The following is a 46,402-nucleotide window of genomic DNA, read 5'->3' on the forward strand; positions in this document are numbered from 1 at the left end:
AATGTAACGGCTACCGATAATTGCACGGCTACTCCTTCGCTGGTCATCACACAATCACCTGCTGCCGGAACACTGGTATCAACAGGTGTGACTACCGTGACTATCACCGTGACAGATGCTGCCGGGAATTTTAGTACGTGCTCTGCAAACTTTACAGTAACCGATAATACTAATCCAACCATCGTTACCTGTGCTCCCAATCAATCGGCCTTTGCCAATGCATCCTGCCAATCTGCAGTGCCCGATTTTACTGCCAATGTAACAGCTACAGATAATTGCACGGCTACTCCTTCGCTGGTCATCACTCAATCACCCACAGCAGGAACACTGGTATCAACAGGTGTAACCACTGTAACTATCACCGTAACCGATGCTGCAGGGAATTTTAGTACCTGTTCAGCTAACTTTACTGTTACAGATAATATTTCGCCCACAATCGTTACCTGTGCACCCAATCAGTCGGCTTTTGCCAATGCATCCTGCCAGTCTGCTGTGCCCAATTTTACTGCCAATGTAACAGCTACCGATAATTGCACCGCTACTCCTTCGCTGGTCATCACACAATCACCTGCAGCAGGAACACTGGTATCAACTGGTGTGACTACCGTGACTATCACCGTGACAGATGCTGCCGGGAATTTCAGTACCTGTTCGGCTAACTTTACTGTAACCGATAATACTAATCCGACCATCGTTACTTGTGCACCCAATCAGTCGGCTTTTGCCAATGCTTCATGCCAGTCTGCAGTGCCCGATTTTACTGCCAATGTAACTGCTACCGATAATTGTACCGCTACTCCTTCGCTGGTGATCACACAATCACCAACTGCCGGAACACTGGTTTCAACAGGTGTAACTACCGTGACCATCACTGTTACTGACGCTGCCGGAAACTTCAGTACCTGTTCGGCTAACTTTACTGTTACTGATAATACTGCGCCTACCATCGTAACTTGTCCCGCAACCAGGAATATCGAGGGATGTTCTGCTTCAGCACTGACAAACCCCAATTATTCCCAGGTTTTAACCCTTGCTGATTACGCAATCTTTTCAGGAGCCGTTAATAATGGATCAGCTAATGATAATTGCGGAATAACAGAGGTTTCTTATCTGGATATAACCACTGGAACCTGTCCGGTTGTGGTTACGAGAACATGGTTTATAAAAGATGCCTATGGGAATACTTCAGAATGTGAACAACAAATCAATATTGATGACACAACTGATCCAGTATTGACCTGTCCATCAAATCTGGAACTAAACACCAATAATGGCAACACATATATTGGAGCGATCGGAAATGCAATAGCAACCGACAACTGCGATTCAGACATAACAATTACAAATAATGCACCCATATCATTCCCTCTGGGAAATACAATAGTTACCTGGACAGCAACTGATGATTGCGGAAATTCGACAACTTGCGATCAGACAGTTTCAGTTTCATCCTTACCAATTATTGCTAATGATGATATAGGTAGTATCATTAATGGATTCACTGGAGGAACTTCAGTTTCGGATGTTTTGGTAAATGATCTTCTTAATGGACTGCCAGTACAGGCATCCGATATTACCCTTTCCCAGGTCAGTTCTACCAATGCAGGCATCAGCCTGGTTGGGAAGTGCGTAGTAGTTGCCGCAGGTACTCCTGCCGGAACCTACTCCTCACCTACCAGATCTGTGAAATCCTTAATCCAACAAACTGCGACCAGGCAACAGTTTCGGTAACTGTGAATGCTGCATCCATTGTGGCCAATGATGATACCGGAACTCCGGTCAATGGATATGCCGGTGGAACTGCTGTTGCCAATGTGCTGGTCAATGACCTGCTCAATGGGGTAGCCGTTAATCCATCTGATATTACCCTTTCACAGGTCAGTTCTACCAATCCGGGCATCAGCCTGGTTGGAGGTAGCGTAGTGCCGCAGGCACTCCGGAACCTCCCTCACCTACCAGATCTGTGAAATTCTCAATCCCACAAACTGCGACCAGGCACGGTTTCCGTGAGTAGTGCCTGCAACTATTGTAGCAAATGACGATACAGGAACTCCTGTCAATGGTTATACCGGTGGGACCGCAGTTGCCAATGTGCTGGTCAATGACCTGCTCAATGGTGTCGCTGTTGATCCATCTGATATTACCCTTTCACAGGTCAGTTCTACCAATCCGGGCATCAGCCTGGTTGGAGGTAGCGTAGTAGTTGCTGCAGGCACTCCTGCCGGAACCTACTCACTCACTTACCAGATCTGCGAAATTCTGAACCCCACAAACTGTGACCAGGCAACAGTTTCCGTGACTGTGAATGCTGCAACTATTGTGGCTAATGATGATACCGGAACTCCTGTCAATGGATATGCCGGTGGGACTGCCGTTGCCGATGTGCTGGTCAATGACCTGCTCAATGGAGTAGCTGTGAACCCATCCGAAATTACTCTTTCCCAGGTCAGTTCTACCAATGCAGGCATCAGCCTGGTTGGAGGTAGCGTGGTAGTTGCCGCAGGAACTCCTGCCGGAACCTACTCCCTTACCTACCAGATCTGTGAAATACTTAATCCTACAAACTGCGACCAGGCAACGGTTTCCGTGACTGTAAATGCTGCATCTATTGTGGCTAATGACGATACAGGAACTCCTGTCAATGGTTATGCCGGTGGGACTGCAGTTGCCAATGTGCTGGTCAATGACCTGCTCAATGGAGTAGCTGTGAACCCATCCGATATTACCCTTTCCCAGGTCAGTTCTACCAATGCAGGCATCAGCCTGGTTGGTGGAAGCGTGGTAGTTGCCGCAGGAACTCCTGCCGGAACCTATTCCCTCACTTACCAGATCTGCGAAATTCTTAATCCAACAAATTGCGACCAGGCAACGGTTTCCGTGACTGTAAATGCTGCAACTATTGTGGCTAATGATGATACAGGAACTCCAATCAATGGTTATGCCGGTGGGACTGCTGTTGCCAATGTGCTGGTCAATGACCTGCTCAATGGTGTAGCTGTGAACCCATCTGATATTACCCTTTCCCAGGTCAGTTCTACCAATGCAGGCATCAGCCTGGTTGGAGGTAGCGTAGTAGTTGCCGCAGGTACTCCTGCCGGAACCTACTCCCTCACCTATCAGATCTGTGAAATTCTGAACCCCACAAACTGTGACCAGGCAACAGTTTCAGTGACTGTGAATGCTGCAACTATTGTGGCTAATGATGATACCGGAACTCCAATCAATGGTTATGCCGGTGGGACTGCAGTTGCCGATGTGCTGGTCAATGACCTGCTCAATGGTGTAGCTGTGAACCCATCCGATATTACCCTTTCCCAGGTCAGTTCTACCAATGCAGGCATCAGCCTGGTTGGAGGTAGCGTGGTAGTTGCCGCAGGTACTCCTGCCGGAACCTACTCCCTCACCTACCAGATCTGTGAAATACTTAATCCTACAAACTGCGACCAGGCAACAGTTTCAGTGACTGTGAATGCTGCAACTATTGTGGCCAATGATGATACCGGAACTCCTGTCAATGGATATGCCGGTGGGACTGCCGTAGCCAATGTGCTGGTCAATGACCTGCTCAATGGTGTAGCCGTTAATCCATCCGATATTACCCTTTCACAGGTTAGCTCTACCAATGCAGGCATCAGCCTGGTGGGTGGAAGTGTAGTAGTTGCCGCAGGTACTCCTGCCGGAACCTACTCCCTCACCTACCAGATCTGTGAAATTCTGAACCCCACAAACTGTGACCAGGCAACGGTTTCCGTAACTGTTAATGCTGCAACTATTGTGGCCAATGATGATACCGGAACTCCTGTCAATGGTTATGCCGGTGGAACTGCTGTTGCCAATGTGCTGGTCAATGACCTGCTCAATGGTGTAGCTGTGAACCCATCTGATATTACTCTTTCCCAGGTTAGTTCTACCAATGCAGGCATCAGCCTGGTTGGAGGTAGCGTGGTAGTTGCCGCAGGAACTCCTGCCGGAACCTACTCTCTTACCTACCAGATCTGTGAGATACTCAATCCAACAAATTGCGACCAGGCAACAGTTTCAGTGACTGTGAATGCTGCAACTATTGTGGCTAATGATGATACCGGAACTCCAATCAATGGTTATGCCGGTGGGACTGCAGTTGCCGATGTGCTGGTCAATGACCTGCTCAATGGAGTAGCTGTGAACCCATCCGAAATTACTCTTTCCCAGGTCAGTTCTACCAATGCAGGTATCAGCCTGGTTGGAGGTAGCGTGGTAGTTGCCGCAGGAACTCCTGCCGGAACCTACTCCCTCACCTACCAGATCTGTGAAATTCTCAATCCAACAAATTGCGACCAGGCAACGGTTTCCGTAACTGTGAATGCTGCAACTATTGTGGCCAATGATGATACAGGAACTCCTGTCAATGGTTATGCCGGTGGGACTGCTGTTGCCAATGTGCTGGTCAATGACCTGCTCAATGGTGTAGCTGTGAATCCATCCGATATTACCCTTTCCCAGGTCAGTTCTACCAATGCAGGCATCAGCCTGGTTGGAAGTAGCGTGGTAGTTGCCGCAGGTACTCCTGCCGGAACTTACTCACTTACTTACCAGATCTGCGAAATCCTGAACCCCACAAACTGTGACCAGGCAACAGTTTCAGTGACTGTGAATGCTGCAACTATTGTGGCCAATGATGATACAGGAACACCTGTCAATGGATATGCCGGTGGGACAGCTGTTGCCGATGTGCTGGTCAATGACCTGCTCAATGGAGTAGCTGTGAACCCATCCGAAATTACTCTTTCCCAGGTCAGTTCTACCAATGCAGGCATCAGCCTGGTGGGTGGAAGTGTAGTAGTTGCCGCAGGTACTCCTGCCGGAACCTACTCCCTCACCTATCAGATCTGTGAAATTCTTAACCCCACAAACTGTGACCAGGCAACGGTTTCAGTGACTGTTACCGCTCCTTCATTAGAAGCAAATGTAGACGCTGGCAGTATAACAGGATGTGAAGGAGGAATTGCTGTTAACAATGTACTGAGCAATGACCTCTTAAATGGCACAGCAGTAATTCCTGCCGACGTAATTCTTTCAGTTATCACTCCCGCTTCGGATCCCGGAATTGTTTTGAATCCGGCAACCGGAGCTGTTACTGTGGCAAATGGAACACAGGCTGGCAATTATTCAATAGTTTACCAGATTTGTGAAGTGCTGAATCCAACCATTTGTGATCAGTCAACAGTAACCATCACAATTGTAGACAATGAACTACCAACAATAGCTTGTCCACCTGTAGTTAACACAGTTACTGATGCAGGACTTTGCACTGCATCAGGCGTATCGCTTGGAACAGCAATAACTACAGACAACTGCCAGGTTTCCTCGCTAACGAATAATGCGCCATCGACTTATCCTGTGGGCAGTACAACCGTTACCTGGACTGTGATGGATGCAAGCGGGCAGACAGCTACCTGTGATCAATTGGTCATTGTAACAGATAATCAACCCCCAAGCATTATTTGCCCGGCTAATATCACTGTTCAGGCAAATTCAGGTCAAACCTTTGCCAGTGGTGTTGAACTGGGAATTCCTGTTACATCCGACAATTGTGGTATTGCATCAACTGTCAATAATAGTCCCACGCAGTTCCCGTTAGGTATAACATGGGTTACCTGGACAGTAACTGATATTAATGGCCTGAGTGATACCTGTCATCAGTCAGTTTTGGTTACAGATAATCAACTACCTGTAATCCTTTGTCCACCAACCATAACAATCAGTTGCATAACAGAACTGCCGCCTGCTTATTCAACTTATACCGAATTTGTAAATGCCGGAGGATCAGCATCGGATAATGATGGCATAAATCCGGCAACATTTAGCCTTGAAAGTGAAACGTCCAATAATCAAAGCTGTCCGGAAACGATTAGCAGGGTTTATAAGATAGCTGACAACAGTAATAATTATAGTTCTTGCACTCAGGTTATAATTATAGATGATGAGATAAATCCAACATTGGTTGTTCCCGCTGCTGTTATTGTTTCATGCAGTGATGTTCCTGATGTAGGCACTGCGACAGCAAGTGATAATTGCGATACCAATCCGTTAGTCACCTATTTGGGAGAAACACGAGTTGATGGAGACTGCGCTGGAGAATACACGCTAACACGCACATGGACAGCAACGGATGCTTGTGGAAACACTTCTTCTGCTTCCCAGACCATCAACGTTCAGGACATTTCAGCTCCGGTGATTGTGATGCTACCGTCAACAATGACCATCGATTGTCCGGCTACACCAGAATTTGCAACAGCTACTGCTACCGATGAATGCGGTTCTGCTTTCACCTTAACTTATGAAGATGTGACAACTCCAGGTATTTGTGCCGGTGCATACAGCGTAACCCGCACATGGACTGCTACCGATGCTTGTGGAAACATTTCATCTGCTTGCCAGACCATCAACGTTCAGGATATCTCTGCCCCGGTGATTGCATCTCTGCCTGCTCCGACAACTATTGATTGTCCGGCAACACCTGAATTTGCAACAGCTACAGCTACCGATGAATGCGGTTCTGCTTTCACCTTAACTTATGAAGATGCTACAACCCCAGGTATTTGCGCCGGTGCATACAGTGTAACCCGCACCTGGACAGCAACGGATGCTTGCGGAAACATTTCTTCTGCTTCTCAAACCATCAATGTTCAGGATATTTCAGCTCCTGTGATTGCATCTCTGCCTGCTCCGACAACCATTGATTGCCCGGCAACACCGGAATTTGCAACAGCCACTGCTACCGATGAATGCGGTTCTGCTTTCACCTTAACTTATGAAGATGCTACAACTCCAGGTATTTGCGCCGGTGCATACAGCGTAACCCGCACATGGACTGCTACCGATGCTTGCGGAAACATTTCTTCTGCTTCCCAGACCATCAATGTTCAGGATATCTCTGCTCCTGTGATTGCATCTCTGCCTGCACCGACAACCATTGATTGTCCGGCAACACCAGAATTTGCAACAGCTACAGCTACCGATGAATGCGGTTCTGCTTTCACCTTAACTTATGAAGATGCTACAACCCCAGGTATTTGCGCCGGTGCATACAGTGTAACCCGCACATGGACAGCAACGGATGCTTGTGGAAACATTTCTTCTGCTTCCCAGACCATCAATGTTCAGGATATCTCTGCTCCTGTGATTGCATCTCTGCCTGCACCGACAACCATTGATTGTCCGGCAACACCAGAATTTGCAACAGCTACAGCTACTGATGAATGCGGTTCTGCTTTCACATTAACTTATGAAGACACCACTGTGCCCGGTATTTGTGCCGGAGCATACAGCGTAACCCGCACCTGGACAGCAACGGATGCTTGCGGAAATATTTCTTCTGCTTCCCAGACCATCAATGTTCAGGATATCTCTGCTCCTGTGATTGCATCTCTGCCTGCCCCGACAACCATTGATTGCCCGGCAACACCAGAATTTGCAACAGCCACAGCTACCGATGAATGCGGTTCTGCTTTCACATTAACTTATGAAGACAATACTACACCCGGTATTTGTGCAGGTGCATACAGCGTAACCCGCACATGGACAGCAACGGATGCTTGTGGAAACATTTCTTCAGCATCGCAAACAATCAACGTTCAGGACATTTCGGCTCCAGTCATTGGGACGCTACCGTCAACAACTACCATCGATTGTCCGGCAACACCAGAATTTGCAACAGCTACAGCTACCGATGAATGCGGTTCTGCTTTCACCTTAACTTATGAAGACAGCACTGTGCCCGGTATTTGTGCCGGAGCATACAGCGTAACCCGCACCTGGACGGCAACGGATGCTTGTGGAAACATTTCATCTGCTTCCCAGACCATCAATGTTCAGGATATTTCTGCTCCTGTGATTGCATCTCTGCCTGCACCGACAACCATTGATTGTCCGGCAACACCGGAATTTGCAACAGCTACAGCTACCGATGAATGCGGTTCTGTATTCACCTTAACCTTTGAAGATGCTACTGTGCCCGGTATTTGTGCCGGAGCTTACAGCGTAACCCGCACCTGGACTGCTACCGATGCTTGCGGAAATATTTCCTCAGCCTCGCAAACAATCAATGTTCAGGATATTTCGGCTCCTGTGATTGCATCTCTGCCTGCCCGACAACCATCGATTGCCCGGCAACACCGGAATTTGCAACCGCTACAGCTACCGATGAATGCGGTTCTGCTTTCACATTAACTTATGAAGACGTTACCACACCTGGTATTTGTGCAGGTGCATACAGCGTAACCCGCACATGGACAGCAACGGATGCTTGTGGAAACATTTCTTCTGCTTCCCAGACCATCAATGTTCAGGATATCTCTGCTCCTGTGATTGCATCTCTGCCTGCACCGACAACCATTGATTGTCCGGCAACACCGGAATTTGCAACCGCTACAGCTACCGATGAATGTGGTTCTGCTTTCACATTAACTTATGAAGACAGCACTACACCCGGTATTTGTGCAGGTGCATACAGCGTAACCCGCACATGGACAGCAACGGATGCCTGTGGAAATATTTCATCTGCTTCCCAGACCATCAACGTTCAGGATATCTCTGCTCCTGTGATTGCATCTCTGCCTGCCCCGACAACCATTGATTGTCCGGCAACACCGGAATTTGCAACAGCTACAGCTACCGATGAATGTGGTTCTGCTTTCACCTTAACTTATGAAGACAGCACTGTGCCCGGTATTTGTGCAGGAGCATACAGCGTTATTCGCACATGGACAGCAACGGATGTTTGCGGAAACATTTCTTCTGCTTCCCCAGACCATCAATGTTCAGGATATCTCGCCCCGGTGATTGCACCTGCCTGCCCCGACAACCATTGATTGTCCGGCAACCCGAATTTGCAACAGCCACAGCACCGAGGGGGGCCGCCTTGCCCCCCCGGAGAGGCGCCCGGTATTGCCGACACAGCCCCGGACCGATGCTTGCGGAAACACTCTTCGCTTCCCAGACCATCAATGTTCAGGACATTTCGGCTCCTGTGATTGCATCTCTGCCTGCCCCAACAACCATTGATTGTCCGGCAACACCAGAATTTGCAACAGCTACAGCTACCGATGAATGTGGTTCTGCTTTCACCTTAACTTATGAAGACAGCACTTTGCCCGGTATTTGTGCCGGGGCATACAGCGTAACCCGCACATGGACTGCAACCGATGCTTGCGGAAATATTTCATCAGCTTCGCAGACAATCAATGTTCAGGATATTTCTGCTCCTGTGATTGCATCTCTGCCTGCTCCGACAACCATTGATTGCCCGGCAACACCTGAATTTGCAACAGCTACAGCTACCGATGAATGCGGTTCTGCCTTCACTTTAACCTTTGAAGATGTTACTACTCCCGGTATATGTGCCGGAGCATACAGCGTAACCCGCACATGGACAGCAACGGATGCTTGTGGAAACATTTCTTCTGCTTCCCAGACCATCAATGTTCAGGATATCTCTGCCCCGGTAATTGCATCTCTGCCTGCACCGACAACCATTGATTGTCCGGCAACACCAGAATTTGCCACAGCTACAGCTACTGATGAATGCGGTTCTGCTTTCACCTTAACTTATGAAGACGCTACTACACCAGGTATTTGTGCAGGTGCATACAGCGTAACCCGCACATGGACTGCTACCGATGCTTGTGGAAATATTTCTTCAGCCTCGCAAACAATCAATGTTCAGGATATTTCGGCTCCTGTGATTGCATCTCTGCCTGCACCGACAACCATTGATTGTCCGGCAACACCGGAATTTGCAACAGCTACAGCTACCGATGAATGTGGTTCTGCTTTCACATTAACTTATGAAGACGCTACAACACCAGGTATTTGTGCCGGTGCATACAGCGTAACCCGCACATGGACGGCAACGGATGCTTGCGGAAACATTTCATCTGCTTCCCAGACCATCAATGTTCAGGATATTTCGGCTCCTGTGATTGCATCTCTGCCTGCCCCGACAACCATTGATTGTCCGGCAACACCAGAATTTGCAACAGCTACAGCTACCGATGAATGTGGTTCTGCTTTCACATTAACTTATGAAGACAGCACTGTGCCCGGTATTTGTGCCGGAGCATACAGCGTAACCCGCACCTGGACGGCAACGGATGCTTGCGGAAATATTTCTTCTGCTTCCCAGACAATCAACGTTCAGGATATCTCTGCCCCTGTGATTGCATCTCTGCCTGCACCGACAACCATCGATTGTCCGGCAACACCGGAATTTGCAACAGCTACAGCTACCGATGAATGTGGTTCTGCATTTACCCTAACCTTTGAAGATGCTACAATGCCCGGTGCATGCACCGGTGCCTACAGCGTTATTCGCACATGGACTGCAACGGATGCTTGCGGAAACATTTCTTCTGCTTCCCAGACTATCAATGTTCAGGATATCTCTGCTCCTGTGATTGCATCTCTGCCTGCCCCGACAACCATTGATTGTCCGGCAACACCGGAATTTGCAACAGCTACAGCTACCGATGAATGTGGTTCTGCTTTCACCTTAACCTATGAGGACAGCACTGTGCCAGGTATTTGTGCCGGCGCCTACAGCGTAACCCGCACATGGACAGCAACGGATGCTTGCGGAAACATTTCTTCTGCTTCACAGACTATCAATGTTCAGGATATTTCGGCTCCGGTGATTGCATCTCTGCCTGCCCCGACAACCATTGATTGTCCGGCAACACCGGAATTTGCAACAGCTACAGCTACTGATGAATGTGGTTCTGCTTTCACCTTAACTTATGAAGACAGCACTGTGCCCGGTATTTGTGCCGGTGCATACAGCGTAACCCGCACCTGGACTGCTAACGATGCTTGTGGAAATATTTCTTCAGCATCGCAAACAATCAATGTTCAGGATATCTCTGCTCCTGTGATTGCATCTCTGCCTGCACCGACAACCATTGATTGTCCGGCAACACCAGAGTTTGCAACAGCTACAGCTACCGATGAATGCGGTTCTGCTTTCACATTAACTTATGAAGACAGCACTGTGCCCGGTATTTGTGCCGGAGCATACAGCGTAACCCGCACATGGACAGCAACGGATGCTTGTGGAAATATTTCATCAGCCTCGCAAACTATCAATGTCAGGGATATTACTGCTCCGGTTGTTGTTTGTCCGGGGAATATTACAGTTAATAACGATCCCGGAGTTTGCGGAGCCAATGTTATTGTGCCCACTCCAACAGTATTGGAAACCTGTGGAGTAGTAAGCATTCTCAATGACCTGAATCTAACTTCAAATGCTAATGGTTATTATCCGGTAGGAACCACTCAGATCATTTGGACCATAAATGATGAGTGCAACAATGTCTCTACCTGTACAATGAGTGTTACAGTAACTGATAATGAAGCACCTGCCATTCAATGTCCGGAAGATGTGCTGATATGTTCGACAGAAACCCTAAATATTGGATTAGCAACTGGTACTGATAATTGTGGTATTCTGTCGGTTACCAATAATGCTACTGGAAACTTTATGGTCGGTACTACAGCCATAACCTGGACAGTAACAGACATTCACGGGAACAGTTCATCCTGTGAGCAGAGTATTACGATCGTTCCTATGGTCACTGCCAATGCAGGGCCGGATGAAACGATTTGTCAGAATTCTCAAGGCTACCAGGTACTCGGGGCCACAGCATCCAATTATTCCAGTTTGCTTTGGACCACAACCGGGAATGGTTCGTTATTGAATGCCAATACTATTTCACCGACCTATGTGCCCCAGACAGGAGAAACAGGGAATGTATATTTAACCCTGACAGCATCCGGAATTGCTCCATGTTCAGGAACTTCTGATCAGCTCCTGTTGAGCATCATTCCAGGGCCAATGGTTTCAGCAGGTGATGATGCTACTATTTGTGAGAACCAGGTTTTCGTTCCAACAACTTCCAATGCAGCATATTACAATTCCATTCTTTGGACGACTTCAGGAACCGGAACATTCAATGATCCTACGATATTGCACCCCACCTACACTCCAGATGCAACAGATATCCAGTCAGGAACAGTGGTCTTAACTCTCACAAGTATTGGATCAGCTTTATGCGGAAATATTGCAGATAATATGACACTAACCATATCGGAAGCAATAATAGCACAAGCAGGTCCGGATGCAGCAACATGCCAGGGAATTCCTTTCACAGTTAACCAGGCCAGTGCACAAAATGCTGTTTCAGTCTACTGGACGCATAATGGACTTGGCACCCTTACAGGCAATACAACACTGAATCCCACTTATACTCCAGCTCAGAATGAATTGGGAACCATTCTTCTTACCCTTCATGCTGAAGGCTTGGGCACATGCGGGAACAATGAGGACCAGATGGCTTTATCTGTTCATGGCATACCCCAGGTGTTTGCCGGGAATGATAATTCCAGTTGCGGGAACAATCCATTCGTATTGTCAGAAGCTACCTCCTCCAATATTGAGAGTCAGCAATGGACGACATCCGGCGATGGAATTTTTGATGTTCCAACTTTATTAAATGCCACTTATCTTCCCGGACCTAATGATTTAGATAATGGAGTTGTTACCTTGAAACTTTCAGCTATTGGGTATGCCAATTGCGGAATCGTAGAAGACAGCCTGGTCTTGAATTTAACCACAGAACCTTCTGCAAATGCCGGTCCTGATGCAAGCACCTGTAGTTCTTCACCTTACACAATTCAGTATGCCAATGCTACTTCGGTTGCCGGTCTGTACTGGACCCATAATGGTAATGGCACACTAAATGATGCCACAACCTTACATCCTACTTATATACCAGGCATAAATGAAACCGGAAATATTACCCTGGTTTTACATATTACTGCTTATGGAAACTGCGGAAGTGTTTTGGATTCAATGTCGTTAATGGTACAAGAGCCTGCTCTTGCCGATGCAGGGAATGATCTTGCAACCTGCGATCAGGCTTCAGTAAGGATTACAAATTCCCAGGCGTCTGCTTATACTTCAATACTTTGGGTTAGTTCAGGCGATGGTTCATTTGATGATCCCACAGACTTGCATCCATTATATACTCCTGGTAACACTGACAGAGCAAACGGTTTGGTCAGGCTGAGTCTTCATTTACAAGGTATTACCCCATGTCAGGATGTAGTTGATGAGATGCTGTTACAAATTGGCATGAGTCCGAAAGTTTATGCCGGTGATGATGCTTACCTCTGCCAGAATGAAAGCTTTACAATAATTGGAGCGACTGCAATTTCCCAGGGAACCATTTCCTGGCAAATCTCGCCAGCATCAAGCGGTGTTTTATCAGGAGCAAATACACTTACTCCGACCTTTACTCCGGCAAGTGGATATTTTGGAGAAGTGATTCTAACACTTTCACAGGAAGGAAGCTCTGCTTGTGCTAATATTGTAGCAACAGACCAGGTGAAATTAACTGTAAATAAATCACCCGTAGCAAATGCAGGTGAAGACCAGGTAATAGGTGAGGATAAGCGTGCAAAGCTCAATGGTTCAGCTTCTGAAGGTTCGGGACTCTATGCATGGAAATGGCAACCTGAAAAATTCCTGGAGGATGCAACTTCCATGAATCCTATGACTCTGCCTTTGGGTTCAACCACTACCTTTACATTAACCGTAATGGATTTAGTGAGTAGTTGTTCCGGAAATGATGAGATCACAGTCTTTATCGGATCGCCAGGTTTTGAAATCATAGCAAGGGCCGACTACGACACTGTTCTGGTCAATAATTCAGGAAAAATTGAAGTGCTTCTGAACGACATTTATCCTGACAATTCTAAGGTAACTTTATCATTATGTTCCAATCCTAACAATGGATTAGCAATTATCAATCCTGACCAGACTATAACTTATCAGCCCAAGCGGAAATTTACTGGTGATGATTCCTTGTGTTACAGGATATGTATTGATGTTACACCTGAAATATGCGTGGATACCATGGTATATATCCATGTAAGGCCAACTAAAATTGATGACTTACTAGTTGTTACAGGGATTACTCCAAATGATGATAATGTAAATGATGACTGGACTATCAGAGGTATTGAAGACTACCCTGATAATACAGTAATAATTTTCAATCGTTGGGGTGATAAGATCCGCTCCTTTACTGGTTACGACAATAAAGAAAAGGTTTGGGATGGGAAGAATGAAGAAGGAAAGCCTGTACCAGATGGCACATACTTCTATATCCTTGAGATTAAAGAATTAGGTAAATCATCAGGTTGGATTTTTGTAAGAGGTAATCGTGAATAGCCTCTGATGAAAATTATAAATGCCTAGTTGAAATTACCTGGCATCGATTTCTAAACACTGCTCTTTGATTCTTTTCAGGAGCAGTGTTTTTCTTTTATCAAATTCCCAAATCGAATCTCAGGTAAACATGGTTTGGACAGACTTTCCCAATTCTGTACTTAACCTTTAAAATTGAGCTTCTTTTATTACTATAAGATCTTTTATTCTCGATTTCAACAAATTCATTTAAAATCAGAATAGCTCTATTCCCAAATTATTACATTTCATGCTTATAAAAATTTACAGTATGTAAAAAAAAAGTGAAAATGCTAATCAAAAAAAGCGGATGAAATAATTATCTGAAAATATTTTAATTATTCAATAAACTTCTATTTATCTGTTTATTAGTTATTTACGGACATACTAATTTTACAATACTACACTTTCATTACATTTCCAACTGTTTGGCACAACTTTGGGACATAGGAAAATGCGAACAACTAACATATAGTTCTACAGCAGACTCCAACTACTCTAAGAAATACCAACGTGATGAAAAAGATACTCTTCCATACTCTCAGCCTCGCAACAATTCTTGTAACTCTTTTTTCTGCACGAGTTAATGCACAACAGGATCCACTGTTCAGTCAATATATGTTCAACAAGCTTGCAGTCAATCCAGCATATGCAGGCAGTCGTGATGTTCTTACCCTGGATGCATTATACAGGTATCAGTGGGTAAATATTGAAGGAGCTCCCCAGACTTTTTCAGCATCAATGCATTCACCTTTGAGGAACAATCATATGGGACTCGGTTTAAATGTTTATCATGATGTAATCGGCCCTTCTATTAACCAGGGTGCTATGGCTACTTTCTCATACCGTATCCTTTTCCCTAACTCAAAATTATCCTTTGGAATTCAGGCTGGTTATAAATATACAGATGTACTCTGGTCAAGAATAGTTACCCTTGAAACTGAAGATCCACTGTTACGTGCTCCTTTAAATAACAAGGCCGTTCCCGATGCAAGCTTTGGTGTTTATTATTACTCAAACAAATATTATGTTGGGTTTTCTTCAAAGCAGTTGTTTCAAAACCAGATGGGAGTAGTTTCAGTTAATGGTGAAGAACAATTCACCAAACTGCTTCGCCACTTTTACGGTATGGCCGGTGCAGCCTTCCCAATCTCAGAAGATGTTGTTTTCCGTCCATCAGCTTTAGTAAAGTTTGTTAAGAATGCTCCTCCTCAAATGGATCTGAATGCAAGTTTCATGATTAAGAGTGCTTTCTGGCTTGGAGTATCTTATCGTACCGAAAAAGCTTTATCATTCATGGCAGAATTCAACCTATCAGAAAATCTAAGAATGGGTTACTCATATGATCATTGGTTCAATGAACTTCAATCATCCAACAAAGGATCTCACGAAGTAAGGCTCAGTTTCGACTTCGATATTTTCCATTCAAGAATGCTTACCCCCCGTTATTTCTAATAAGCAGACAGAAGCCAAATCAGATACACCATATATCCTCGGAAAAAACATATTCAAAAAGCAACTCCAAAAACCCATTGTTTTGCGCCCATGCCGGATAACCTCCGGCATTTTTTTTATTCCACTGATTGCAATCAATAAATGATTATGAATATTAAAATTGATACACCTGCTGAGGCTTTCAGTTGAATTGAGCTTAATAAGATAGATACTAATATATTCCAATTGACAAATTATTAGGCCAGGTTGATGTATCAACAGGCCCTGGTTCAAAAGTTTTAAGATATGTCCATTTTAGGTCCACATATATTGACCTAACTTTTATTTGTTAAAAGATTAAATCACTAAAGTGTTCAAGCAACTGATCTTTAGGCTTCTAAAGAATTTGGTGATAGGAAACATAAGTTTTCCAATTTGAAATTATGCTTTTTTTTGGGACAACCCTATTACTTTTTCTATTCACATCAATAAAAGAATAGAGAAAAACATTAAGATGCAAAAAGTAAATTTCTTACTCAATTATATGGTTGCTAGGAAGACCTCTTCCAGGCATAATACCAGTTGTATGCTTGTTTTGCATAAAAAAATCCCTGAAGACAATCAGCTGTAAATCTACAATATATACTCTCTGTCATGTTTCAACTAAAATCTAACCAACACATAACTAATACATTACACAATAGACTAAACAACTACCAACAAATAAAAAAACACCATAAAACACTGACCCAAGCAATTGGGATCTATGCTTTTATCATACTTCTGTACTCCGCGGAAGTCTTTTCGTTATCAGGAGAACAGGACAAAGCATTACAGAAGCCTTTTAATAAACAGACAGAAAAAGATCAACTGAATGATAAGAGCCGGAGTTTGAAACCCTCATTCTGCCTGGCTTTAACACCTAAGAATACTCGATATACTCTTCATAGCTATAGCACTTTCAGCTCTTCCCTATTCCCTTCTAATTACCACTTTCCCTTACTCTTACCTACTTCCGATAAGCTGCTGATATCATTAAATAGCCAGGCTTAAGCCAAGCTATTGAGCCAAGCACACTCATTGAATTTTTTTGCGTAAGCCATAATACTAGCGTCATGAGAAACATCTTTACCCAGTCAGGACAGGAAATTCGTACAGGCAAGGCACTGCCTGTATTATTTTTTATGGGAGTCATCCTTTTTGCATCAGGCTTACAGGAAGCCAGGGCACAGGCTGTTCTCCACAGTGTAGGACCCACAACAATTTGTGAAGGAGCAAGCACAACGATGGCCGTAACCATCGATGGAGGGCTTTATCCCTTTACGCTGATTTATACCGATGGTACCAATCAGTTTACTGTGACTCCTTACGATGATGAACAGTTAATTACTGTTTCACCGACAATAACCACTACTTATACCCTGGTGAGTATTGCCTTTGGAAGTAGTCCTGTGCAATACCTGGATGACTTAAGTGGTTCCGTCACAATAACGGTGAATCCACTGCCAACAAATCTGAGTATTACAGTTAACCCGGTTTCTCCGGTCTGCCCCGGGGTCAATTTCACAATTTCTGCTTCCGCAACTAACGGAAGCACTTATGAATTGTGGAACCAGGCTAACACTGTGAAGATATCAAACTTGCCCTACACAACCTCGATTGCATCTGCAACGAGTTATACTGTAAGAGCAATCAGTGTTCACAGTTGCACTATCAGTCAGGCGCTGACTGTAGGTATTGACAATGTTGCCCCAACAATCAGCTGCCCGGCTAGTCAAAATCTGAATACCAATGCAGGAAGTTGCAGTGCCACCCTTCCTGATTACAGGTCAGGGGTAACAGTTAGTGATAACTGTACCGCCAATGGCTCAATAACGCTTACACAGAATCCTGCCCCTGGTACTGTCCTGGCCGGTGGCGACGGATCAACACAATTGGTAACCATTACTGCAACCGACGCTAGCAGTAATTCCAATTCCTGCTCATTTACAATTACTGTTCAGGATGTTGAAAATCCTGCAATTACCGGAACAGCCGTTTCCGGAAATAAAAATACTGATGCCGGCCAATGCTACTATACAGTATCCGGCACCGAATTCAATCCAACCTCAGTTACTGATAACTGCGGAGTATTATCGACCACATATTCTGTTTCAGGGGCAACAACTGCTTCCGGAAACAATACCATGGCCGGAGTGCAGCTTTCGAAAGGTGCCAACATAATTTTGTGGACTGCCACCGACATTAATGGCAATACCAATACCTGGACTTTCACCATTACGGTAGTTGACAATCAAAATCCTCAATTCACAAATTGTCCTGCCAACCGCGATCTCAACATGGGAGCAGGTGTTTGCACAGCAGTCCTTCCAAACTATATCACCCTGCTTAGTGTCACAACAACTGACAATTGTGGTGCCGGAGCAGTTGGTATAACTCAATCGCCAGTTGCCGGAACAGTTTTGGCCGGCGGGGATGGATCTACTCAACTGATCACCCTGACAGCTACCGATGCTTCGGGAAATTCCAACACCTGCACTTTCACTGTGACGGTTCAGGACACCGAGTTACCCAGCCTGAGCTGCCCGGCTAACATCAGCCAAAATGTGGATGTCGGGGTTTGTGGTGCGGTAGTGACTTATACAGCACCTGTTGGAACAGATAATTGCGGGGGAGCTAATACTGTCCGGACAGCAGGTCTTGCTTCCGGTGCTACCTTCCCGGTCGGAGTTACTACCAACACTTTTGTTACCACTGATGCTGCAGGAAATTCAAGTTCCTGCAGTTTCACTGTAACAGTGCTGGATAATGTGTTACCGGAAATCACTTGTCCGGCTGATATTACAACTTCAGCCGAAGCCGGTGGATGTACTGCAACTGTGACTTATACGGCACCTGTTGGAACAGATGTTTGTGCCGGTGCGGTTACTGTTCAGACAGCAGGTTTGGCATCTGGTTCATCATTCCCTGCCGGTGTTACAACAAACACCTTCAGGGTAACTGATGCTTCAGGCAATGAAGCCACCTGCAGTTTCACTGTTACAGTTACTGATACAGAAGCTCCGGTTATTTCGAACTGTCCTTCAAACATCAGTCAATCGAATGACCTGAATCAGTGCAATGCTGTTGTTACCTGGACCGAACCCACTGCAACGGATAATTGCACTTCATCAGGCAATCTGGTCTGGACAAAGTCGCATACTCCTGGTTCATCATTCCCGGTAGGTACCACAACAGTGACCTATACAGCAAGAGATGCCTCAAACAATTCGAGCGTATCTTGCAGTTTCACTGTTACGGTGACTGATACACAGTCTCCTGTAATTAGCGGATGTCCTTCGAATATTACCAAATCGAGTGACCCCGGTATTTGTACAGCCATTGTTTCCTGGACTGAACCCAGCGCAACTGACAACTGTACATCTTCAGGAAATCTTGTCTGGACAAAATCACATACCCCTGGTACTCTATTCACTGCTGGTACTACCACCGTTACATATACAGCAGCCGATGCTGCAGGAAACATCAGCAATGTATGCAGTTTTAATGTAACAGTAGTTGATAATCAGAAGCCAATCATCAGTGGTTGTCCTACAAATATGACTGTTGCGAATACCGCCGGATTGTGCACCGGTACAGCTACATGGACTGAACCGACAGCTACCGACAACTGCACTGCTTCCGGAAGTCTGGTATGGACAAAATCACATACACCCGGCTCAACCTTCCCGATAGGAAACACCATTGTAACCTATACAGTGAAGGATGCATCCAATAATACAAGTAATCCATGCAGTTTTACAGTAACAGTAACTGAAAGTGAACCTCCCGTTGCAAATTGCAAACCAGCCACTATTTATCTTAATGGTTCCGGTATTGCCACTCTGGCTGTAAGTGATGTGAATAATGGTTCCACTGATAATTGTACTGCACAGGGAAGCCTGATTATTACCCTTAGTAAAACTTCTTTCAATTGCTCCAATAAAGGGATTGAATAATGTAGTAATGACAGTAAAAGATGCTGCCGGCAATACCAGTACCTGCACAGCCGCTGTAACTGTTGCCGATAATACTGCTCCTACAATCACAGCTACAGCAGGTACCGTTACCTCCAACCTCAATGCCGACCCCGGACTTTGCTATTATGTTGTAAAAGGGTCAGAGTTTGATCCTACTGCAACCGATAACTGTACCGGACTTACTCTATCCTATACAGTAACAGGAGCAAGTACCCTTAGTGGAAATGGAAGCCTGGCAGGCAAACAACTGAACAAGGGTGCAAATGTTATTTCCTGGACCGCAACAGATGCTTCAGGTAATGTAACCGCAATACCACTTTCTTTCACCAAAACAGTAATCGACAACCAACTTCCGACCATCTCAAGTATTGGTAACCAAACCCGCAACACTAATACAGGCTGCGGTTATACAGTTTCAGGGACTGAGTTTGACGCAACCTATTCTGACAACTGCGGGGTTACTTCTGTGACTTATACACTAAACGGTGGTGCACCTGTATCAGCTACAACATTGGCTGGAGTTGTGCTACCTTTAGGTTTGAATAATGTGGTATGGACTGTAAGTGATGGAACTAACAGCCGTACCAGCTCTTTCAGGGTTACTGTTCTTGACGATGATTATCCAACGATTTCTTCTATTTCAAATATAACAGTTAGCATTACAACCGGTTGTGGTGCAGTAGTAACCTGGGAAACCCCTACTTATGACGACAACTGCATGGTCACCATTTTCGGACAAGTGAATGGTTCACCGAGCGGAAGCACCTTCCCCATTGGAACAACATTGATCAGGTATTGGGCTAAGGATGCTGCTGGCAATACCACAACCATGAGTTTCAATATAATTGTAAACGATCTTACACCCCCGGTATTAACCTGTCCTGCCGGAAGCACATTACTTTCTCCTTTCATTAGGGAAGCTGGAAATGATGTTTGTTTCTATACCGTTGTCGGAACCGAATTTGACCCTACCACTGATGACGGATGTGCTGTAACAGCAACCAATTCATTTGACGGAACCAATACCCTTGCCGGAAAGCAAATTCCTGCCGGGGTTCATACCATTGTATGGACTGCTGTTGATGGTTCCAATAACAGCTCTACCTGCACCATCTATGTTCAGGTAGAAGATAACCAGGATCCTACTTTCGACCAGCCAACCGGTAGCCCGGCAGGCACTTATGCATATAGCAGATATTGTGATCCCGGTGTATGCTATTTTACTGTTCCCGGTACCGATTTTGATCTAAGGAATGTAAACGACAATTGTGGAACTGAAACTCCGACTTTTGTGATTACCAAGAATGGAGTTACAATACTCGCTGACACAAATTCACTGGCCGGAGTACAACTTGCAAAAGATCCTTTACACAGCTATTCTATCGTATGGACAGTTGTTGACCTTCATGGAAACACAGTTGTTTCGACACCTTACAATATTTCTGTTACTGATAACCAGCCTCCATTATATGTATGCTATGGTAATGAAGTAAGAACGGCTCCTTCAGGCAGTTGTTTCTATACTGTAGTCGGAAATGAATTTGATCCTACCTCAATCACTGACAACTGTGACGTTGTTATTGCTGTATCGTATACCCTTGATGGGATCCCGGGTGCCGGAACTACAATGGCCGGAGTAAATCTTACGGGAGGTACCCATGCAGTTGTATGGACAGCAGTTGATCAATCAGGAAATTCAAAAGAATGTACTTTCAATATTAAAGTTATTGACCTTGTAGGGCCAACCATTTCACCAATAGCTGACCAGGATCGGAATGCCCCTGCAGACGAATGTTTTTATGTAGCCGTTGGTACTGAGTTTGACCCAACAGTTAATGACAACTGTACAGTTACGCTTACAAATAATCAGAATAACGGTGCTACCCTGGCAGGATTTGAATTCCCGGTAGGGATAACTGTAGTGGTATGGACAGCTACTGACCCATCAGGAAATGCTGAAACCATGCAATTTGAAGTAAATGTGCATGATGTAACGGCTCCTGCTTATGTGCTTCCTGCTACTGCAACCAGGTATACTGATGCCGGAAGTTGTTACTATTCTGTAACAGGGGATGAATTTGACCCGCAAAATATTGTTGACAACTGTACTCCCGGAAATTTCAATATTCTAAATAACTATAACAATTATCGTTCACTTGAATTTGAAGAGTTACCTGTTGGTACAACCAATATACTTTGGACGGTAAAAGACTTCTACGGTAATATGGGACAGAAAACCATAGCTGTAACAGTAATTGACGATATAGAACCTGTTATCTCCTGTCCTGTAGACGCTTATACCCGTGTAGTTGACAACGGCCAATCCTATTATACTGTCGGTATTAACGAATTTAAGCCTGTAGCCAGCGACAATTGTGCCCTCACTTCTTATATAAATAGCTTCAATGGCACCTCAAGCTTAAATGGAGCCCATCTGAATGCAGGAACACATACCATAACCTGGACAGCTACTGACCCTTCGGGCAACATTACAACCTGCGATGTGGTAGTTAATGTGGTAACCGATCTTTACCCGCCGATTACTTGCGTCGGGGATAAACTGAAGAACAGCAATACCGGAGTTTGTAATTATACGGTTGTTGGCACTGAATTTAACGCCACATCAACTTCTACTGCAGCAACCCTTACCAATGATTATAATAGTTCCAACACCCTTGCTGGCGCTGTATTTGCAGTAGGTACACATCTTGTTACATGGACTGCCACCCAAACTATTAATGGCACAGTTTATTCGAACAGTTGCAGTTTCTATGTTTTTGTTGAAGACAATGAACATCCTGTTGTTACTCCAGCTGCAAATATCAATACAACCACCAATTCGGGCTGTTATGCTACCGGAGTAAATCTGGGAGCACCAACAATCACTGATAATTGTGGAATCAATTATTCAACCAATAATGCTCCTTCGGCTTATTATATTGGAACTACCAATGTTACCTGGTGGGCTCAGGATATCCATGGAAATATAACCACTGCCGTTCAAACGGTAACTGTTGTGGATGACGATCCTCCCAGCATGTCATGCCCTGGTTCAGCATTCTGCCGCGAAGCTGATGACCCATCAGGAAACTTCTATACAGTAAATGGGTCAGAATTTGGCCCTTTCAGCTATTCTGATTGCTCTGCTCTTACATCTTATACAAATGATTATAATGGAACATCCTCACTAAGCGGAGTTCAACTGCCCAATGGAACACATACCATTACCTGGACTGCAACTGATGCAGCCGGAAATTCAAGTACCTGTACAATCACTATTGTAGTAAGTAATACCAGCAATCCTCCTGTTACTTGTCGCGCCAATATTGTAGTAGGCACTGATGCAGGAGTTTGCAACTATACGGTGCAGGGAACAGAATTCGATATCACCACTACTGCAACACCTCCTCCGACTCTTACCTACTCAAATAGTTTCAATGGGAATGCTTCTCTTGGAGGAGCTGTTCTTCCTCTGGGATCAACTACCATTACCTGGACAGTAACTGATGGTACAAATACTAACACCTGTTGTACTTATACCATTTATGTATATGACGATGAAAATCCTGTCGTTACCTGGCCTTCAAATGTAACAGTAAATGTAGATGCGGGTGGATGTACTGCAACCAATGTAGATATCGGCACCCCAACAGCTACTGATAACTGCGGAAATCCCGGATCCATTACCTATTACCGTTCACCTTCAGGTGATGATTTCGGCCTGGGAGTAACCAATGTTTACTGGACCGCTTATGATGCCAATGGACGTTATGTATATCACACTCAAACTGTTACTGTAATTGACAACATTGCCCCGGTAATTGATTGTCCGGCAACCACTTACTATCGTGAATTTGACAATTTATATGTGGATTATTATACTGTAAGAGGAAGTGAATTCCGGCCTTCAGTAGATGAAAACTGTACGCTTGTTTCGTACCTCAATGATTATAACAATTCTACCTATCTCAATGGTTCACAGTTAAGCATTGGGGATCATGCCATTGTATGGACAGCAACTGATGCCAGTGCAAATACTGATCAGTGCACAGTGAATGTTACGATTGTGGATTCATTTGAACCGCTAATTGATTGTTCAGATAATACAACAGTTGCTTCCAATACCGGATGCAGCCATTTATTCAGCGGAACCAGCCTCGATGCTGTGTTCACATCATTATCTATTATCCCGGGGCGTACCCTTACCCATAACCTGGCCGGGGCACCATCGAATACTACACTTGACGGGGCTACTTTCCCTTCAGGTGCAACTACTGTCATATGGACAGCTAAACAAACCATCGGGGGAATTGAATACACCTCAACCTGCAGCCATGTCGTGACTGTTATTGACCAGACTCCTCCAGTAATTGATCCTATCCCTGCAAATGTTACCGTTAATGTAGATCCCGGAACCTGTACCAAAACTATGGTACTTGCCACTATTACTGCTACCGACAATTGCGGAAGTGTTACTATTACCAATAATGCACCCGCAGTTTTCCTTCTTGATACAACCAATGTGAGGTGGGTAGTAAGGGATCCCAGCGGAAACACAACTATTTATAATCAGAAAGTAATAGTTAATGATAATGAAGGCCCGGTAATTACCGGATGTCCCGGAACTATTACCGTACAGGCCAGTGGAACCGGTTGTCAGTCGATGGCATCCTGGCCTCCATTGGTTGCCACTGACCAATGCAGTGGTGTAGCCAGTTTTGTTACAACTCATGACCCAGGAAGTTTATTCAGTATCGATACAACAACCGTTGTTTATACTGCTACCGACAATCGTGGCAATGTAAGCACCTGCACCTTCCTGGTAATTGTTGAAGACCCCGCCCCAACCATCAGTTGTGTGGCAAATAAAACAAGAAACACGAATGCTGGCCTTTGCTCTTACCTTGTAATGGGAAATGAATTTGATCCGCTTGATTATGATGATAACTGCGGGCTTCCTGCCATCACTTATAGCTATACAGATGCTGGAACAGGACTTACTGTTACAGGAAACAATACTATGTCAGGGATTGCAATTCCGAGAGGACATGGAGTGGGTGCAACAGGGCAAACCAGGATTACCTGGACGGCCACCGATGTTAATGGGAACACCGATACTTGCTCATTTCTTGTAACCATTGAGGATCATGAAGCACCTGTAATTGTTGTCCCAGGCAATCAGATTCGTTATACCGACCTCCATCAGAACTATTATACAGTTCAGGGAGGAGAATTTGATGATGTAACAGCTTCTGATAACTGTGGAATTGTTGTAAAACTTGTAAATGAGTACAACCTTTCAACCCTGAGTGGATTACAGATGCATCTTGGAGAGAACACGGTTACCTGGCGCGCTGAAGATGATAAAGGAAATCTTTCAGAAGCTGTATTCTATGCTTATGTAATTGACAATGAACCACCAAGACTTCTCTCAGCACCCACAAACATTACAGTAAACACCTTATCCACCTGTGGAGCTAATGTAAGTTATATACCCCCCATTTTCATTGATAATGTAACCCCAACAGATTCGTTAACGGTAACTATATCACCAGACTATGCAAGTCCCGGATATTTCTTCCCTGTGGGAGTAACTGAAGTAACCTATTCGGTTGTTGATTCAACAGGAAATAATTATTCTTACACCTTTGATATCACAGTTATTGACACTATCGTTCCAAGTATTACCTGTGCTGTGGGATCTCCATTCCACAGAAATACAGATTTGGATCAGAATTATTATACTTCACCATCCACTGAATTTGACCCGACTGCCTATCTCGATAATTGCTATGTCGAGATCAGCAACAATTATAACCACCAGGAATCACTCGAGGATGCTACCTTCCCGGTAGGTATCACGAATGTAACCTGGACAGCCACTGATTCAAGTAATAATATAGCTACCTGTACTATTCAGGTGATTGTTGAAGACATACAGGCTCCTGAAATTGATCATTGTCCTGATGCAACAGTTGCTAAGAATTCAGAAGCCGGGGTTTGTTATTTCCTGATCCCCGGATCGGAATATGATCCTTATGGATTCTCTGATAACGATGGCTTAGACAAATTAACCTACTCGATTAACGGTGGGCCAGAAGTTGGAACTGACCTTAATACTACGCTTGTTGGGCTGCAGATACCTGTCGGCTCAGTTACACAACCAACAACCACTGTTGTCTGGACCCTATATGACCTTAGCGGAAATCCGAGTGATACCTGTGTAACAGTATTTACGATCACTGATATTGAAGCTCCATTGGTAAATGCCGTTGGTAATCAGCTCAGGAATGTTGATCCCGGTTTAAGTACCTATACAGCCAAGAGTCCGGCAGACATTACCTGGGATCCGGTAGTTACGGATAATTGCGAAGTAGCAACCATCACATACTCCATTGATGGCGGAGCTTCAGTAGGCACCGATACTACTACCAGCATCCTGGGAGAAATCTTTGAAATTGGCATCCATACTGTAGTGTGGACCGCCACCGATATTCATGGTAATACCAATACCGGTAGTTACCAGGTGATTATTGAAGACAATGAAAACCCAACTGTAGTATGTAATAATATCACGGTTCAGTTGGATGCTCTTGGTAACTATATTCTTGATTCGGATGACATTGAAGCCATTGCTCTTGGATCCTCCGATCCTAATGGAATAGCCAGCATGACAGTTACCCCGGATGTATTTGATTGCGGAGATGTGGGTGCAAATGAAGTTATATTAACTGTAACCGACACAACCGGAAACTCAGCAAGTTGTACAGCAACCGTAACCGTTCAGGATGTAACTGACCCTGTTGCTGTTTGCAAGGATATTACCATCTACCTTGATGTTTTAGGAACAGCAACCATACTGGATGCTGATATCGACAATGGATCCTCAGATGCATGCGGTATTGAAAGCCTTACAGCCAGTAAGACAGACTTTGGTTGTGGAGATGTTGGCACAAATACTGTAACCCTTACAGTTACCGATAACAATGGAAATACTTCTACCTGTACCTCAACAGTCACAGTTGTGGATGATATCAATCCTGTAGCAGTTTGTAAAAATGCTACTGTATACCTGGATGAAAATGGCACTATCACTATTACTGGTTCTGCTGTTGATAACGGATCATATGATAATTGTGCAAGCAGTCTTGTAAGGACAGTTACCCCTTCAACCTTTGATTGTACCGACATTGGAAATAACAATGTTGTATTAAGGGTAACCGATCCTGAAGGCAATTTTGATGAATGCGCTGCTGTTGTAACGGTACGCGATACTGTAACACCAGAAGCTATTTGCCATAATATTACTGTTCAACTGGATGCCAGTGGCAATGCCAGTATCACAGCCAATCAGATCGATAACGGATCAAATGATGCCTGTGGAATTGCCACAATGACAATTGATAACAGTACTTTCAATTGCAGCAACCTGGGTTCGAATCCACTTACCAATACTGTTGAACTCACAGTGACTGATAATAATGGAAATGTATCCACCTGTTCTGCCCTGGTTACAATAATTGATCAGATAGGCCCATCAATTACTTGTGGTGCAACCGGAAATCAGGCTGTAAACACGAATAATAATGTTTGTACCTATACCCATCCGAATAATAGCTGGAATGCCTCAGCTACTGACGGTTGTACAACAATAGCTACTTTAGGTTATGAACTCACTGGTGCTACTACCGGTACCGGGGCTTCACTCAATGGAGTTGTATTTAATACAGGTGTAACAACTGTTACCTGGACGTCAACCGATGGTTCAGGAAACTCATCTACTTGTAGTTTCACCGTTACTGTAACTGATATTCAGGCTCCAAATGCCCTTTGTAAAAATGCAACAGTGCAACTTGATGCAACTGGAAATGCAAGCATAACCACAACTGATATTGACAATGGCTCCAATGATGCCTGCGGTATCCTAAGCCTTGCAGTAAACCCATCCACCTTTACCTGTGCCAATCTTAATGCAAATACAGTTACACTAACAGTAACCGATAACAACAATAATGTATCGACCTGTACTGCAACAGTTACTGTTCAGGATCTTATTCCACCGGTTGCTGTATGTAAAAATATCACAATACAGCTTGCAGCCAATGGAACAGCTTCAATTACTGGTGCTGATGTAGACAATGGATCAACTGATAATTGCAGCATTCAGACATTAAGTGTGTCACCAAGCAGTTTCAATTGTACAAATGTGGGTACACCTGTAACAGTAACACTTACTGTGACTGACCCCGCCGGAAATACGGATGACTGCACAGCTACGGTAACAGTTGAAGATAATGTTGACCCGACTGCCTTATGCAGAAATATAAATGTTCAGCTTGATGGAACCGGAAATGCGAGCATTGTTGCTGGCGACATTAATAATGGTTCATCAGATGCCTGTGGAATAGCAAGTATTACAGCTAATCCTACAGCCTTTACCTGTGCCAATCTTGGTCCAAATACTGTTACCCTGACAGTAACTGATAACAATGGAAATGTTTCAACCTGTAATTCTACAGTTACTGTCCTTGATCAGGTTGACCCACAGATTACCTGCGCTGTAAGCGGTAACCAGGCAGTAACAACTGACAATAATGTTTGCACCTATACACATCCTAATAATTCATGGAATGCAACTGCTACCGATAATTGTACAACCATCGCATCACTGGGATATGTCCTGACAGGCGAAACAACAGGAACCGGAACCAGTTTGAACGGGGTTGTATTTAATAAGGGTGTAACTACTGTAACCTGGACTGCTATTGACGGATCGGGAAATGATGCTGTTTGCAGCTTTACTGTAACTGTAAGTGATGACCAGGATCCTAATGCCATCTGCAAAGTAGCAACAGTTCAGCTGCGCAGGAATGGAACCGTTCCAGTTATACCAACTCAAATTGACAATGTTTCAAACGACAATTGCGGAATTACAAGCTACCTGGTTTCAAAAGACAATGTAAGCTTCAGTGATTCTGTACTTTATAATTGCAGCGAGATCGGTGGCAACACCATTTACCTTAAAGTAACTGATGCTGCAGGCAATTTCGCCGTTTGTTCTACCACTCTAACGGTTGAAGACAAGCAGGCTCCAACACTCGATGATCTTTCTGACCGCAATGAAGTAACAGATAATGGAGTGTGCACTTATACCCATGCTGATGACCTTTGGAATCTGACAGATAATTGTGATCCCGCTCCAACAATGACCTATACGGTAAGTGGAGCAACAACTGTGGTTACTGCACCCAATACAACCTTAAACGGACAGGTATTCAACCAGGGTACAACCACTGTTACATGGACTGGAACTGACACCTATGGCAACACAGCAGTTACCGAATTTGATGTGATTGTGACTGATAATCAGAATCCAACCATCACCTGCCCGGGAAATATCACCCAGAATGTGGCAGCTCCCGGCAACACTTCAGCCTCAGTTGCTGGCATTGCTGATCCTGTTTATGCCGATAACTGTTCTGTAACTAAATTAACCTATGCCCTTTCAGGAGCAACAACAGCAGCCGCTCAGGCAGCTGGTATCAATGTTCTGAATAGCGGCACATTTAACCTTGGAACCACAACCGTTACCTATACTGCCTATGATGCACAAGGGAATCTGCAGACCTGCACATTTACCGTTACCATCAATGCATTACCTCCTGACGCAGTAATAGTTGACCCGGTTGTCATTACCACTTATGAAAATATTAATCCGGTGGCTACCTTCTCAGTTGTATTACCGGTTGCTCCAACAGGAACAGTAGTATTTGACGTTGAGAGCGATGACCTCACTGAAGGTACCGTTTCAACCAGCCAGCTTACCTTTAATGCCGGGAACTGGAATGTGCCGCAGATAGTTACCGTTACTGGTGTGAACGACGATGTTGATGACGGTGATATTCCTTATACTATTGTAATCACAACCAACCAACTGTTAACAGATGTTGGTTCCGGATATTACTTTGCTGAACCTGCTGATGTAGCAGCCACCAATATTGACAATGATGTTGCCGGTGTAACCGTGAACCCGTTAGCCATCACAACAACAGAAGCCGGAGGAACCGGTACATTTACCATTGTATTGAATACTGAACCTGTTGAAGACGTGACCTTCACCCTTTCAAGCAGCGACTTGACCGAAGGAGATATTACAACACCAGCCGGAAAGACCATTACTTTCACCCCGGCCAACTGGGATACCCCGCAAACAGTAATTGTAACAGGTATTGACGACCTGATTGTTGATGGTACTGTAGCCTATCAAATCATTACAAGCAATGCATCTTCTGCTGACCCGATATATAATAACATGGTTGCAGATGATGTAAATGTTAACAGTATTGATAATGATGTTGCCGGGTTTGTTGTTACTCCAACCTCATTAACTGTTTCAGAAAATGTAACCACAGCTACTTTTACAATTGTTCTGACGAGCAAACCGGCCACTGATCTTACCGATTATGTAGTTGTTGTTGATGTAACCAGCAGTGACTTAACTGAAGGAACTGTTTCTGTATCACAACTCACCTTTACAGCAGCCGACTGGAATACACCTCAAACTGTAACAGTTACTGGTGTTGATGATGATGTAGTGGATGGGACTATTGCATTTACTATTGTTAATGCAGTTAATACGACCTCTACAACTGATCCGATTTATGATTTGCTGAATCCTGCTGATGTTTCGGTAAATAATACAGATAATGATGCTGCGACTGTAGCCATCGACAATGTAACCCACCTCGAAGGAAATGCCGGAACAACAACCTATACTTTCACTGTGACCCATTCAGGTGCACAGGTGATTGGAGGATACTCCGTTTCCTATTATTCACAGAATGTAACCACCAAGGTACCCAGCGACTATACTGCAGTTGCCGGATCACTCGCTTTCACCGGCTCAATTGGTGAAACCAAAACTATTACCGTTATCGTAAATGGTGATGTAATGGTTGAAAACAATGAGACCTTCAGGGTTGTATTGAATACTGTTACAGCACCCGGAAAGAATGTAACCATACCGGAAATCGGCAAGAGAGGTACAGGAACCATTACCAATGATGATAATGCAACCCTTGCTATCAATGATGTTTCCGTTGTTGAAGGAAATAGTGGAACCAAGACCCTTACTTTCAATGTAACACTAAGCATGGATGTGGAAGATGGTCTGACCATTGATTATACTTCAGCCAATGGAACAGCTACCACAGCAGACAATGATTATCTTCTCAAAACTGGTACTCTCACCTTTGTTGGTACCCAGAATGAAGTTCAAACCATTGCTGTAACAATAAATGGGGATCAAAAGGTTGAGTTAAATGAAACCTTCCTGATGAATCTCAGCAATATCGTTCCTGTTAGTGCACCTGCCGGAACCATCACTTTCTCTGATAATTCAGGAACTGGCACCATTACCAATGATGATGCAGCTGTAATTTCCATCACGGGTTTCACCGTTAGTGAAGCAACAGGAACTGCTGACTTTACCATTGCAATGGATTACCCTGTTCAAACAGCATTCACAGTTGATTTTGCTACTGCTGACCATACCGCACTTGCCGCTTCTGACTATACTGCAATCCCAACTACCACTCTGAATTTTGGTGGAGCCAATGCCCTTTCACAAACTGTTACTGTTACTATCACAAACGACAGTTATCTTGAACCAACGGAAGACCTTTATGGAATCCTTAGCAACCTTGTTGCCGGAGGCCAGAATGTGACACTGACGGGTGGAGGAGCTTCAACCCAGGCAATTGGTATTATTACTGATAATGAAACTGCAGGTATAAGCATCGATGATGTATTAGTTGCCGAAAGTGACGGTAATGCAGTCTTTACAGTATCACTTACAGGCAATATCCAGGATGCTTTATTGGTAAACTATACGACATCCAATGGAACTGCACTTCAACCCGGTGATTATACAACAACAAGCGGAACGATCACATTCTCTGCAGGTTCATTAAGTGGAAGTACATTAACGATCACTGTGCCAATAACCAGCGATAACAGGGCTGAACCCACTGAAACCTATACACTTACCTTAAGTAATATTGTTACAACAGGTAATGCAACAATTACTGATGCAAGCGGAACAGGTACAATTACCGATGATGACCCGATCACACTTACCCTGAATGGTTTTACAGTTACAGAAACCAATGGTACCCAAACAGCCAACTTCACTGTAACCAGTGATATAACAGCTCAGAACAATATTGTGTTACTGTTCTCAACCAGTTATGGCAGTGCAACAGCTACTGACTATACACAGCAAACCAATACTACAGTTACCTTAACCGCAGGATCAACTTCTGTAAATGTTCCGGTAAGTGTACTAGGAGACCTGATTGCTGAACCTACTGAATCATTTACTGGCACCATTACTTTATCCAATGCCAATGGACAGCAGGTTGTTCTGGGGACACCCTCCGCAACTTCTACTATCGATGATGATGATGTAATTACCATCAACCTGGCTGCATTCACCGTAACAGAAACCAATGCTACCCAGACACAGAACTTCGTTGCCAGCATGAATACATCAGCACAGTATGATATTGTACTAAGTTTTTCAACTTCTGATGGAACGGCTATCGACGGAAATGACTATACTGCTCAGGCTGCTACTGTTGTTACTATTGCAGCCGGAACTACCAGCGTAAATATTCCTGTTTCTATCCTGGGAGACCTTATCATAGAACCACAGGAATCCTTTACCGGAACCATAACTCTGACTAATGCCAATGGTCAGCAGGCTTCGGTGGGTACCGGAACAGCTACTGCTACTATCAATGATGACGATGAAGCTACCCTTGTGGTTACCGGCTTCAGTGTTGATGAAGATGCAGGAACAGCTGATTATACTATTACTCTCAGTAGTGCAGTTCAGAATGCATTCACAGTTGATTTTGCAACCTCAAATATTACAGCCCTCGCAGGTTCTGACTATACTGCAATCCCAACCACTACACTCAACTTTGGTGCAGCAAACCCATTGGTACAAACCATAACTGTAACCATAAACGATGATGACCTTGTGGAACCAACTGAAACATTAAGAGGTACAATCAGTAATCTTGTGGCTAACGGACAGGATGTAACCATTGCTACAGCTATTGCAACAGGCACCATCACCGATAATGATGCTGCAAGTGTTGTTATTGATGATGTAACCGTTGAAGAAGATGTTGTTTCAGGAACAGCGGTATTTACTGTCACGCTTACCGGCCATATTCAGGATGCATTAACTGTAGATTTCACCACAGGAGATGTAACTGCAATTGCTGTTAGCGACTATACAACAACCACCGGAACTGTTACTTTCCCTGCCGGATCTCTTACCGGTACTACCCAGTCAATCACCATTCCTATCATAAACAACACCATTTCAGAACCTACAGAAACCTATACTGTAACTCTAAGCAACATCCTCAGCACAGGAACAGCAACGATAAATGATACCCAGGGAACAGGAACCATACTTGACGATGATCCTGTTACTGCTATCAACCTTGCCGGATTTACGGTGACAGAAACTGATGGAACCGTTTCTCACAATTTTGTGGCCAGCATGGATATCCCTGCTCAGGAACCTATTGTGATCAGTTTCAGCACTACTGCAGGTACTGCTTTTGCCGGAAGTGATTTCACAGCCCAGACCAATGTACAATATACAATTCTGCCTGGTAACCAGAGTGTTAATATACCAATTGCCATTATTGGCGATAATGTTGTTGAACCTCAGGAAGCCTTCTCCGGAACAATTACCCTGGTAAATGCAAACGGTCAGCAGGTAACTATTGGAACTGCTGATGCAACCGGAACAATCAATGATGATGATGATGCATCATTCACCATTGATGGATTTACAGTAAGTGAAGCTGCAGGTACTGCTAACTTCACCATAACACTTAGCGCCAGTGTACAGAACGCAATTACGATTGATATAGCAAGCTCAAATATCGTTGCTGTTGCAGGCTCTGATTATACAGCAGTCCCGACAACAACACTCAATTTTGGTGCTGCAAATGCTTTGGTTCAAACCGTTACAGTTCCAATTCTTGAAGACTTACTGGTTGAACCTACCGAAGATCTGCTTGGAACTTTGAGTAACCTGGTAAATAACAGCCAGAATGTTACCATCGCCCTGGCCACTGATACAGCCTTTATCACTGATAATGACGCTGCTACACTCACAATTAACAATGTAACACTGCAGGAGCCAGACCTGGGTTCAACTGTGGAATACATATTCACTATATCCTATGCCGGAAGGAATACTGACGGGCCATTTACTGTAGCCTACACAACCAATAATGGAACCGCTTCTTCAGCGTCTGATTATGATGCACTCAGCGGAACCGTAACCTTCAATGGTGTAAATGGAGAAACTCATACTGTAACCGTGATTGTAAACGGTGACAATGTAGTTGAACCCAATGAAACCTTTACGCTCGATTTAAGTGAAGATGATTTTGGTGGAAGGAATATCACTTTTGCTGATAATTCCGGTCTTGGTACAATTACCGATAATGACATAACCACTGTAACCATTACAGCCAATGATCCTACTGCTGCTGAACCTGCCAATGATGGTCAGTATACAGTGAATATGGGATTAACTTCTTCTACCAATACTGTGATCAGTTATACTGTATCAGGAGATGCCGTTGCCGGAACCGACTATACTGCACTCAGTGGTACCGTTACAATTCCTGCCGGAAGCACATCTGCAGTAATTGATCTTGATGTAATTAATGACCTGATTCTTGAAGATGATGAAACTGTGACAGTTACACTCAGCAGTCTGACAGGAAACACAAATATCTCCATTGGAGCACCATACATAGCAACTGTAACCATTACTGATGATGATGTTGCAACTGTAAGCATTGCCGCCAATGACCCGAATGCTGCTGAACCAGCCAATAATGGTCAGTTTACAGTGACTATTACCCATCCATCTGATGTAGCGACAGTTCTTAGCTATACCGTTAGCGGAACAGCAGTGGCAGGTACTGATTATACATCTTTATCCGGCACAGTGACCATTCCGGCCGGAAGCACTACGGCAACCATTAATGTATCAGTAATTGATGATCTCATTGTTGAATCAACCGAAACAGTAATAGCCACACTAACTGCCGTTACTTCAGGAGATGCTGATATTACTATCGGTGTTCCTGCAGCTGCCACCGTAAACATTGCTGATAATGATGCTTCTTCAGTAAGCATTACTGCCAATGATGCTGTTGCCGGAGAACCTTCAAATAACGGTCAATTTACAGTTAGCATGACCCGGGCTTCAGATGTTGCTACAGTGATAAGCTATACCGTTAGCGGAACTGCAACTGCCAATTCTGATTATAACACACTTTCAGGTAGCGTAACTATTCCTGCAGGAAGCACATCTGCTACTATCGATGTATTAGTCATCAATGATCTGCTCCTTGAAGCAACTGAAACTGTAATTGCTACTTTATCAAGCATTACTTCTGGCAATTCAGGAGTAACTATTGGTACACCAGATGCTGCTACTGTTAACATTACAGATGATGACGCTGCTTCTCTTGCAATTAGCGACGTAACTGTAAGTGAATCAGCCGGAACTGCAACATTTACTGTTACTCTTACAGGAAATGTCCAGGGTGGATTCACCATTGATTATGCAACCGCTGATGCAACTGCTGTTGATCCTGATGATTATACTTCCACTTCCGGAACCCTTACTTTCGCCGGAACTACCACTGAAACAGAAACATTTACTGTTCCAATCATTAATGATAATATCGTAGAAATAACAGAAACCTACCTTGTAAATCTTTCAGGTATTTCCAATGCGCTGATTACATTCGACAGCCAGGCAACCGGCACCATCACTGATGATGACGTTGCAACTGTCAGCATTAACAGTGTTTCAAACAATGAAGGAAATGCAGGTACAACTAATTATACTTTCACTGTAACCCTCAGCCAGGCATCAGATGCAACCGTAACTGTTGACTATGCTACTGCCAATGGTACTGCAACCGTAGCCGATCTCGACTATGTTGCAAAAACCGGTACATTGACGTTTGCCGCCGGAGAAACATCCAAAACTATTACTGTTGTTGTCAATGGTGATATTAAGATTGAAAACGACGAAACGTTTACTGTTGCATTGAGCAACCTGGTTGTAAACAGTCGCCCGATTACTTTGGGTGCATCCACTGGAACCGGCACCATTGTAAATGATGATAATGCAAGCATTTCTATTGGTGATGTGAGCCTTACAGAAGGAAATACAGGAACCAAGAACTTTACATTTACCGTTACCCTTTCGGATGCCGTATCAGGTACTGTTACTGTAGATTATGCTACTGCCAACGGAACAGCCACCCTGGTTGACGGTGATTATATAGCTACATCCGGAACTGTTGTATTCAGTGCCGGTCAGACCAGCAAGACCATTATTGTGCCTGTAAACGGTGACACCAAGGTTGAAGCTGATGAAACCTTTACAGTAGAACTCAGCAATCTTGCCAATGGAGGATACGATGTAATCCTCGGTACATCTACCGGAAACGGGACTATTGTAAACGATGATGCCGCAACCATCAGCATCAATGATGTTACTGCCAATGAAGGAAATAGCGGTACAACCAGCTTCACCTTCACTGTTAGTATGTCAAATGCTTCTGATGATGTTGTTACTGTCGACTATGCTACTTCCAATGGTACTGCTACATCAGCAGATCCGGACTACACAGCCATTGCAGCTACCACCCTTACATTTGCCGCCGGTGAGACCAGTAAGACCATTACTGTTTCTGTAAATGGCGACACCAAGGTTGAAGCCGATGAAACTTTCACTGTTACCTTGAGTAACCTCGATAATAATGGAAATGATGTTACAATATCTGATGCTTCAGGATTAGGCACTATCATCAATGATGATGCAGCAACGATGAGTATCAGCGATGTTACTGCTCTGGAAGGAAACAGTGGAACTACCAATTTTGTCTTTACTGTTACACTCTCTGCAGCATCAGATGATGTTGTTACAGTTGACTATATAACAAGCAATGGAACTGCGACTGTAGCTGATAACGACTATACAGCTCTCGCATCCACAACACTTACATTTGCTGCCGGTGAAACCAGCAAGACCATTACAGTAGTTGTGAATGGTGACAAGAAAACGGAATCTGATGAAACCTTTACCTTGACACTAAGCAACCTTGTTGATAATGGAAATGATATTACACTTGGTACTTCAACAGCAACCGGAACCATCACCAACGATGACCACTCACCTGTTCTTGCTGATGTAATAAAGAGCGGAAATGAGGATAATGACATTCTCTTTACTGCTGCCAACTTCACCGCCGTATTTACTGATGCTGACAGTGATCCATTAGTAAAAATTGTTGTAAGAAATCTTCCGGCCAACGGAACCCTGTACCTCGATGGTACTGCAGTTACTGCCGGACAGGAAATTGCTGCTGCCGACCTGGGCGACCTGGTATTTACACCGGGCAATAACTGGAATGGCACAACCTCATTTGACTATAATGCATCAGATGGAACAAACTGGGCCGTAGTAGATGAGCAGGTGATCATTACAATCATCGCAGTAAATGATGCTCCTATTGCCAATGATGATATTCTTACAACTCCTGAAGAAATTCCAATCCTTGGGTCAGTTACTGCCAACGATACTGATGTTGAAGGCAATGGCCTTACCGTAACACAGTTTGTTATTAATGGCACAACTTATAATGCCGGACTTACAGCAACTATCGCCAATGTAGGTACCCTGCTGATCAATTCCAACGGATCGTTCATTTTCACTCCAGTTGCTGATTTCACAGGATTAGTTCCAACAGCAACCTACACGATCAGCGATGGTAATGGTGGAAGTGATGCTGCTGACCTGATCATAACAGTAACTCCATTGAATGATCCTCCTGTAACTGTCAGCCAGTCCTATACAACCTGCAGTAGTTCAATTCTCACAGGCAATGTACTGGATAATGGTGATGCAGATCCGGATGGAACTGCTCTGGAAGTTGAAACAACGCCTGTTGTGGATGCAAGCTTCGGAACATTTGCCATTCTTTCAACCGGAGCATTTACCTATACTCCTGATGCAGGCTATAATGGTGCTGATACAGTAGTTGTATCTGTTTGCGACAATGGTACTCCGGCTCCTGCTGCCTGCACCAACGACACTATTTTCATCCTGGTAAATGGTGCTCCTTCAGCCAACGCAGGTCCTGCTCAGAACCTCTGCAACGTTACCAATACTACTCTCGCAGGTAATGATCCTACTCCGGGTACAGGTCTCTGGACACTTGTCTCAGGCCCTAACTCACCGGCCATCACTACCCCGACAGCATACAACTCCACCGTTACTTCAATGGTTCCTGGTGTATATGTATTCAAGTGGACAATCTCAAACGGTGTCTGCACTCCTTCAGAAAGCACTGTTACCATCACCAACTACGCTACACCTACAACTGCTCTTGCCGGTGCTGACCAGAACCTTTGCGGTACCCTCGTATCTGCTGGTCTTGGTGCAAACACACCAGCTAACGGAACAGGTGCATGGTCAATCGTATCAGGTGGTACTGGTACTTTCTCAAGTGCTGCTGCTGCTAATGCTACATTCACTGCTGATGCATACGGTGTATATGTTCTCCGCTGGACTATCTCCAACGGTGTATGCGCCTCTTCAACCGATGATGTAACTGTTACCTATTACGAAAGTCCTACCACTGCTACTGTGGGTGCCAACCAGAATGTTTGCGCTTCACTCGTATCAGCCGGTCTAGGTGCCAACACCCCAACCGTGGGTACTGCTTCATGGTCCATCGTGTCAGGTGGTACAGGCTCATTTGATGATAATACCGATCCTAATGCAGTATTTACCGCTGATGCTTACGGAACATATGTATTGCGTTGGTCAATAACAAACGGCACTTGCGCCGCTTCTACGGACGATGTTACCGTTAACTTCTACCAGGCGCCTACTACAGCTTCTGTAGGTGATGATCAGAACCATTGCGCTACACTTACCTCGACCGGTTTAGGTGGAAACACCCCGGTTATCGGTACAGGTGCATGGTCGATCGTTTCTGGTGGTACAGGTACTTTCACTGCTCCGACTTCAGGTAATTCAAACTTCGTGGCCAATGCTTATGGCACATATGTGCTGCGCTGGTCAATAACAAACGGTACATGTGCCGTTTCTACGGATGATATCACCGTTACCTTCTACCAGGCTCCTACCACTGCTACAGTCGGTGCTGATCAGAGCCTCTGCGGTACCCTCGTATCTGCAGGTCTTGGCGGCAACACCCCAACCGTGGGTTCAGGTGCATGGTCGATCATATCCGGTGGTACAGGTACTTTCTCCAGCACTGCAGCTGCTAATGCAACCTTCACTGCTGATGATTATGCTGTATATGTACTCCGCTGGACTATCTCCAATGGTGTCTGCACCGTCTCTACAGCTGATGTGACCGTTACATTCTTTGCCAGTCCTGTCGTTTCAAACGCAGGTCCTGCTCAGAACCTCTGCAACGTTACCAATACTACTCTCGCAGGTAATGATCCTACTCCGGGTACAGGTCTCTGGACACTTGTCTCAGGCCCTAACACCCCGGCCATCACTACCCCGACAGCATACAACTCCACCGTTACTTCAATGGTTCCTGGTGTATATGTATTCAAGTGGACCATCTCAAACGGTGTCTGCACTCCTTCAGAAAGCACGGTTACCATCACCAACTACGCTACACCTACAACTGCTCTTGCCGGTGCTGACCAGAACCTTTGCGGTACCCTCGTATCTGCTGGTCTTGGTGCAAACACACCAGCCAACGGAACAGGTGCATGGTCGATCGTATCAGGTGGTACAGGTACTTTCTCTTCGGCTGCTGCTGCAAATGCAACATTCACTGCTGATAATTACGGTGTATACGTTCTTCGCTGGACTATCTCCAACGGTGTATGCGCTGCTTCAACCGATGATGTTACCGTTACCTATTACGAAAGTCCTACCACTGCTACCGTAGGTGCCAACCAGAATGTTTGCGCTTCACTCGTATCTGCAGGTCTTGGTGCCAATACCCCAACCGTGGGTACTGGTGCATGGTCCATCGTTTCAGGTGGTACAGGCTACTTTCAGTGATAATACAGATCCTGATGCGGTATTCACTGCAGATGCTTATGGAACTTATGTACTGCGCTGGTCGATCTCAAACGGTACCTGCACAGCTTCAACAGCTGATGTTACCGTTAACTACTATCAGGCTCCGACTACAGCTTCTGTGGGTGCTGACCAGAACCATTGCGCTACACTTACCTCGACCGGTTTAGGTGGAAACACCCCGGTTATTGGTACAGGTGCATGGTCGATCGTGTCAGGTGGAACAGGAACATTCACTGCTCCGACTTCAGGAAATTCAAACTTCGTGGCCAATGCTTACGGAACATATGTACTGCGCTGGACGATCTCCAACGGTACATGTGCTGCTTCAACCGATGATATCACCGTTACCTTCTACCAGGCTCCTACCACTGCTACAGTCGGTGCTGACCAGAGCCTCTGCGGTACCCTCGTATCTGCAGGTCTTGGTGGCAATACCCCGGTTGTAGGAACAGGCGCATGGTCGATCGTATCAGGTGGAACAGGTGCTTTCTCAAGCACTGCTGCTGCAAATGCAACATTCACTGCTGATGCATACGGTGTATATGTACTTCGCTGGACTATCTCCAACGGCGTTTGCACCGCTTCAACTGCTGATGTTACCGTTACATTCTTCGAAAGTCCTGTCGTTTCTAACGCAGGTCCTGCTCAGAACCTCTGCAACGTTACCAATACTACTCTCGCAGGTAATGATCCTACTCCGGGTACAGGTCTCTGGACACTTGTCTCAGGTCCTAACACCCCGGCCATCACTACCCCGACAGCATACAACTCCACCGTTACCTCAATGGTACCCGGTGTATATGTATTCAAGTGGACAATCTCCAACGGTGTCTGCACTCCTTCAGAAAGCACTGTTACCATCACCAACTACGCTACACCTACAACTGCTCTTGCCGGTGCTGACCAGAACCTTTGCGGTACCCTCGTATCTGCTGGTCTTGGTGCAAACACACCAGCTAACGGAACAGGTGCATGGTCTATCGTATCAGGTGGTACTGGTACTTTCTCCAGTGCTGCTGCTGCAAATGCTACATTCACTGCTGATGCATACGGTGTATATGTACTTCGCTGGACTATCTCCAACGGCGTTTGCGCTGCTTCAACCGATGATGTTACCGTTACCTATTACGAAAGTCCTACCACTGCCACCGTGGGTGCCAACCAGAATGTCTGCGCTTCACTCGTATCAGCCGGTCTTGGTGCCAATACCCCAACCGTGGGTACAGGTGCATGGTCAGTCGTTTCAGGTGGAACTGGAACATTCAGTGACAATACCGATCCTGATGCTACCTTCACTGCTGACGCTTATGGAACATATGTACTGCGCTGGTCAATCAGCAATGGTACATGTACTCCTTCAACAGCTGATGTTACCGTGAACTACTACCAGGCTCCTACCACTGCTTCTGTGGGTGCTGACCAGAACCATTGCGCTACCCTTACCTCTACCGGTTTAGGTGGAAACACCCCGGTGATTGGTACAGGTGCATGGTCAATCGTGTCAGGTGGAACTGGAACATTTACTGCTCCGACTTCAGGAAATTCAAACTTCGTGGCCAATGCTTATGGCACATATGTGCTGCGCTGGTCAATAACAAACGGTACATGTGCTGCTTCAACCGATGATATCACCGTTACCTTCTACCAGGCTCCTACCACTGCTACAGTCGGTGCTGACCAGAGCCTCTGCGGTACCCTCGTATCTGCAGGTCTTGGTGGCAATACCCCAACTGTGGGTACAGGTGCATGGTCGATCGTATCAGGTGGTACAGGTGCTTTCTCAAGCACTGCTGCTGCAAATGCAACCTTCACTGCTGATGCATATGGTGTATATGTTCTTCGCTGGACTATCTCCAACGGCGTATGCACCGCTTCTACTGCTGATGTGACCGTTACATTCTTCGAAAGTCCTGTAGTTTCCAATGCCGGTCCTGCTCAGAACCTCTGCAACGTTACCAATACTACTCTCGCAGGTAATGATCCTACTCCGGGTACAGGTCTCTGGACTCTTGTCTCAGGTCCTAACTCACCCGCAATCACTACCCCGGCAGCTTATAACTCAACCGTTACCTCAATGGTTCCTGGTGTATATGTATTCAAGTGGACAATCTCAAACGGTGTCTGCACTCCTTCAGAAAGCACTGTTACCATCACCAACTACGCTACACCCTACAACTGCTCTTGCCGGTGCTGACCAGAACCTTTGCGGTACACTCGTATCTGCTGGTCTTGGTGCAAACACTCCTGCAAACGGAACAGGTGCATGGTCAATCGTATCAGGTGGTACAGGTACTTTCTCTTCGGCTGCTGCTGCAAATGCAACATTCACTGCTGATGCTTACGGTGTATACGTGCTTCGCTGGACTATCTCAAACGGCGTTTGCGCTGCTTCAACCGATGATGTTACCGTTACCTATTACGAAAGTCCTACCACTGCCACTGTAGGTGCCAACCAGAATGTCTGCGCTTCACTCGTATCAGCCGGTCTTGGTGCCAACACCCCAACCGTGGGTACTGGTGCATGGTCAGTCGTTTCAGGTGGTACTGGTACTTTCAGTGACAATACCGATCCTGATGCTACTTTCACTGCTGATGCTTATGGAACATATGTACTGCGCTGGTCAATCAGCAATGGTACATGTACAGCTTCTACCGCTGATGTTACCCTTAACTACTACCAGGCTCCTACTACGGCTACCGTCGGTGCCGATCAGAACCTTTGCGCTACACTTACCTCGACCGGTTTAGGTGGAAACACCCCGGTTATCGGAACAGGTGCTTGGTCAATCGTGTCAGGTGGAACAGGAACATTTACTGCTCCGACTTCAGGTAATTCAAACTTCGTTGCAAACGGTTATGCTACCTATGTACTGAGATGGACTATCTCCAACGGTACATGTGCTGCTTCAACCGATGATATCACCGTTACCTTCTACCAGGCTCCGACCACTGCTACAGTCGGTGCTGACCAGAGCCTCTGCGGTACCCTCGTATCTGCTGCTCTGGGAGCAAACACCCCGGCTGTAGGTACAGGTGCATGGTCTATCGTTTCAGGTGGTACTGGTACTTTTGATGATAACACTGATCCTGATGCAGTATTCACTGCTGATGCTTATGGTGCATTTGTTCTGCGCTGGACTATCTCAAACGGTACCTGCACAGCATCAACCGATGATATGAACGTTACATTCTTTGCCAGCCCGGTTGTATCAAATGCCGGTCCTGCTCAGAACCTCTGTGACGTTACCAATACTACTCTCGCTGGTAATGATCCTACCCCGGGTACAGGTCTCTGGACACTCGTTTCAGGTCCTAATACCCCTGCAATCACAACCCCGACAGCATACAACTCCACCGTTACCTCAATGGTGCCCGGTGTATATGTATTCAAGTGGACCATCTCCAACGGTGTATGCACTCCTTCAGAAAGCACTGTTACCATCACCAACTACGATACACCTTCAACTGCTGTGGCAGGTGCTGACCAGAACCTCTGCGGCACCCTCGTATCTGCTGGTCTTGGTGCAAACACACCTGTAAACGGTACAGGTGCATGGTCTATCGTATCAGGTGGTACTGGTACTTTCTCCGGCTGCTGCTGCAAACGCAACATTCACTGCTGATGCTTACGGTGTATATGTGCTGCGCTGGACTATCTCCAACGGCGTATGCGCTGCCTCTACCGATGATGTTACCGTCACCTATTACGAAAGTCCTACCACCGCTACCGTAGGTGCCAACCAGAATGTCTGCGCTTCACTCGTATCTGCTGGTCTTGGTGCCAATACCCCAACCGTGGGTACTGGTGCATGGTCAGTCGTTTCAGGTGGAACTGGAACATTCAGTGACAATACAGATCCTGATGCTACTTTCACTGCTGATGCTTATGGAACTTATGTACTGCGCTGGTCAATTTCGCAACGGTACGTACCGTTTCTACAGCTGATGTCACCGTTAACTTCTACCAGGCTCCTACCACTGCTTCTGTGGGTGCTGACCAGAACCATTGTGCTACACTCACCTCTACTAGTTTAGGTGGAAACACCCCGGTTATTGGTACAGGTGCATGGTCAATCGTTTCTGGTGGAACAGGTACTTTCACTGCTCCGACTTCAGGTAATTCAAACTTCGTTGCCAACGGTTATGCAACCTATGTACTGCGCTGGACTATCTCCAACGGTACATGTGCTGCTTCAACCGATGATATCACCGTTACCTTCTACCAGGCTCCAACCACTGCTACAGTCGGTGCTGACCAGAGCCTATGTGGTACCCTCGAATCTGCAGGTCTTGGTGGCAACACCCCAACTGTGGGTACAGGTGCATGGTCGATCGTATCAGGTGGTACTGGTGCTTTCTCAAGCACTGCCGCTGCAAATGCTACATTCACTGCTGATGCATACGGTGTATATGTTCTTCGCTGGACTATCTCCAATGGTGTCTGCACCGCTTCTACTGCTGATGTTACCGTTACATTCTTCGAAAGTCCTGTCGTTTCCAACGCCGGTCCTGCTCAGAACCTCTGCAACGTTATCAATACTACCCTCGCAGGTAATGATCCTACTCCGGGTACAGGTCTCTGGACACTTGTTTCAGGTCCTAACTCACCTGCAATCACTACCCCGACAGCATACAACTCCACCGTTACCTCAATGGTACCCGGTGTATATGTATTCAAGTGGACAATCTCCAACGGTGTATGCACTCCTTCGGAAAGCACTGTTACCATCACCAACTACGCTACTCCTACCACTGCTGTTGCCGGTGCTGATCAGAACCTTTGCGGTACCTTCTCTGCCGGTCTCCAGGTGCAAAACACTCCTAAGGGGAACAGGTGCATGGTCGATCGTATCAGGTGGTACTGGTACTTTCTCTTCGGCTGCAGCTGCTAATGCTACATTCACTGCTGATGCATATGGTGTATACGTGCTTCGCTGGACTATTTCAAACGGCGTATGTACAGCATCTACCGATGATGTTACCGTTACCTATTACGAAAGTCCTACTACTGCCACGTGAGGTGCCAACCAGAATGCTCCACCTCATCGATCTGCCGGTCTTGGTGCCAACACCCCAACCGTGGGTACAGGTGCATGGTCCATCGTTTCAGGTGGTACAGGTACTTTCAGCGACAATACAGATCCTGATGCTACTTTCACTGCTGATGCTTACGGAACCTACGTATTGCGCTGGTCAATCAGCAATGGCACTATGCAGCTTCTACCGCTGATGTTACCGTTAACTTCTACCAGGCTCCTACCACTGCTTCTGTGGGTGCTGACCAGAACCATTGCGCTACCCCTACCTCTACCGGTTTAGGTGAAACACCCCTGTTGTAGGTACAGGTGCTTGGTCAATCGTGTCAGGTGGAACCGGAACATTTACTGCCCGACTTCAGGAAATTCAAACTTCGTTGCCAACGGTTTGCCACCTATGTACTGCGCTGGACTATCTCCAACGGTACATGTGCTGCTTCAACCGATGATATCCCGTTACCTTCTACCAGGCTCCAACCACCGCTACAGTCGGTGCTGACCAGAGCCTCTGCGGTACCCTCGGACTCGGGTCTTGTGGCAATACCCAACTGTGGGTACAGGTGCATGGTCGATTGTATCAGGTGGTACTGGTGGCATCACTACTGATGCAAATGCAGTATTCACTGCTGATGATTATGGTGATATGTTCTGCGCTGGACATCTCAAACGGTACATGCACAGCATCAACCGATGATAGTGAACGTTACATCTTCGAAAGTCCTGTTGTTTCAAACGCAGGTCCTGCTCAGAACCTCTGCAACGTCAATACTACTCTCGCTGGTAATGATCCTACTCGGTACAGGCCTCTGGACTCTTGTCTCAGGTCCCTAACTCCGGCCATCACTACCCCGACAGCATACAACTCCACCGTTACCTCATGGTACCAGGTGGTATGTATTCAGTGGACAATCTCAAACGGTGTCTGCACTCCTTCAGAAAGCACTGTTACCATCACCAACTACGCTACACCTACAACTGCTGTTGCCGGTGCTGACCAGAACCTTTGCGGTACCTTTGTATCTGCAGGTCTTGGTGCAAACACTCCTGCCAATGGAACAGGTGCCGGTCAATCGTATCAGGTGGGGTACTTTCTCTCCGGCTGCTGCTGCAAATGCAACATTCACTGCTGATGCTTATGGTGTATACGTGCTTCGCTGGACCATCTCCAACGGTGTATGCGCAGCTTCAACCGATGATGTTACCGTTACCTATTATGAAAGTCCTACTACTGCCACCGTGGGTGCCAACCAGAATATTTGCGCTTTACTCGAATCTGTAGGTCTTGGTGCCAATATCCCAACTGTGGGTACTGGTGTTTGGTTAGTCGTTTCAGGTGGTACTGGAACATTCAGTGACAATATCGATCCTGATGCTGCACTTCACTGCTGACGCTTACGGAACATATGTACTGCTGGTCAATCAG

Annotated in this window: 15 protein-coding genes (1 of these 15 running past the window's edge); all 15 read left to right on the forward strand. The window is 45.4% G+C overall.

Annotation, left to right across the window (positions count from 1 at the left end; translation table 11 throughout):
* A protein-coding gene (locus IPH84_18215) for an HYR domain-containing protein (protein ID MBK7175102.1) crosses the window boundary here: on the forward strand, positions 1 to 1,731 show its 3' portion. The gene continues 1,038 nt to the left of window position 1, outside the view; 1,731 of the gene's 2,769 nt are visible here — the last part of the coding sequence; its start codon lies beyond the left edge, outside the window; it ends in the stop codon at positions 1,729 to 1,731.
* A 2-nt stretch (positions 1,732 to 1,733) separates the two neighbouring features.
* Complete coding sequence (locus IPH84_18220; GenBank protein ID MBK7175103.1) at positions 1,734 to 1,967, forward strand: hypothetical protein; 234 nt, start codon at positions 1,734 to 1,736, stop codon at positions 1,965 to 1,967.
* Positions 1,968 to 2,013: 46 nt separating this feature from the next.
* Complete coding sequence (locus tag IPH84_18225) at positions 2,014 to 8,211, forward strand: HYR domain-containing protein (GenBank protein ID MBK7175104.1); 6,198 nt, start codon at positions 2,014 to 2,016, stop codon at positions 8,209 to 8,211.
* Between the two features lie 739 nt (positions 8,212 to 8,950).
* Positions 8,951 to 14,269, forward strand: a complete 5,319-nt coding sequence (locus tag IPH84_18230; GenBank protein ID MBK7175105.1) for a gliding motility-associated C-terminal domain-containing protein — start codon at positions 8,951 to 8,953, stop codon at positions 14,267 to 14,269.
* Positions 14,270 to 14,800: 531 nt separating this feature from the next.
* Positions 14,801 to 15,739 carry a type IX secretion system membrane protein PorP/SprF gene (locus tag IPH84_18235; protein ID MBK7175106.1) on the forward strand — a complete coding sequence of 313 codons (939 nt, stop codon included), beginning with the start codon at positions 14,801 to 14,803 and terminating at the stop codon, positions 15,737 to 15,739.
* 1,094 nt (positions 15,740 to 16,833) lie between these two features.
* Positions 16,834 to 19,716 (forward strand): HYR domain-containing protein, encoded by a 2,883-nt coding sequence (locus IPH84_18240; GenBank protein ID MBK7175107.1) that lies wholly within the window; start codon positions 16,834 to 16,836, stop codon positions 19,714 to 19,716.
* A 7-nt stretch (positions 19,717 to 19,723) separates the two neighbouring features.
* Complete coding sequence (locus IPH84_18245) at positions 19,724 to 39,922, forward strand: HYR domain-containing protein (protein ID MBK7175108.1); 20,199 nt, start codon at positions 19,724 to 19,726, stop codon at positions 39,920 to 39,922.
* Positions 39,849 to 42,137, forward strand: a complete 2,289-nt coding sequence (locus tag IPH84_18250) for a hypothetical protein (GenBank protein MBK7175109.1) — start codon at positions 39,849 to 39,851, stop codon at positions 42,135 to 42,137. The genes IPH84_18245 and IPH84_18250 overlap by 74 nt, the downstream gene beginning before the upstream one ends.
* The gene (locus IPH84_18255; GenBank protein MBK7175110.1) at positions 42,061 to 43,566 is read left to right on the forward strand and encodes a hypothetical protein; all 1,506 of its coding nucleotides are present in this window, start codon (positions 42,061 to 42,063) and stop codon (positions 43,564 to 43,566) included. Before IPH84_18250 ends, IPH84_18255 begins: the two co-directional genes overlap by 77 nt.
* Positions 43,514 to 43,978 (forward strand): hypothetical protein, encoded by a 465-nt coding sequence (locus IPH84_18260; GenBank protein MBK7175111.1) that lies wholly within the window; start codon positions 43,514 to 43,516, stop codon positions 43,976 to 43,978. Before IPH84_18255 ends, IPH84_18260 begins: the two co-directional genes overlap by 53 nt.
* Complete coding sequence (locus tag IPH84_18265) at positions 43,930 to 44,835, forward strand: hypothetical protein (GenBank protein ID MBK7175112.1); 906 nt, start codon at positions 43,930 to 43,932, stop codon at positions 44,833 to 44,835. The genes IPH84_18260 and IPH84_18265 overlap by 49 nt, the downstream gene beginning before the upstream one ends.
* 187 nt (positions 44,836 to 45,022) lie before the next feature.
* Positions 45,023 to 45,262, forward strand: coding sequence for a hypothetical protein (locus IPH84_18270; protein ID MBK7175113.1), 240 nt, complete (start codon positions 45,023 to 45,025; stop codon positions 45,260 to 45,262).
* 47 nt (positions 45,263 to 45,309) lie between these two features.
* Positions 45,310 to 45,585: a hypothetical protein gene (locus tag IPH84_18275; protein ID MBK7175114.1), complete on the forward strand. Its 276-nt coding sequence runs from the start codon at positions 45,310 to 45,312 to the stop codon at positions 45,583 to 45,585.
* Positions 45,570 to 46,109, forward strand: coding sequence for a hypothetical protein (locus IPH84_18280; GenBank protein MBK7175115.1), 540 nt, complete (start codon positions 45,570 to 45,572; stop codon positions 46,107 to 46,109). Before IPH84_18275 ends, IPH84_18280 begins: the two co-directional genes overlap by 16 nt.
* Entirely contained in the window at positions 46,030 to 46,368 is a 339-nt protein-coding gene (locus tag IPH84_18285; GenBank protein ID MBK7175116.1) for a hypothetical protein, read from the forward strand. The genes IPH84_18280 and IPH84_18285 overlap by 80 nt, the downstream gene beginning before the upstream one ends.
* Positions 46,369 to 46,402 lie beyond the last annotated feature (34 nt).

This window comes from Bacteroidales bacterium, from assembly GCA_016707785.1.
Lineage (GTDB): Bacteria > Bacteroidota > Bacteroidia > Bacteroidales > UBA4417 > UBA4417.

Bases quoted from the DNA above. Each gene is read 5' to 3' on its own strand.
- IPH84_18235 (MBK7175106.1), top strand. From the start codon at position 14,801: ATGAAAAAGATACTCTTCCATACTCTCAGCCTCGCAACAATTCTTGTA.
- IPH84_18285 (MBK7175116.1), top strand. From the start codon at position 46,030: ATGGAACAGGTGCCGGTCAATCGTATCAGGTGGGGTACTTTCTCTCCG.
- IPH84_18230 (MBK7175105.1), top strand. From the start codon at position 8,951: ATGCTTGCGGAAACACTCTTCGCTTCCCAGACCATCAATGTTCAGGAC.
- IPH84_18240 (MBK7175107.1), top strand. From the start codon at position 16,834: ATGAGAAACATCTTTACCCAGTCAGGACAGGAAATTCGTACAGGCAAG.
- IPH84_18245 (MBK7175108.1), top strand. From the start codon at position 19,724: ATGACAGTAAAAGATGCTGCCGGCAATACCAGTACCTGCACAGCCGCT.